41 protein-coding genes, 1 tRNA gene and 4 pseudogenes (1 of these 46 running past the window's edge) are annotated in these 57,671 nt (G+C 42.6%); 30 read left to right on the top strand and 16 right to left on the bottom strand.

Going from position 1 to position 57,671, the window contains the following annotated elements:
* Positions 1 to 125: pseudogene (locus NSB03_RS09675) on the top strand (glycoside hydrolase family 125 protein) (its annotated part extends 253 nt beyond the left edge of the window); the annotation flags it as partial.
* A gap of 351 nt (positions 126 to 476) precedes the next feature.
* Positions 477 to 1,628, top strand: coding sequence for a beta-1,2-mannosidase (locus NSB03_RS09670; RefSeq protein ID WP_065537597.1), 1,152 nt, complete (start codon positions 477 to 479; stop codon positions 1,626 to 1,628).
* Positions 1,629 to 1,931: 303 nt separating this feature from the next.
* Here NSB03_RS09670 and NSB03_RS09665 read toward each other — a convergent pair whose 3' ends face one another.
* From NSB03_RS09665 to NSB03_RS09650, 4 genes are all read right to left on the bottom strand, one after another.
* Complete coding sequence (locus NSB03_RS09665) at positions 1,932 to 4,202, bottom strand: GH92 family glycosyl hydrolase (protein WP_024987945.1); 2,271 nt, start codon at positions 4,200 to 4,202, stop codon at positions 1,932 to 1,934.
* 157 nt (positions 4,203 to 4,359) lie between these two features.
* A complete protein-coding gene (locus NSB03_RS09660) occupies positions 4,360 to 5,031 on the bottom strand; it encodes an RluA family pseudouridine synthase (RefSeq protein WP_024987944.1) in 672 nt (223 codons plus the stop codon).
* Between the two features lie 9 nt (positions 5,032 to 5,040).
* Positions 5,041 to 5,787 carry a 3-oxoacyl-[acyl-carrier-protein] reductase gene (gene fabG / locus NSB03_RS09655; protein ID WP_009040273.1) on the bottom strand — a complete coding sequence of 249 codons (747 nt, stop codon included), beginning with the start codon at positions 5,785 to 5,787 and terminating at the stop codon, positions 5,041 to 5,043.
* Between the two features lie 16 nt (positions 5,788 to 5,803).
* Entirely contained in the window at positions 5,804 to 6,394 is a 591-nt protein-coding gene (locus NSB03_RS09650; RefSeq protein WP_024987943.1) for a TetR/AcrR family transcriptional regulator, read from the bottom strand.
* 237 nt (positions 6,395 to 6,631) lie between these two features.
* On the opposite strand from NSB03_RS09650, the gene NSB03_RS09645 reads away from it, so the two are divergent.
* Positions 6,632 to 6,704, top strand: a tRNA-Met gene (locus tag NSB03_RS09645).
* Between the two features lie 425 nt (positions 6,705 to 7,129).
* Here the strand turns inward: NSB03_RS09645 and NSB03_RS09640 are convergent.
* From NSB03_RS09640 to NSB03_RS09610, 7 genes and pseudogenes are all read right to left on the bottom strand, one after another.
* Positions 7,130 to 8,029, bottom strand: a complete 900-nt coding sequence (locus NSB03_RS09640; protein WP_135035365.1) for an AraC family transcriptional regulator — start codon at positions 8,027 to 8,029, stop codon at positions 7,130 to 7,132.
* 238 nt (positions 8,030 to 8,267) lie between these two features.
* A pseudogene (locus NSB03_RS09635) lies at positions 8,268 to 8,501 on the bottom strand (lactaldehyde reductase); the annotation flags it as partial.
* A gap of 23 nt (positions 8,502 to 8,524) precedes the next feature.
* Positions 8,525 to 9,334: a rhamnulose-1-phosphate aldolase gene (rhaD, locus tag NSB03_RS09630; protein ID WP_024987941.1), complete on the bottom strand. Its 810-nt coding sequence runs from the start codon at positions 9,332 to 9,334 to the stop codon at positions 8,525 to 8,527.
* A 96-nt stretch (positions 9,335 to 9,430) separates the two neighbouring features.
* Positions 9,431 to 10,450 carry an L-rhamnose/proton symporter RhaT gene (rhaT, locus tag NSB03_RS09625; protein WP_024987940.1) on the bottom strand — a complete coding sequence of 340 codons (1,020 nt, stop codon included), beginning with the start codon at positions 10,448 to 10,450 and terminating at the stop codon, positions 9,431 to 9,433.
* A 3-nt stretch (positions 10,451 to 10,453) separates the two neighbouring features.
* On the bottom strand, positions 10,454 to 11,710 hold the full coding sequence (locus NSB03_RS09620; protein WP_024987939.1) for an L-rhamnose isomerase: 1,257 nt from the start codon (positions 11,708 to 11,710) through the stop codon (positions 10,454 to 10,456).
* 35 nt (positions 11,711 to 11,745) lie between these two features.
* The gene (gene rhaB, locus NSB03_RS09615; protein ID WP_024987938.1) at positions 11,746 to 13,203 is read right to left on the bottom strand and encodes a rhamnulokinase; all 1,458 of its coding nucleotides are present in this window, start codon (positions 13,201 to 13,203) and stop codon (positions 11,746 to 11,748) included.
* A gap of 170 nt (positions 13,204 to 13,373) precedes the next feature.
* The gene (locus NSB03_RS09610) at positions 13,374 to 13,667 is read right to left on the bottom strand and encodes a hypothetical protein (RefSeq protein ID WP_121766493.1); all 294 of its coding nucleotides are present in this window, start codon (positions 13,665 to 13,667) and stop codon (positions 13,374 to 13,376) included.
* 255 nt (positions 13,668 to 13,922) lie between these two features.
* Here NSB03_RS09610 and NSB03_RS09605 point away from each other — a divergent pair, with 255 nt between their 5' ends.
* The 21 genes and pseudogenes from NSB03_RS09605 to NSB03_RS09505 all read left to right on the top strand — a co-directional run bounded on the left by NSB03_RS09605 (position 13,923) and on the right by NSB03_RS09505 (position 40,913).
* A complete protein-coding gene (locus tag NSB03_RS09605; RefSeq protein WP_136014207.1) occupies positions 13,923 to 15,833 on the top strand; it encodes a hypothetical protein in 1,911 nt (636 codons plus the stop codon).
* A gap of 133 nt (positions 15,834 to 15,966) precedes the next feature.
* On the top strand, positions 15,967 to 16,347 hold the full coding sequence (locus tag NSB03_RS09600) for a DUF3244 domain-containing protein (protein ID WP_024987933.1): 381 nt from the start codon (positions 15,967 to 15,969) through the stop codon (positions 16,345 to 16,347).
* Between the two features lie 143 nt (positions 16,348 to 16,490).
* Complete coding sequence (locus NSB03_RS09595; RefSeq protein ID WP_128824409.1) at positions 16,491 to 18,443, top strand: transglutaminase-like domain-containing protein; 1,953 nt, start codon at positions 16,491 to 16,493, stop codon at positions 18,441 to 18,443.
* A gap of 27 nt (positions 18,444 to 18,470) precedes the next feature.
* The gene (locus NSB03_RS09590) at positions 18,471 to 19,871 is read left to right on the top strand and encodes a radical SAM/SPASM domain-containing protein (RefSeq protein WP_024987931.1); all 1,401 of its coding nucleotides are present in this window, start codon (positions 18,471 to 18,473) and stop codon (positions 19,869 to 19,871) included.
* A complete protein-coding gene (locus NSB03_RS09585) occupies positions 19,868 to 20,083 on the top strand; it encodes a hypothetical protein (protein WP_024987930.1) in 216 nt (71 codons plus the stop codon). The genes NSB03_RS09590 and NSB03_RS09585 overlap by 4 nt, the downstream gene beginning before the upstream one ends.
* A 123-nt stretch (positions 20,084 to 20,206) precedes the next feature.
* Entirely contained in the window at positions 20,207 to 22,504 is a 2,298-nt protein-coding gene (locus tag NSB03_RS09580) for a TonB-dependent receptor (protein WP_120468257.1), read from the top strand.
* Positions 22,505 to 22,507: 3 nt separating this feature from the next.
* A complete protein-coding gene (locus tag NSB03_RS09575; protein WP_024987929.1) occupies positions 22,508 to 23,710 on the top strand; it encodes a M50 family metallopeptidase in 1,203 nt (400 codons plus the stop codon).
* Positions 23,694 to 25,691 carry an O-antigen ligase family protein gene (locus tag NSB03_RS09570; protein ID WP_120468259.1) on the top strand — a complete coding sequence of 666 codons (1,998 nt, stop codon included), beginning with the start codon at positions 23,694 to 23,696 and terminating at the stop codon, positions 25,689 to 25,691. The genes NSB03_RS09575 and NSB03_RS09570 overlap by 17 nt, the downstream gene beginning before the upstream one ends.
* A gap of 334 nt (positions 25,692 to 26,025) precedes the next feature.
* The gene (locus tag NSB03_RS09565; RefSeq protein ID WP_257466354.1) at positions 26,026 to 26,925 is read left to right on the top strand and encodes a hypothetical protein; all 900 of its coding nucleotides are present in this window, start codon (positions 26,026 to 26,028) and stop codon (positions 26,923 to 26,925) included.
* 410 nt (positions 26,926 to 27,335) lie between these two features.
* Positions 27,336 to 27,809, top strand: a complete 474-nt coding sequence (argR, locus tag NSB03_RS09560) for an arginine repressor (protein WP_024987830.1) — start codon at positions 27,336 to 27,338, stop codon at positions 27,807 to 27,809.
* Positions 27,810 to 27,840: 31 nt separating this feature from the next.
* Positions 27,841 to 28,419: a GNAT family N-acetyltransferase gene (locus tag NSB03_RS09555; protein WP_004299851.1), complete on the top strand. Its 579-nt coding sequence runs from the start codon at positions 27,841 to 27,843 to the stop codon at positions 28,417 to 28,419.
* A 15-nt stretch (positions 28,420 to 28,434) separates the two neighbouring features.
* Positions 28,435 to 29,643, top strand: coding sequence for an argininosuccinate synthase (locus tag NSB03_RS09550; RefSeq protein ID WP_024987829.1), 1,209 nt, complete (start codon positions 28,435 to 28,437; stop codon positions 29,641 to 29,643).
* The gene (gene argC / locus NSB03_RS09545) at positions 29,640 to 30,608 is read left to right on the top strand and encodes an N-acetyl-gamma-glutamyl-phosphate reductase (protein WP_024987828.1); all 969 of its coding nucleotides are present in this window, start codon (positions 29,640 to 29,642) and stop codon (positions 30,606 to 30,608) included. Before NSB03_RS09550 ends, argC begins: the two co-directional genes overlap by 4 nt.
* A gap of 12 nt (positions 30,609 to 30,620) precedes the next feature.
* Positions 30,621 to 31,742 carry an aspartate aminotransferase family protein gene (locus tag NSB03_RS09540; protein ID WP_024987827.1) on the top strand — a complete coding sequence of 374 codons (1,122 nt, stop codon included), beginning with the start codon at positions 30,621 to 30,623 and terminating at the stop codon, positions 31,740 to 31,742.
* Positions 31,743 to 31,882: 140 nt separating this feature from the next.
* Positions 31,883 to 32,656 carry a pyrroline-5-carboxylate reductase gene (gene proC / locus NSB03_RS09535; RefSeq protein WP_024987826.1) on the top strand — a complete coding sequence of 258 codons (774 nt, stop codon included), beginning with the start codon at positions 31,883 to 31,885 and terminating at the stop codon, positions 32,654 to 32,656.
* Positions 32,657 to 32,721: 65 nt separating this feature from the next.
* Positions 32,722 to 33,276, top strand: a complete 555-nt coding sequence (locus NSB03_RS09530; RefSeq protein ID WP_024987825.1) for a helix-turn-helix domain-containing protein — start codon at positions 32,722 to 32,724, stop codon at positions 33,274 to 33,276.
* Between the two features lie 7 nt (positions 33,277 to 33,283).
* Positions 33,284 to 34,939 (top strand): AMP-binding protein, encoded by a 1,656-nt coding sequence (locus NSB03_RS09525; protein WP_024987824.1) that lies wholly within the window; start codon positions 33,284 to 33,286, stop codon positions 34,937 to 34,939.
* A gap of 354 nt (positions 34,940 to 35,293) precedes the next feature.
* Positions 35,294 to 35,659 (top strand): annotated as a pseudogene (locus NSB03_RS09520) (sodium:solute symporter family transporter); the annotation flags it as partial.
* Between the two features lie 134 nt (positions 35,660 to 35,793).
* Positions 35,794 to 38,271: a DUF4922 domain-containing protein gene (locus NSB03_RS09515; RefSeq protein ID WP_024987822.1), complete on the top strand. Its 2,478-nt coding sequence runs from the start codon at positions 35,794 to 35,796 to the stop codon at positions 38,269 to 38,271.
* Entirely contained in the window at positions 38,268 to 39,632 is a 1,365-nt protein-coding gene (locus tag NSB03_RS09510) for a SpoIID/LytB domain-containing protein (RefSeq protein WP_024987821.1), read from the top strand. The genes NSB03_RS09515 and NSB03_RS09510 overlap by 4 nt, the downstream gene beginning before the upstream one ends.
* Before the next feature lie 15 nt (positions 39,633 to 39,647).
* On the top strand, positions 39,648 to 40,913 hold the full coding sequence (locus NSB03_RS09505; RefSeq protein ID WP_024987820.1) for an MFS transporter: 1,266 nt from the start codon (positions 39,648 to 39,650) through the stop codon (positions 40,911 to 40,913).
* A gap of 159 nt (positions 40,914 to 41,072) precedes the next feature.
* On the opposite strand, the gene NSB03_RS09500 is transcribed toward NSB03_RS09505, so the two are convergent.
* Genes NSB03_RS09500 through NSB03_RS09480 form a run of 5 tightly spaced genes read right to left on the bottom strand, consistent with a single transcriptional unit; the run spans position 41,073 to position 49,423 of the window.
* Positions 41,073 to 42,164, bottom strand: a complete 1,092-nt coding sequence (locus NSB03_RS09500) for a thioredoxin family protein (protein ID WP_024987819.1) — start codon at positions 42,162 to 42,164, stop codon at positions 41,073 to 41,075.
* 21 nt (positions 42,165 to 42,185) lie between these two features.
* Positions 42,186 to 43,781 (bottom strand): PKD-like family lipoprotein, encoded by a 1,596-nt coding sequence (locus NSB03_RS09495; protein WP_257466353.1) that lies wholly within the window; start codon positions 43,779 to 43,781, stop codon positions 42,186 to 42,188.
* 9 nt (positions 43,782 to 43,790) lie between these two features.
* Positions 43,791 to 44,705: a DUF4843 domain-containing protein gene (locus NSB03_RS09490; protein ID WP_024987816.1), complete on the bottom strand. Its 915-nt coding sequence runs from the start codon at positions 44,703 to 44,705 to the stop codon at positions 43,791 to 43,793.
* 15 nt (positions 44,706 to 44,720) lie between these two features.
* Positions 44,721 to 46,271, bottom strand: a complete 1,551-nt coding sequence (locus NSB03_RS09485; protein ID WP_024987815.1) for a RagB/SusD family nutrient uptake outer membrane protein — start codon at positions 46,269 to 46,271, stop codon at positions 44,721 to 44,723.
* A gap of 20 nt (positions 46,272 to 46,291) precedes the next feature.
* Positions 46,292 to 49,423, bottom strand: a complete 3,132-nt coding sequence (locus tag NSB03_RS09480) for a SusC/RagA family TonB-linked outer membrane protein (protein WP_128824392.1) — start codon at positions 49,421 to 49,423, stop codon at positions 46,292 to 46,294.
* Positions 49,424 to 49,675: 252 nt separating this feature from the next.
* Here NSB03_RS09480 and NSB03_RS09475 point away from each other — a divergent pair, with 252 nt between their 5' ends.
* From NSB03_RS09475 to NSB03_RS20885, 6 genes and pseudogenes are all read left to right on the top strand, one after another.
* Positions 49,676 to 50,791 carry an acyltransferase family protein gene (locus tag NSB03_RS09475; protein ID WP_024987813.1) on the top strand — a complete coding sequence of 372 codons (1,116 nt, stop codon included), beginning with the start codon at positions 49,676 to 49,678 and terminating at the stop codon, positions 50,789 to 50,791.
* Positions 50,788 to 51,624, top strand: coding sequence for an ATPase (locus NSB03_RS09470; RefSeq protein WP_172503585.1), 837 nt, complete (start codon positions 50,788 to 50,790; stop codon positions 51,622 to 51,624). The genes NSB03_RS09475 and NSB03_RS09470 overlap by 4 nt, the downstream gene beginning before the upstream one ends.
* Positions 51,625 to 51,664: 40 nt before the next feature.
* Positions 51,665 to 52,471, top strand: a complete 807-nt coding sequence (gene murQ, locus NSB03_RS09465; RefSeq protein WP_024987812.1) for an N-acetylmuramic acid 6-phosphate etherase — start codon at positions 51,665 to 51,667, stop codon at positions 52,469 to 52,471.
* 179 nt (positions 52,472 to 52,650) lie between these two features.
* A complete protein-coding gene (locus NSB03_RS09460; RefSeq protein WP_024987811.1) occupies positions 52,651 to 55,119 on the top strand; it encodes a glycosyl hydrolase 115 family protein in 2,469 nt (822 codons plus the stop codon).
* Positions 55,120 to 55,191: 72 nt separating this feature from the next.
* Positions 55,192 to 57,075 (top strand): annotated as a pseudogene (locus tag NSB03_RS09455) (glycoside hydrolase family 127 protein); the annotation flags it as partial.
* Positions 57,073 to 57,597 carry a DUF6805 domain-containing protein gene (locus NSB03_RS20885; protein ID WP_371825049.1) on the top strand — a complete coding sequence of 175 codons (525 nt, stop codon included), beginning with the start codon at positions 57,073 to 57,075 and terminating at the stop codon, positions 57,595 to 57,597. The pseudogene NSB03_RS09455 and the gene NSB03_RS20885, both read left to right, overlap by 3 nt.
* Positions 57,598 to 57,671: the final 74 nt, after the last annotated feature.

The following is a 57,671-nucleotide window of genomic DNA, read 5'->3' as shown; positions in this document are numbered from 1 at the left end:
TCCATAAAAATGACCCGAAAAACTTCACCCGTTCCTGGTTTGCATGGCAGAATACACTGTTCGGGGAGTTAATCCTGAGACTTGTCAACGAAGGAAAAGTGGACTTATTGAACAGTATCCGGTAGTTCCTACCCTGCTCTTGCCTATGAGATAATTGATTCATGCTTCGGAAACAAGAGTTTCAAGCAATAGAAACTAAAGTTTCAAGCCTTTGAAACTACAGTTTCCCACTGCTGAAACTATGGTTTCTCACCGTTGAAACTATGGTTTCAAATAAGGAAACAATTCTTTTCCCGTAAGCACACACAATGTGACAGCAACAGTTGTCGTCACATTGCTATCACATCATGCTGTCACATAATAACTCATGCATTATCAAGCACTTGCATCTAATCATGTGACAGATGACAGCATTTTTTTATTTTTTTAATTTATATGTAGAGGAGTAATTGTCCTCATAAACCAATTAATAGATTATGAAATCAACTTTTTTATTTCTACTTGCTACAACGATGATGACCTGTACCGCCTACGGACAGTCTGCCAATAACAAAGAGAACAAATTGCCCGATTGGGCTTTCGGCGGTTTCGAACGTCCGAAGAACGTCAATCCTGTAATATCTCCCATAGAAAACACTAAGTTTTATTGCCCGTTGGCAAAAGATTCCATTGCCTGGGAATCGAATGACACCTTCAATCCGGCAGCCACACTCTACAATGGGGAGATTGTCGTATTGTATCGTTCAGAAGATAAGTCCGGTGTCGGCATCGGTCACCGCACTTCCCGTCTCGGCTATGCCACTTCTACCGATGGCACGCGTTTCAAACGGGAAAAGTCGCCGGTGTTCTATCCGGACAATGATTCGCAAAAAGAACTGGAATGGCCGGGTGGCTGTGAAGACCCGCGAGTTGCCGTGACAGAAGACGGACTTTATGTAATGATGTACACGCAATGGAACCGCCATGTGCCCCGCCTGGCAGTAGCCACTTCCCGCAATCTGAAAGACTGGACAAAGCACGGCCCTGCCTTTGCCAAAGCATACAACGGGAAATTCTTTAACCTGGGATGCAAATCCGGCTCTATCCTGACGGAAGTAGTAAAAGGAAAACAGCTTATCAAGAAAATCAACGGGCAATACTTTATGTACTGGGGCGAAGAACATGTATTTGCCGCCACTTCCGATGATTTAATCAACTGGACGCCTGTTGTCAACATAGACGGCTCCCTAAAGAAACTATTCTCTCCCCGCGACGGATATTTCGACAGCCATCTGACCGAATGTGGACCTCCGGCTATCTACACCCCAAAAGGGATCGTCCTTCTCTACAACGGAAAGAACCATGCGGGAAGAGGAGACAAACGCTACACCGCCAACGTCTATGCTGCCGGACAAGCTCTTTTCGATGCCAACGAACCGACCCGCTTCATCACCCGTCTTGACGAACCGTTCTTCCGTCCGATGGACAGCTTCGAGAAAAGCGGGCAATATGTAGACGGCACCGTCTTTATCGAAGGAATGGTTTACTTCAAAAACAAATGGTATTTGTATTATGGCTGTGCAGACTCCAAGGTAGGCGTAGCCGTTTATGACCCGAAACGCCCCGCCAAGGCTGACCCGCTGCCATAAGCAATGAAATAACAAACAGCCGGTTATAGAAAACACAAATCCTGCTCTCATCCCTATTCACTGAAAAGAATAGAGTTTGAAAGCAGGATTTTTTTTGGATTCTCAAAGAGAAATCAGCCAATCACATTCAAGCAAGTTATGTACAAACTCTTTGCACATATTTAACGCTATTCGCTATTCCATTGTTTCCATTAATAACATTCAGCCCTCTTCTATAAAACCTGTTAGTCTTATGGAAGAGGACTGAAAACTACGTTCAAACAACTATCTGAATCCTATTACCTATTGAAAACTATGTTCTTCTTATTCATTTATCTTATTCAAAGCAACCGGTCTGTTTGCCGGAGCCTTGCCGAAATTCTTATTCGGTTTCTTTCCCATTACAAACTTCAAAGTGCTGCCGTTGATAATATCATCATATATGATATAACTCTTATTATAAGGCTTACCGTTCAAATAAACTTTCTGGATATAAATATTCTCTTTGTTATTGTTGGGAGCTTCAACTGTAAATGTCTTGCCACCACGTACCTTCATTTCGACTTTCTTAAAACACGGGCTGCCGAAAACAAATACACCGTCCGACGGATTCACTTGATAAAGCCCCATGGATGAAAGAAGATACCAGGCGGACATCTGACCGCAGTCTTCATTGCCGATGATACCGTCCGGTCGGTCTGTATAGAATTCATCCATGATGAAACGGACTTTCTCTGCCGTTTTCCATTGCTCGCCGGCATATGCATACAGGTAGGCGACGTGATGGCTCGGTTCATTTCCATGTGCGTATTGCCCGATAAGTCCGGTAATATCACTGGATGCGCCTTCGCCCATGCTGTCATTGTTGGTGAAAAAGTCATCAAGTTTTGCAACAAACGGTTTATCACCGCCGAACAGCCCGATTAGTCCATACGGGTCTTGCGGAGCGAAAAATGTATATTGCCAGCCGTTACCTTCGCAAAAATCTCCGACGGTATGGATGGAACGTGCCGGGTCATAAGGAGTACGCCAGGAACCGTCTTCCAACTTCGGACGGATGAAGTGGATGGAAGAGTCGAAGTAGTTTTTATAGTAATGCGCACGTTTCGCGTAAGTTGCCGCATCTCCGGTCTTTCCCATTTTACGTGCCATGGCGGCAATTCCCCAGTCATCTACTGCATATTCCATGGCTATCGAGGTAGCTTCATGGATTTTATCGGCAGGGATATATCCTTTCTCTATCACATAAGGGACTCCTTTTTGTTTCTCATAAGTGGCAGTCGCTTTCATTGCCTGCAATGCTTCTTCCGCATCAAATCCGGTAAATCCTTTCAGGTAAGCATCGGCAATGACAGGGACGGAGCTATAACCCGGCATTTGATTAGTTTCACCGCTCATCAAAGGCCAGATAGGAAGCTTGTCCTGCTGGCGGTAGATGGAAAGCATGGAGTTGACCACGTTGTCTACCATTTCAGGCTGGATGATAGTCATCAGAGGATGCAGGGCTCGGTAGGTATCCCATAAAGAAAGGGTGGTATAGTTGACCTTCTTCGGGTCAGTATAAATCATATCATTCATCCCTCTATATTCTCCATTCACGTCACAATAAAGCGTAGGAGCAATCATGGTATGATAATGCGCAGTATAAAAAGTACGTTTGGAAGCCTCATCATCCGTCTCTACTGTCATTCTTGCAAGTTCTTTATTCCATCGTCCGGCACTCATCTTTACTGTTTTGTCAAAGTCCCAGTGAGAAAGTTCTTCTTGCAGGTTCATTGCTGCATTGGCACAGCTAACGGAAGAAATAGCAACCTTTATCTTTACTTGTTTTACATTGCCGAAGGTGAGGACGCTTTTTACGGATGCTACTTTCAGTTGGTCCCAGGGTTTCGGCGTATTATCATCGTAGGCTGTAAACTGCTCTATCTTCTTGTCGCTCTTCAGCACAAAATAGACTTTCCGGGAAGGGCTCCACCCCCTTACGTAGCGATAGCCTTCTACTGTATAGTCGTCTATTTTACGGATATAGCTATCATAGGCATTCGAGCCGTTCCCTTCGCGCAAGTCAATCAATATAGAAGCAGGCTTGCCTTCGGGGTATGTATAACGATGGAAGCCTACCCGGTCTGTTGCCGCCAGTTCCGCTCTGATATTATAGCGATCGAGAAGTAAGGAGTAATATTCGGGACGGGCTATCTCATTATCGTGCGAATAGCGGGAAGCGTAGCCGTCACGTATATCATCCTGATTTCCTCTAGGGGTACGGATTTCATTCAACGGCATAATGAGAATATCACCTAAGTCGGTACATCCCGTACCGCTCAGATGAGTATGCGAGAAACCTATCAGGATGCTGTCGGAATAATGATAGCCGGAGCACCAGTCCCATCCTTTATGGATATTGCTAGGGCCGAGCTGCACCATGCCGTAAGGAACGCTCGTTCCTACAAATACATGCCCGTGATAACCGGAGCCGATATAAGGGTCGACATACTGAAGCAGTCCTTCACTTTTTGAATAGTCCCGTTGTGCAACTCCGCTTCCTGTCGCAAGTAAAAAGCAGGAAGTAAGTGCGAGTAGTTTAAATGCCTTCATTCGTATTTTTTTTTAGTATAACTGAATATAGTAATTTAATTAGCGAATGATGCAAATATAATATGTATCGGGGAATTTACCGGCTGTCGCTAGAATTAACCGGAAGAATGGCAGGCAAGTTTACTCTTTTGGCAAAAAGAAGAAGGATTTGCACTGCCTAGAACAGTTCAAATCCTTTCCATAGGTTTCCATCGGGAAGAGGAGCTTCAAGCTCTATCAACTCTTTCGAGACGGGATGTACAAACCGTACTCGCCGGGCATGCAGACAAATACTTCCATCAGGATTGGAGCGTGGAGAGCCATACTTCAAATCTCCCTTGATAGGACATCCCATCTTTGCCAGTTGGCAGCGAATCTGATGATGGCGTCCGGTTTTCAAGTCAACTTCGAGCAGGAAATAATTCTCTGAACGGCCTATTAAACGGTAGTCTAAAATCGCCTTCTTGCTATTCGGCACTTCTTTATCGTACGCATAACTCTTGTTCTGCTTTTCATTGCGCACAAGGAAATGCACCAGTTCGCCCTCCGGTTCTTTCGGCGCATTTTTCACGACTGCCCAATAAGTCTTCTTCACCTCACTGGTGCGGAACATATCATTGAGACGCGTAAGTGCCTTACTCGTCTTGGCAAAAATAACAAGACCGCTTACGGGGCGGTCCAGCCGGTGTGTCACACCGATGAAGACATTTCCGGGTTTCTGATACTTCTCTTTCAGATACAGTTTCACACTCTCCGAAAGCGGTGTATCCCCCGTCTTGTCTGCCTGGACAATCTCGGAAGCGGTCTTGTTGACTACAATGATATGGTTGTCTTCGTATACAACAGTCATTCTGTTCGATTACATATTCATACCACCATCTACCTGAATCACCTGACCTGATACATAAGAAGACATATCAGAAGCCAGGAAGGTAGCGATGTTTGCCACATCTTCAGGAGTACCACCACGACGCAAAGGAATTTTCTTTGCCCATTCAGCTCTTACTTCGTCAGATAGAGCAGCTGTCATGTCTGTCAGGATGAATCCCGGAGCGATAGCGTTGGCACGGATGCCGCGAGAGCCCAACTCTTGTGCGATAGACTTAGCCAATGCAATCATACCTGCTTTAGAAGCAGCATAGTTAGCCTGTCCAGCATTTCCGTGAACACCTACGACAGATGCCATATTGATAATGCTACCAGCTTTTTGACGCATCATGATGGGGGTACAAGCGTGGATGAAGTTAAATGCAGACTTCAGGTTCACGTTGATTACCATATCCCATTGCTGTTCGCTCATACGCATCATCAAGCCGTCACGAGTGATACCGGCATTGTTTACCAATATATCAATACGTCCGAAGTCCTTGTGGATTTCTTCTACGACCTTTGCAGTATCTTCAAAGTTAGCAGCGTTAGAAGCATAACCTTTGGCTTTCACACCCATTGCTTCCAATTCTTTAACTGTATTGTCTGCATTTTCGTCAATGACAAGGTCAGTAAATGCGATGTTTGCGCCTTCGGCAGCAAACTTAAGAGCGATAGCCTTACCAATACCGCGAGCAGCACCGGTCACAATGGCTGTTTTTCCGTCTAATAATCCCATACTAAAAGTTATTTAATTAAATTTCTGTTCTATGCAGTGCGCCAAACACAATGTTGGACACATATCTGTTTCTTGTATCTTCATCCAGATGTGCACCTATATGTCCACGAATATAAGGAACTTCAATGCCTTTCACACAATAATGTATCAAGTCGGCAGTCATCTCCACATCGTCAATATGAAAAACTCCTTTTGCCTGTCCTTCCAACAGAACAGTCTTAAAGAACTGTATTTCCTTTGCGTCGAATTTCTTACGCACCTTCTCCACCCGCCATATATCACGGAAAAAGTTAGCACGCAACGTCCCGTTCCGATAGACCACCTCTTTCACTGCGTCTAATCGGGTATATATCAGCTCCAGCAGTTTTTCGTCCGGAGAAATGTTTTTCTCGGCTACCCGCTTCATCATATCCGACAAAATATCCAATTCCGATTCCACAACAGCCAGATAGATTTCATCCTTACTTTTAAAATAAGTATAAAGCGTTCGTCTCCCTTTTTTAGAAGCAAGAGCGATATCGTTCATAGTCGTATTTTCTACTCCCATCTTCGCAAACAACTGACGGGCTACATCTACTAACTTGGCTTTTGTCTTGGATACGGTCATAGGTTACAAATTGCACATTGCTGAATATTTTGAGCAAAAGTAACGCTTTTCTTTAGACCATACAAGAAAATAGAGAGAATATTAACATTTGTGTATTTTGAGGTACTAAAAAAAAGTCTCAATATTATACTACTCATTTTCAGTCATATAAGAAAAAAAGGAGAATTTATTAGAAAAATATTCTCCAAATAATTTGTGTATTCCAAATAAAGCCGTACCTTTGCACTCGTTAAACATCGCGGAGTGGAGCAGTTGGTAGCTCGTTGGGCTCATAACCCAAAGGTCATTCGTTCGAGTCGGATCTCCGCAACTAAGATAAGAAGAATCGCAGAAATGCGGTTCTTCTTTTTTATGGCAGCTCTTCTTTATTAATGTTATTCACAATCCTATTTCAATTATCAACAAGGATATCAACAAAGTTATTAACAGGTTAATTCTTTTATAATAAGACAATTAACATAATATCATCCTTTTCTATTAACAAGGCAGTATTTAGACTCAGTTGCACATCCATTCATCAATCATCTTACTAATATTTACATATAGTAATCGAAAACTACTCTTCGTGCAATTCTATATTCATTTCCGGATTCGACCAACCCGACATTACATCCGCATCGCATCATAACAGGAAATATAGCGGGGATGATATTCTTATAAAAATCATAGAAAAAGGTCCCTTATCTTGAGTCAGGACAACCGCACACAAGGTTTACATCAGGGCTATGCGGCAATTCATTCCTCCCGCCCGAACGAACGATACTCCAGCGGAGTAAGCCCCGTACGCTTCTTGAAGAAAGAGAAAAAATATTCGGTAGACTGAAAACCAAGAAAGAAAGAAATCTCTTTCACAGACTGGGAAGTTCCCACCAGCAGTTGTTTGGCTTTACGAAGTTTCAATTCCTGGAAATATTTGGCAGGAGCATAACCTGTATACTCCTTAAAGACACGACGGAACCATGAATAGCTGATATTGAGCCGCATAGCCAACTCTTCCGGGTCCACATTGCCGGATACATTCTCGTTCATAATAATCTTTGCCTGTTCGATCTTCTGGTCCACATCACTCATCTCAAAAACTTTATTCTTGGAGACGGAAAGAATCATCCCTATCATGTGGAGCACAATCCCGGAAAGATATTGTTGCGCGGAAATCTTATCCGCTTCGGCTACGGCAAGAGCACGGGAGAATAATGAGACTAACTCTTCATTAAGGCCTATTTCCAGTATTTGCTGTTCCTGCGACAAAAAAGCATCACCAACAATGGCGTCTATCATAGGACCCTCGAAACCGATATAATATTCCGTCCAACCAGTCTGCCGCAACGGACGATATGTATGCCACTGGCCGGGAAACAAGACCATCAGCCTGCCTTTACAAACTTGCTTTTCAGAGGTAGAATCGGACGAAAACAAACCGCGACCCTTGGTGATATATACCAATTGATACTCACGAAGCACCCGCCCTTTTTCCGCATTAAAGAAGTAGCCGGAAGGATGCTCTTTCAACGGGTAAGGCGAATCGGGAGGAATGGATTGATAGCCGACAGTATTTACCCACAGGCCGAATTTGCGGTCCATGTCATTTACAATCAGATATTTGAATTCAAGTCCTAAACTATTATCCTCGATCATACCAGTGTGTTTTCATGCAATTGAATTGGACAAAAATAGACATTATTTTCAGAAAACACACGCAAGGATACAAAAAAACATCCGGTTGTAGCAAGGAAACACCACAGACTGCACGGATTAATACGGAATCTTGATATAGAAGAATCAATAATTTAAGAATTAAATCTGTGTAAACCTGTATAAACCTGTGTAAACCTGTGCAATCTGTGGTGAAAAGAGCTTCCGCAAGAACCAGCTTTTAGAAAGCTTTGCGATATATAGCTTCGATATCTGCTACCGAAGTAGGACGAGGATTACCACCCGTACAAACATCATTGAAAGCCGCCACTGCCAATGCAGGAATATCCTCCTCCTTCACATTGATTTCATGCAGTTTCTGAGGGATGCCGATGCTAAGGGAAAGGGCTTTTACTGCTTCAATAGCCGCCTTCACACCTTCCGCTTCACTCATTCCGGCAGTGTCCACTCCCAAATTCAACGACTGGCGTACAAATATTATTTAGGAAGATTGAAAGCTACTGACATTTCTTTCATCTGTTCCTGACTCATGCCATCCGGTTCGAAGCCCATATTCTTGGCTGCAATATAAATCAGAGCCGACTTATTGAGTACATCAATCTGGTCGAATGCCTGCATAGCATCACAATCCACTGCAAATACGCCATGTTTCTCCCACATCACGACATCATAGTCCTGCAATTCCTTGATGGTAGCTTCCGCCAGTTCTACCGAACTGGGCAATTTATAAGGAATGATACCCAGACCACGCGGGCAGAATGCCTTTGTTTCGGGAATCATACTCCACAGCAGATTGGTGGCCACATCTTTTTCCAGGAACTTCGGACAATGTGTCATGGCAATCAGCTCAATCGGGTGTGTGTGTACAGATGCTTTATAAGGAGAGTTTTTTCTCAACAGGTCATTGTGTACGCTCAAGTGAGAAGGCAATTCCGATGTCGGGGCTACGGCTTCATCCGCAATAATCACATAGCTGGCACAGTCATCCAGAATACGGATTACCGAACCGTTTTCCATCGGCCGGCGGGCCAAATCACGCATGCGTTTATTAGTTCCCTTGCAGTAGAAATAGCAGCCTTTCAGATAAGGAAGCGTCACACCGATAGACTTTACTTCGCTGATCGGCTCCATCTGACGGATTTCATCGTCTACAAACTCTGTGATATTGACAGTGATATTGCCACCATTACGTTCGGCCCATCCTTTCTGCCACAAGTATCCGGCAACTTCCGCTACCTTGTTTACTTCCTTGGCAAGTGCCGGACGATTCTCTAAAATTGATTTCATTATATATATATTTTTTTAAATTAGGCACGGATTACACGAGTTTTGCCGCAAGTTATAAAAAAACTGCGTAACCCGTGTAATCCGTTCTTGATTTTTTTAGAACAAATTTGGGAACACCAAAGAGAAGACAAGGACAATCAGACCAGCTATCAGCACAGTGATAGTCTTGGTGGACACCCCTTTCCATTCTTTCAGAATTATTCCCCAAACATTACTGAAGGTTACATTCAATGCCATCAGGATACACCAGGAGAAAGCCAGCAACACCGGGCTTTCGGTGAGGAAGCTCTTGCCCATCTCCAATCCGAAGAACTGCATATACCATAGTACGCCTGCCAACGCACAGAACACCAGATTATTGCCCCACACTTTTCCTTTGGCATAGTCGCCCATCGTTTTGTTAGCCACATTCTGTTGCAGACAATAAGCTGCATTTGTCAGGAAGCCTCCAAGCGTAACCAGGAAGATAACAGGAAGCCCCGCATAAAGTCCTTCAACACCACCTGCCAAAGCTGCCTCCTTGATAGGCGTTCCGGCATCCAGCCCCAAAGCGAAGCAAGCGCTCATCACACCCGCCATCAATGCTACCAACAACCCTTTTGTCAGAGCAAAATCTTTCACGGCAGCACGCTTTTCCTCTTCACTCATGTTTTGTGCACGCAGGCTACCGGCATAACCGATGATGGCAATACCAGCCAACGTAATACAAACACCCAGCAAAAGAATCAGTCCGTTGCCTGCGAACAAATTCGTTCCTGCAAAAAGAGCCGGAAGAAGTGTTCCGAAACCGGCACAAGTACCCAATGAGATACTTTGCCCCAATGCAACCCCCAGATAGCGCATGGAAAGTCCGAACGTCAGACCACCCACTCCCCACAATATACCATAAAAGATGCTCATTCCAGCACCTCCCGCTCCCCACAAGTCGAGCAGACTGCCCCCTTGGGATACACCCAGCAGTGAACCCAGGAACGGGAACACCAGCCAGGCAAACACACCTTGTATCAACCAGAAGCTTTCCCAGCTCCATTCCTTTACCTTTTTAATAGGTACATAGGAACTGGACTGGCAAAAGCTACCGATGGCTATAATCAACAAGCCGATTAAAATATCCATAACTTATCGTTTAGAAGTTACTTCGGCTTCGTACTTTTCGATTTCCGCAATGAAATCTTCGCCCACCGGAACATTGTTCCTCAAGCAGAACATATCCCATACAGCATTCCACGGAAGCGCTTTTTCTTCTTCGAGCAGAGCCAGACGTTGGAATCCCTGTCCGTTGGCTTCGTATTCACGCAATTTGGCAATCGGTTCGAGCAGGGCGCGAGTCATACATTTCTGTGCGGCACGGCTACCGATTACGTAAGCGCCGATACGGTTGATAGAAGCGTCGAAATAGTCAAGACCATAGTGTACGCGGTCTAATGCGCCACAACGAACGATTTCGCTGAACAGTTCCATAGTCGGGTCGTCCATGATAGTGACGTGGTCGGAATCCCAACGGACCGGACGGCTTACGTGCAACATCAGTTCGGGAACATAAAGCAACAGTGAAGATACTTTGTCAGCCACACTTTCCGTCGGGTGGAAGTGACCGGTATCCAGCGTAATCATCTTGTTGCGTGAAGCACCATAACCGATATAGAAGTCATTGGAACCTACCGTGTAGCTTTCCAGACCGATACCGAACACTTTAGATTCGATACAGTCCTTCATGTTCTTATATTCGGTAGCGAAAATCTGGTCCAGAGAATCTTTCAACAATGCACGATATTTCATGCGGTTCACTGTGATATCTTTGCTTCCGTCGTGCACCCAAAGATTCATGATACACGGGTCGCCCTGTGCCTTACCCATTTCTTCGGCAACTGCACGGCAACGTTTTGTATGCTCAATCCAGAACTGGCGGATACCTTCGTCCGGATTAGAAAGAGACAAATCACCTGACTTCGGATGCGAGAAAGAAGTGGAGTTGAAGTCAAGTTTCATGTTATGTTCCTTACCCCATTCTATCCAGCTCTTGAAATGCTCCGGTTCTACCTGGTCACGGTCTACTACCTTGCCCTGGAAATCACCGTAGATTTCATGCAGATTCAGACGGTGAGTACCCGGAATATAAGAAGCGGCTTTCAAGATGTCGGCACGCAGTTCGTCGATGTTGCGGGCCTTGCCAGGATAGTTGCCGGTAGCTTGGATACCACCGGTCAGTGAACCTGCCTGTACTTCAAATCCTGTTACATCGTCAGCCTGCCAGCAGTGGAGTGACAGATGAAAATCCTGCATAGTCTTCAATACTTGTTCGGTGTCCACACCTACTGCTGCATAACGTTCCACAGCAACCTCATACGCTTTCTGAATCAGTTCTTCTTTTTTCATGATATTCTATTGTTTAAAATGATTATTCTTATTAATTATCGGATACAGTTTTTAAAGTGTATATAAGCCGCGTCCCACGCTTCCGTATCCTGCGGATGATAAGTTTTCAACGGGATGGAACTGTTTATCAACCGGCGCATCCCTGCCACATCCGTCTCTTCACCTGCCGCCATTGCCTGAATCATTACATTACCGATAGCGGTAGCTTCGGACGGCCCCGCAACCACCGGAATACCGATAGCATTGGCAGTAAACTGGTTCAGCAAATCATTACGGCTGCCACCGCCAATCACGTGTAAGGTCTCAATCGGGCGGGGAGACAGTGAACGTAAATTCTCCAATACCTGACGATAACGCAAAGCCAGGCTCTCAAAGATACAGCGCACCACCTGCCCGCGCTGTTCGGGAACAGGCTGTCCGGTGGCATGGCAATATTCTGCAATGGCTTTTTCCATATCCGCAGGATTCGCGAAGCAGTCATCATCGGGATTAATCAAGCTACGGAACGGTTCACAAGCATCTGCCTCACTGATAAGTTCGGGATAACTTGTATCCCCCCAATTCAAACGACAGCGTTCCAGCAACCACATTCCGCAGATATTCTTCAGCAGACGGATAGTTCCTTCCACACCGCCTTCATTGGTAAAGTTCAACGCTTCCGTTTCAGCATTAATCACTGGAGCGTCCGTTTCAACGCCCATCAGCGACCAGGTGCCACTACTCAGATAAGCAAAGTTGCGGTCCAATGCCGGAACAGCGGCAACAGCAGAACCCGTATCATGTCCGGCTACGGCAATCACGGGAATGGCTCCCAGCCCGGTAATCTTCTGCACTTCTTCTGTCAATACTCCGACCTTTTCACCCGGGAATACAAAACGGCCGAAGTTCTTTTCACTCAAGCCGACTGCTTGCAACAATTCCGGTTCGAGACGACGGGTCTGCGCATTCACCAGTTGGGCTGTCGAAGCAATCGTATATTCCGTCACCATTTCCCCGGTCAGCATATAGCTCAATGCATCCGGCATAAACAGAATCTTATCTGCTGCTGCCAACGCACTGTCGTTATTACGACGTAAAGTATCCAACTGAAAAAGTGAATTAAAATTCATTATCTGAATACCCGTCTTACCATATACTTCGCTACGCGAGATGCGGGAGAAAAGAGCTTCCGGTGCTCCTACCGTATGCGGGTCACGATACGCATAAGGCTGGCGAAGCAGGTTTCCGTCTTTTCCGACACATACAAAATCCACTCCCCACGTATCAATGCCGATAGAAGTGATAGATTCACCACGGTGAGCCACCAGTTTCAAGCCGTCAATAATATGACGGTATAATGCATAAATATCCCAATAGAAATGACCACCGACTTCAATCAGATGATTAGGGAAACGGTTAATCTCTTCGAGGTTTAATCCGCCTTCAATGAAAGTTCCCAAGATTGTACGGCCGCTCGTTGCGCCCAGGTCGACTGCAAAAAAGTTTTGTTTCATGGTATTCTGTCTATATATTTAAGGTATCCATTTACCTATATTGCAAAGATAGGCGATTCCCTCCTCGTGCTCCTTACGCATTTTGATTGAAAGGATATACATTTTGACACAAAACAGAAAAAGGATTCTTCAAGTATAGTTTCCATACAATAACAAAACCAAAGAATAACTCAAAACCGATGCGGTTTTGAACTAATTGTGCCGAAAATTACCAAAGCCTCAATAAAGTTTAGTTCTCCTCCTTCACATCCTTCACGGATGGTAATCATTTGTTTGACAGGTGTTTTCTGTGAACAAATAAAGAAAAGTCTTTTCTTCACGCCCTTCACGCCTTCACAATTCCCATAGTTTGCACTTTCACAGCCCGTAACCTTCGCATCTGGATTGTCAATCTTAGCAAATTGAACAGCTTGCACCCAAGAAGCCGACTGGAGTTGTCCATCTAGCCGACTGAGGTTGTCCAATCAGCCGACTATAGTCAGCCAGGTAGACAACTATAGTCGGCGATTAATAAATAGAAATAAAGTATACGATAAGACGGTAGTTTATCAGTAATAAGAAAGCTGATTCTTAATATTGGTAATGAATAAAATATATTCATTACCGCACAAAACAAACGAAAAACTTCTCCCAACAAATGTTTTAAATAAACATAAATTAGCAACGATAAGATAAGCAATGCAGAATCCACAATTGTACTATATATATAAAGCCGAATTATGAAAAACATCAAGCACCCGACCAAAGAACATAACAGACTAATATATTACCTCTGTTTATTTAATCTGATATTCGTAACCTTTGCCTGCCAACAAAAAGGGAGTGGAGATTTACTTTTATCTGCTGCAGATTCATTGATGTCCACCCGTCCGGACAGCGCATTGTATCTACTGGAGAATGTCTGCGTGTCAGAGATAAAAACACCTGCCCAAAATGCTAAATATGCCTTATTACTAACCCAAGCACAAGACAAAAACTACGTTACACCAACCACAGATTCTTTAATTCGTATAGCCACCGAGTATTATGATTCGATAGGTAATGATATAACAATGCAGGCAAAAGCCCATTATTATCTCGGAAGAGTGTATCAGGAATCTGGAAATAATCCTGCCACCATACGCGAATTTCTCAAAGCAATGCCATTAGTGAAACAAGCCAAAGACCATAAACTATTGTGTATGCTATATGGTAACCTTGGGTATGTATACTACCAGCAAGATCTACTGGACAAAGCGGACTCTCTTTATGTATGCGAAGAAGAACTTCTTAAACAAGAGGCTGACTCTGCCCATTTAGCAACGTTACTTGTACAACGAGCGGATATTTGTATTATGAAAGGAGCCGCATTTCATGGCAAAGCCGAAGAGTTGTTAAACCGCGCCTTACCCATTGCTGAAAGACTGAATAATCCATATGTAAAAATAGAAGTTATTAGCTCCCTAAGAATTCTTTATAACGAAATGGAAAAACCGGAAAAGGCTATTTCATATATCAGACGTGAGCTTATGCTGCAAAAAGACACCACTCAACTATATGGCATATATCTAAGTCTAAGCGATGCTTATTACAAAAGCAACCAGAATGACTCAGCAGTTTATTATGCTCATAAATGCCTATTTTCTCCCAGTTTTTACACTAAAGCCGGTGCTTGCATCATACTAGAAAATGTAGCACGAAAAAAAGGAAACTTTGCCGAAGCATTACATTTCAAAGATAACTATGAAGTATATATGGATAGCACAAAACACATTGAACGCACAAAGGAAATTTTAGCAGTTGAAAAAGAGACCCTTCTCCAACAAAGTGAACAAAAACACAGGAGTAACCTATCATTATACTTACATTATATCTACGCCGGGGGTAGTTTCATAATAATACTCATTATTCTTTTTGCATACAAACGAATCAAATACCATCGAAAAGCACAACAACTAAAACAGGAACAGGAATCTCTATTACAAGCTATCTCCACACAATCCATCCAAATGAAAAAAGATATGGAGGATAAAGATGCAGAAATAACGGTGTTGAGACAAAAATGTAGTAAGTATAATGAAGATAAACAATATTTAGATCAACTGAATAGCTGTCTTAATGAGTTATTAAAAGAAAAAAACAAGATATACACAGATATTAAAAAAGCTATTGCAGAAAAAGAGAAAGCGATAGAACAACTTATGCAACAAATACAATTACCAGATGACGCGAAATATAATATCCATTTAACAGAACAACTGACTAACATAAAAAAAGAAAAAAGTTATTTGTTCGACAGTTTATTAACAAGTCAGTCTGTCGCCTACAAGAGTTTATTAACCATAAAACAACACAATTATGAAAATCCGGATGCAACCGAAAAAGTACCGAATGAAATATGGGAAACATTGATTTCGGAAATAGACCAATTAACACATGGGTTTATCAAGCGATTGACGGGGAAGCATGAACGACTATTGAAAGAAGATGTCTATTTCTGCTGTTTGGTTAAAATCGGCATGAAATATGCGGATATTGCGAATGTATTTGGTTGCACTTCCAATGCTGCATACAAAAGAAGAGATGCTATCATGAAGAGGATGGATATAGAGACGCCTATAAAATTTGATATTCTAATAGAAGATATTTAATTGTAATGTATTGATTTTCAACAAGCGTGCATTTGTTAATTAAGTTTTAACAAAATACTACACAAAACAAATCAACGCTAATCCCTATGTTTGCAACATCAAAAATGAAAAACCGAATTTATATTTTACAGACATGAAAAAAGAACTACTTATTTTCGTACTATGCAGTATGCTAGTCACACAATTACCGTGTCTTGCCAATAGTGGGATTGATACTTATTCAACACGCCAAACTGTTATACTACGTGGTTCAGAACAACATTCTACACAACGTACTCTATTCCCAGCACAGGTATTTCTCATGGATCATTTATTAACGACCGAGTCATTAGACTTCGAATCTGATTTTAAAATAACCATAACGAATATATCAACAGGCGAAGTAGTGTATGAGCAAACTTATAATGCTAGCACTAAGTACACAACTATTGATTTAGGAACAGAAGAAACGGGAGAATACAAAATAGAATTGTCGTCAGCAAACTGGCAATTATATGGAAATTTTAGTTTATGAAACCATGACATAACTCATCATATACTAAGAGATTGCCATCTAAGTTTAATTGTACATTTTAAAGCTATTGATAATACATTATTTCATTGGCTCAAGCGTAATAATTGGCATTAGTAAAAATACTATCAATAAAAGATATTTATTTGACATTACAACAAATTCAAATAATGTTAACCTATATGAGACACAGTCATATATTATTAATTATTCTTTATTTCTTTTCGACATCTTGTTCTTCGAGAGACAATAAAAAATTGGCACTTGCATTAGAAAAAGCCAAAGAGAATACAAGCGAACTCTTAAAAGTAATAGAACATTATAAACACGACTCTGATACGTTAAAGTATGCTGCTGCATTATTTTTAATAGAAAATATGTCTTATCACTATGGAGGATATAGCAAAAATATTTCTTTAATTGAGTTAGCTAAAAAAGAATTTGTAATTAATGGAACTGTTCGTTCAGAAATCTTAGATAGCATAAATAGAAATGTCAATTTTGAACAAGTTGCAGATGCAGAATGTATTAAAGCAGACTTTTTAATACATAATATAGATCATGCTTTCGATGCTTGGCGTAAAAGACCATGGGGTAAGTATTATTCTTTTTCAGAATTTTGTGAATATTTACTGCCATATCGGGTTGATAATGAGCCATTGGAAGATTGGAGAGAAATATATGCTGAACGTTATGGTTATCTTTTAGATTCGGTTTACACGGGTTCTGATATCGTAGAAGCAGCAACTACAATTTGTCAGCGCTTACGTGAAGAAGGTTTCCATCATACACATATATTTAACAATATAACTGTTTGTGCATCCCCCTCTTTTCTTCTCGATTATCGCACAGGTGGATGTACAGAAGAAAGTAATTTTACTATCCACGTATTACGTTCTTTAGGTATTCCTGTCCAAAACGATTTCTATGCTTATTCACCAGAAACTTATAGTTCTCATAGTTGGTGTGTATTGTTAGATACAAACAAACAAAATATACCCTTTTGTTATATGGAATATTATCCAATAAGAAACGAAATGAGAACAGACGAACGAAAAAAATGTAAGATTTATAGGAAAACGTTCCAAATACAGGATGATATATTAGCCTCTTGGACTGATGTGACAATTCCTCCTACATTGAAGAAAATTTTTCAGAAAGATGTCTCAAATGAGTACTTTCAAAGCAGATTAAGTCTGCCAGTGAGAGATATAAATAAAAGGTATTATTTAGGAACATTTAATAAAGAACGGATAATTCCTATTTGTAAAGGAGAAATACATGAAGATAGTGTTTCTTTTGGAGCAGTTGAGGATCGTAACATTTATCTACTACTATCTGGAATATCCGAAAAGTTAGAATTAGAGTCTGAACCTTTTGTTTTCATTGATGGCCAACTCCATTATCTTAAAGCAGATTTAAGCAAAATAAAGACTGAAACACTTTACCGCAAATTTCCTCTTTTTAGATGGAATCAGGAACGAATGTATCGAATTATTAAAGCACAATTCTATGGAGGAAATCATCGGAATAGGATTAACAAGAAATTATATGAAGTATGTGACACGCCTTATGTATGCTTTAATACATATCCTATGGATACCTTATACCAAAAGAACAGGTATCTTAAATATATAGCTCGAAATGATGTTTTACTTGAATTAGCAGAGTTACATTTTTTTAATGATCGGGAAGAATTAATACCACAAAACATTATTTCAGGAGAATCATATAATAACAAAGACCCAGAAATGCAATTGAAAAATTGCTTTGATAATGATCCACTTACATACTTTTTATCAAAGAACAAAGGCGATTCAATAATTTTCGATTTCGGCAAAGAGGTTAATATCACATATGCGATCTGCGTACCGCGAAATGACGATAACTTTATCCGCATAGGAGATGAATATGAGTTATTCTATTTTGATAAAAGAAAAGGATGGATTTCTTTATTAAGAAAAGTAGCGAATAAAAATACGATAGAATGCAAAGTACCTGATAATGCTCTTTTGATGCTAAGAGACTGGACACGAGGCAAAGAAGAACAAGTATTCTTTTTTTCTAACCATAAACAGATGTATATCTGTAATATTTAAATGTAAAACTTATTAGAATAAAAAAAAATGGAAAAGCTGAGATTATCATATTACACAATTCCAGTCAAGTTAGAAATTGAAGATGATAAATATCTGTTAACTCATGGCTATACTGGTGCTATTGATATTTTAGATAAAGACATTTGGAAGGAAATAGAAGATTTTTCCAAAACAAGTTCATTACCAGAACAAACTATAGCATATTTACAGAAAAGAGGATATCTAACAACACATACTCAAGAAGAGGAAATTGAGTATGTAAAGAAATTAGCACAACTTCTACATAAAACTCAAAGTAAATTGTACAAAACATTTGGATTCATTATTAGCTATGACTGTAACTTCAGATGTTCTTATTGCTTTGAGAATGGAATATCTAATCATGGGAATCAATGGTCTAAATGGACATTTACAAAAGAGATGGTAGATAAAGCCTATAAAACCATGATGAAAATTGAGCCTAGAAAAGAATTACATTATAAAAATATACTTCTTTATGGGGGTGAACCTTTCTTGCGCCAAAACAAAGAAGTAATAGAATATATTGTTCTGAAAGGTCATCAATTAGGATATACATTCAAAGTAATCAGCAATGGATATGACATTGACTATTTTGAGAACATCTTATCTCCGGAATATTTTAGTTTCTTTCAAATTACACTTGATGGGGATAAAGAAAATCATAATTCTCGTAGATTTCATTATGAAGAAGGAGCCAGTTTTGATAAAATAGTTAATAACATTGGTATCTTATTAAGAAAAAATATTGATGTATCGGTAAGAGTTAATACAGATAGTAACAATTTTCAAGATTTCAAATCGCTAAATGAATTATTTAAAAAACTAGGATTCACATCAAATCCTCATTTCAAAACATACTCTTCCATATTAAGAAAATATAATGAGAATGATAACTGCGATGTTGATATCAATTATTTATCAATGGATACATTTAATAAGCAACATCAAAAGACATACAATGGAGAAATATATTATCAAGACTTTGGCATTTATAGACATTATCTATCATATTTAGAAAATGGTTCTCGTTGCCGTTTATATTCTGCTAGTTGTTCTGCTCAATATGGAAGCTATCTTCTAGATCCCGTAGGAGATATATTTACATGCCTTGAAACAGTCGGAAAACCAGACCAAGTTATTGGGCATTACACAAACGAAGAACCTGAATGGACAGAAGTACGTAAGCATTGGTTTGAAAGAAATACCGGAAATGCTCTTAATTGTCAATCTTGTAAATATGCACTATTATGTGGAGGAGGATGTTTAGCTCGTTCTGTTCATACAAAAGATGGTTTTAAGGCATCTGCTTGTTTCAAATTTAAATCTGTATATCCTCTGTCTGTAAACAGAGCATATTCAACATATAAACAATCACTATTATTAACCACTAATTCAAAAATCAAATGAAAGAATTAAAGAAAAATGCAGTGGCTGGCATTCAGCCTGTTAACGAAGAACTGTGCGACGAGATGTTCGTTCATGAACTGGAAAAACGTTTGGAAACTGATCCATTATTAGCTAATGGATTATTAGACTTGGTCACAACAATGGATGCTTCGTCAGGAGATGTTGACCTCCTTTGTTGGAAATGTGATTCCGAATCCACCAATTGGGGCTAGGCTATTGGAAATGAATATATCTTAAAAAGATACATTCATCCAAGACGATAGAGAATGCTCCTCAATGGAGAATTCTCTATTTTACAGTTAATTTGATTCCTATGATACAATAAATTGAGATATATGAAATATACCGTCGTTTTTTTTGTTTATTTATTGACCATTTTTCTATTTCCACAAATTCTTTATGCCCAATGCAGCATTGCTGGTAAAGTAACAGATTTGGAAGGCCAATCATTATCATATGTTTCAGTACAACTATTCCGTGTCGATTCAAGCTTTGTGACTGGTACAACCACTGACACATTAGGCTATTATCAATTTACAAAGGTTTCCCCTTCACCTTATTTTATAGTTTTTTCCTCAATAGGATATAAAAAGCAAATAGTTAACGCCAATACAACAGAGAAGAAAAACGAACTACCACCAGTGATAATGGAAACAGATAACATAGAGTTGAACGAAGTGGTGGTAAAAGGAGCTTCTGTTATCCGGCAAAAGGATAGGCTACTCATTTTGCCTGACAAGCAACAGGTAAAACAAGCAGGTACAGGGTATGATTTATTATATAATTTGATGATTCCTGGAATGGAAGTGGACAGGATAAAGGGAAAAGTAAAAACATTTGGTGGGGAAGCCACTTTATATATTGATGGGAGGAAAGCTGATTATCGAGAAGTGCAGAGTTTAAGACCACGAGATATAGAGAAAGTAGAGTATTTCGACACACCATCAGGGAGGTACGCCGACGATGTTGCTGCAATCAACTATGTTACCCGTCAGTACAAGTCAGGGGGATACGTGGCAATTGATGGACGGCAAGCTATGGGATACCTCAATGGAGACTATAACATAGTGAGCAAACTGTCACATGGCAACATGAATTATACGCTTTTTGCGGGATATAGCATGAACAAATACAAGGGGGATATAAATGATAATCACGAATATTTTATCTTTCCTAAATATGCTATAGATAGAAAAACTAATACACTGGATAATAAGGTTAAGAGCGACAACCAATATGTACAGTTAAACATAGCTAACCAGAATAAAAAACGTAATTTATTGGCGAAAATATCATTCGTGCGTAATGATGCACCAGACAACTTTAGCCGGGAATTACTTGAGTATGGCGGCGGACACACAATGAATAAAGAGTCGAGCAAAACAACTAATCAGTCCGGCAATATGCCTACTATAGATTTATATGGATATTTTAACTTGAAAAACAATCAGTATATTGAGTCGTCATTGGCAGGTACCTATGCTAATAATTCTTATTCTTACAATTACCTGGAAGATAAATATACCACTTTAACTCATACAAAAGAAGATATCTATACAGTTCGAGCAGATATAAAGTATGGAATACGATGGAAAGAACGCAATGCTTTATCTCTCCGAATAGGGCACTATCATACCATTAGTTCTTCCCATTATGATGGAAACAATTCATCTTGGCAGCATTTATGGACAGGCCAAACCTTGTTTTATGCAGAATACAATCGAATGTTTAAAAAGAATCTAACATTCAGTGTATCCCCCGGATTATCGTCACTGCAATATCGCTTACATAACGAGAAGCGTATTAGCCAAATCTCACCACGCTTGAAAACAAATTTAACTTATCGAATCTCCAGCCTACATCAAATCGTTTTCAATGGAGTTTTAGGCAACACACAACCTCAAATTTCCCAATTAAGTAATGCTGTACAAGAAATTGATTCATTAATCATTAAAAGAGGAAATCCTAACTTGGATAATACTATTTTTGGAGATGTCAATTTCAACTATAGCGGCCAGTTTAAAAACCTCAATCTATATGCGGCACTTCATTACGAAAGAGTTGAACATGTTAATACTGATGAGTTTTTTATTAAAGACGGTAGACTCATAAACACCTTTCGTAGTGATGTAAGTGCCCATCATCATGAAGGCATGCTATCCGCCACATGGAAAGTGTCGGAAAATTTTCGTTTAAAAATGGACGGATATTGGTCAATTACTTCTCTCTTTAAAGGGATTTCCGACAAATCGAGCAGTCTTTCCGGATTGATTCAAATGGACTATTACTGGAAAGATTTATCATGTAGTCTTTATGGCAAAACAAGTTCGAAAAGTTTTAGTGCAGATTTGATCCATAAATATGAACCGGCTAAATACGGATTAACGGCACGCTGGAGTTGTGGAAACTGGTTGGTGGAAGCAGGAGCGGAAAGCCCTTTTACCAAACACCGCCAGTGGAAACAATCAGTGACATTAGATGCTTACAATTACACAAATTATGTGACAGGGCGCATATATCAACAGACAGGCTTTCTAAAAGTGATTTATACACATAATTTCGGAAAGAAAACCGCACGAGACGACAATAACACGAACAGACATATTAACAGTGCCATCCTAAAAGCTTATTAAAAGATGAATAAATACAACACTATCAGCATTTCTCCGTTCTCTTCTTCCACAGAAAAGGAGCATTATCTACTTTCTTGCAACGGGAGATATTTTGAGGTTAACCAGCCCTTAGCAGAATTATTAACTGACCTACAACAGAATGAGACTCAAGAAGCAGCTATACAAACTTATATTAATAAGAAAGAGGGAAAATATACCTTTGAACAGACAGAAAGTCTCATTAAAAAGCATATTGACCCTCTTCTTACAATTCCCAAAGAGAAAGAATGTACATTCCTTTACGAAAAGGAACTTCTAACAGCCGCCACTGTTGAGCGTTTTTCAAAAAGATTTTCTTTTCTATTCAATAGGAAATTTATGTGGAGCTTGCTATCTATAGCAACAATTATGGACATATTCTTTTTTATCAATGTTCCCGACTTATTAGTTTTCAATAACAGAGCAAATGCTTTTGGTATGGCAGGACTGCTGATATTTATGTTAGTATCTTCATTCTTTCACGAATTAGGACATGCCTCAGCTTGTAAATATTGTGGGGTAAAACACGGAAGTATCGGTTTTGGGATCTACTTAAATTTTCCCGTCCTATATACAGATGTAACGGAAATATGGAAATTAAATAGAAAGCAACGATTTATGGTAAATATCGCAGGGGTCTATTTCCAATGTTTCTTTCTTATAGTTTTACTGGTCGGTTTCTGGATGACCGGTGACGATATGCTGCGATATATGATATTAATTCTCAATTTAGGCTTTTTGATGACTCTCAATCCATTCTTTAAATTCGATGGTTACTGGATTGTATCTGACCTCCTAGGAGTGCCAAGTTTACGTAAACGTTCTATTGAAATAATCAAATATTACTGGTATCGAATTATGAGACGCCGCATCCAACAAATGCCCTATTTATTGCGGATAGGTCTCGCGGAGAGATGGGGACTGGCGATATACGCGGTGATAGTGAATTTCTTCATGGGATACTATTTCATATACATTATTCCACGTTTCCTATATAATTTTCTGCTTTCATTTCCAAGAGAGATGCAGGAACTCATTCTCTATTTGTCTAATAACCTAACACCTCCTTTTGCTTTAATGCGCAACATCGGAATACAACTGTTGTTCCTCGCACTATTGGGATACCTATTTACGAAAATGATTCGTAGTCTGAAAAAACAGAATAGCAAGAATGGAGAACAAGCTTAATACCAGTTTTTATGTGGCTACAATATTGCTACTGGCAGTGTTGACAATAGAGATATTCCAATTCAAAGACCATTACCGGATTGGAATGCTATTGTCAATTGTAGCTCTAGCATTTGTCCGCCCGCTTCCTATCCAACAATGGACATTTATAGACTGGACGTTGAGTATCATAGTAGCCTATGATTTAGTATTATGCTTTTATGCCAGTTGTGCTGTACCAGCTGTATACAACATGATATTTTCATTCTATGGATTCACCGTTTATTTGATTGTGAGGAAGCTTTTGGCTACCGGCAAATCTCTGAATCTATTTCAGGTAGGAAGTTATTTACCTATTGGGGCAGCTCTGATACTGACTGTCTGTTCGTTTATTATATTCCGCAATTCCGTATTAGAGGCAGGCTTCACAGACACCTATCATTTTCGTTTTTTATTCCGCCCATTAGGATATGTAACCAATGTATGGGCAGAAATACTATTAGTACTTTTAGGGTGGATTTGTTTTATACGCCGCTATTCCAGTATATTCATATTTCTAACAATAGTAACGATTTTGCTCTCTTTCTCCAGAGGGGCTTATGTTGCACTAGGCATTTACTTGGTGATATGGATCGCTGCAACTAAAAGTGCCAAGCACTGGAAACCGCTGCTCGCCGTTTTTGCAGCCATTGCTATAATCGCTATACTTTTCCCTACCGAAATGAAAACTACCCTGCGCATGAATGCCACTGTTTCACAACAACGGAGTAGCGAATGGAGAATAAATTCGACTTATGCCGCTTGGGAGATTTTTGAGAAGCATCCCATTCTCGGATATGGAAACGGAAGCTATACCCTTGTTATAGATGAATCACTAAATCAAGACAGTACTGTTCCTTTTACAACTTTTGCACCAAACATTATTATCAAATTACTAATTGAAAAGGGCATCATTGGAATAATACCTTATCTACTGTTGCTAGTAGAGATAATCGGAATTGCATTAAGCCGTAGAAAAGACGAAAATACTTGGATAATCATTGCTACTTTAATCGCATTGTCGACCAAAGAAATGGCACAATCAACAATGTTCGACATTCCTTTTGTATGGCTTATGTTTTTTATATTGTTAGCTTTTCTACAAAGACAAGCGCCCGAACCAGAAATTTGTGAGCCGGCAAAAGATAGAAAATCATACTTAATACCAGGGTTGTTATTAACCGTTTATGGAGGTGGAATCTTATTCGTCAACCTCGACTCGCAACGATATAATATTCCAGGAAATAGAATTCCTTATTTAGTGAATCAGGGAATGGAATGTGCTAAAAACTACCAAGAGATAAAACAGGATATTTATGCAGAGAAAGCAATATCTTTTTTGAAAAAAGCTCAAAAATATAGCCCGAGAGATGTTCAACTCACTTATTTATTGTCTCAGTTGTATTTGCAAACAGATAAAATGGATCAAGGATATTGCCTTTTAGAAAACCTAGCATACGATTATCCCAATAATTCTCTTTACTCTTGGGCATTTGGAAATGTATGTTACCAAAAAGGGTTATTAAAGAAATCTATTAATCCTCTTGTAAAAGCAATTTTTAATAATCCTCGTTTATTAACAATGCAGCAAGTTAAGGAATGGAAAAATAATGATTCAGCATTTTATCATGAGTTAAAAAAAGAAATCTACAGATATTCTACTCAACACTTACAAAGTCCATCAGATTTGGCACGATATGGATATATAATGCATTGGTTTGGAGATTATGCATCAGCAACAAAGGCTTTAAGAAAAGCGGTAGAAGCTTTGCCAAGTCTAACAACATCCTGGCGTTTGCTGGGAGAAGAAAAGAAATATCGGTTATTAAAATTTGGAGCTTTAAAAAAAGACATATTTTCAACCGATGTCATTAAAGAGCCAGAAATAACAAACCAACTATTGCTTGATATGGTTTATAAGACGAAATTTTATAAATGGTACGGGGTAGAGTTTGAATACTAAAAATAATCGAATCTGAATACTTTATGGGAGTTAGTTGCTTCACTCTGCTTTTAACCTTCCCAAACGGAAAAAGCCGCATTGCTAATGGTATGCTTCGACACAATCTACAACGGCACCCGTACTAAAACCATCGACACTATTAACACAAAGGCGAAAGAAGACTTTAAAAAAGAAAGGCTGAAGGTTGACATACGAATGCAGGGCTGGGAGTAGGGAACTAAATATTAATGATTATGATGAAAATCATGTTTACAAATTTAAATTTGCAACATGGTATTCAAGTCGATTATTAAATGTAAAAATATAAGCTATGAAGATATTTTTCAGTTAATTCATGATCAATGTATTATCAACATTATCGGTATTAGCACAAATTTCAGTTCGTATAATAGACGAAGGCGATCAACCTTTGTCATTTAATGGAAATAATGTGTCATTCGGCTATGTAGAAGATAATTGCATCTATATCATTTTATCAAAAGTGGGGAAAAAATACATCCCTTTCACCGATCCATTTATATTTGATGGGAAACAGTTCAATTATTTTTCAACAGATAATAAAGGAAGCAAATCGGAAGATATTAAGATTTACCGAAAGTTCCCGTTCTTTGCATGGAATAAGGATAGAATGTACAAAATTGTAGATTCTAAGTTTGAGGAAAGTAATACGATTGATTTCAGCCATCCTGAAATGCTATACCATATATGTGATACGTCTAAAGTTTGCTATAATGAATTGATGGTGCAGAATAAACAAAAATACCGCTATGTACGATACAAAGTCAGGGAAAATGCTTTTCTCGAATTAGCAGAACTACACTTTTATCAAGACCGACAAGAAGTGAAACCTGTAAATATAGTCGCATGCGAACCATATAATGCTAATGACGATGAATTTAAACTAGCGAATTGCTTCGATTATGCCCCGCTCACCTATTTTCTGTCTAAGAAAGAAGGACAGGAACTTATTTTTGACTTTGGTTCAGAAGTTTTAATTAATAAGATTTTATGTATTCCACGCAACGACGACAATTTTATCCGTCCGGGAGATACCTATGAACTCTTTTATTGGGGAAAAGATAAAAAGTGGATTTCGTTAGGTAAACAAAAGGCAAAAGGTGTTTATTTACAATTATTGCTGTCCGGTAAAAAACGACAAAATCATATATTCTCTACAAATATAATAAGTTACACCTGTTTTACGAAAAAGGGCTTGTCATTTGAGGCGATGTGAAATTGGTAGCATTAAGCATCAAAAAGCCCTTAAAAGACATCTATACGAGTCTGTTTCATGCTGTATGAGATAAAAATAGTCCATTTCCTATCATGTCAAAGTTTTACCGGACAGCAATAATTTACAATACAAAGATGTTCCCCGGAACGCACTACTTTTCCTTCATAATGAAACCCGGGGAAAAGAGGAAGAGGTATTTTTCTTGAGAGATGGCGAACAATATTTTGTTAACAGCTTGCCTATAGACTAACCTTCAACATCGCATAATTCAAATAACGATATTGGCATCCAAGCTATCTTTCTAATAACAATATCCTGTTTTTTTCTATTTTATGCAAAAAAACAGGATATTATGCATCTCTTCTCCGAAATAATGCATATTTTTGCGTCATCATTAGAATAATTATACAATGAAGAAGAAAGCAAATCGGTTAGACGCCATCAAAATGATTATCTCAAGCAAAGAGGTAGGCTCGCAGGAAGAACTACTGCAAGAGCTGAACCGCGAAGGCTTCGAACTGACGCAGGCCACCCTCTCACGAGACTTGAAACAACTGAAAGTAGCCAAGGCTGCCAGTATGAACGGAAAGTATGTATATGTACTGCCGAATAACATTATGTATAAACGTTCTACCGACCAAAGTGCCGGCGACATGTTACGCAATAACGGATTTATCTCTTTGCAGTTCTCCGGTAACATAGCTGTTATCCGTACCCGTCCCGGTTATGCCAGCAGCATGGCTTATGACATCGACAACAATGAGTTCACCGAAATTCTCGGAACCATTGCCGGAGACGATACGATAATGTTAGTGCTTCGTGAAGGAGTTGCCGCAAGCAAGATACGCCAGCTTTTGTCACTCATCATCCCAAATATCGAATAATTATAATTATACCTATATTATACATAAAGAAATGGACACTCAACAAATAGATGTTATGGTAGCCGACGCCTCGCATGAGGTTTACGTTGACACTATTTTGGAAACTATCAGAAATGCTGCCGCCGTACGAGGAACAGGAATCGCAGAACGTACACACGAATACGTAGCGACAAAGATGAAAGAAGGCAAAGCAATCATCGCCCTTTGCGGCGACACGTTTGCCGGATTCACCTATATCGAATCATGGGGAAACAAGCAATATGTAGCCACTTCCGGCCTGATTGTTCATCCCGACTTCCGCGGATTGGGACTGGCAAAACGCATCAAACAGGCTTCTTTCCAACTGGCACGGCTCCGATGGCCGAAAGCGAAAATATTCAGCCTCACCTCCGGAGCAGCCGTGATGAAGATGAATACGGAACTGGGATACGTACCCGTCACCTTCAACGAACTGACGGACGACGAAGCCTTCTGGAAAGGGTGCGAAGGATGCATCAACCATGATATTCTGGTTGCCAAGAACCGTAAGTTCTGTATCTGCACAGCCATGCTGTACGACCCGACAGAACCGCGGAACATTAAAAAAGAACAAGAAAGAAATAACATTTAAAAAATATACAGCACTATGGAAGAAAAGAAGAAAAAAGTAGTGGTGGCATTCAGCGGCGGACTGGATACATCGTTCACCGTCATGTACCTCGCCAAAGAAAAAGGTTACGAAGTATATGCAGCTTGTGCCAATACAGGCGGTTTCAGTGAAGAACAACTGAAAACAAATGAAGAGAACGCCTACAAACTGGGAGCAGTAAAATACGTTACACTCGACGTTACCCGGGAATACTACGAGAAAAGCTTGAAATATATGGTTTTCGGAAATGTGCTGCGCAACGGTACTTATCCGATTTCGGTCAGTTCCGAACGTATCTTCCAGGCACTGGCTATCGCACGTTATGCGAACGAAATCGGCGCAGACGCCATTGCCCACGGTTCTACCGGAGCAGGTAACGACCAAATCCGTTTCGACATGACTTTCCTTGTGTTGGCTCCGAATGTAGAAATCATCACGCTGACCCGTGATATGGCATTGAGCCGCCAGGAAGAAATAGACTATCTGAACAAGCATGGTTTCAGCGCGGATTTCACCAAACTGAAATACTCGTACAACGTAGGTCTGTGGGGGACGTCCATCTGCGGCGGCGAAATCCTCGACTCCGCACAAGGACTGCCCGAAACCGCCTACCTCAAACACGTCGAAAAAGAAGGCAGCGAACAGCTCCGCCTCACCTTCGAAAAAGGCGAACTGAAAGCCGTCAACGACGAGAAGTTTGACGACCCGATTAAAGCCATCCAGAAAGTGGAAGAAATCGGTGCCGCCTACGGCATCGGCCGTGACATGCATGTGGGGGACACCATTATCGGCATCAAAGGCCGTGTAGGATTCGAAGCAGCCGCCCCGATGCTGATTATCGGCGCCCATCGCTTCCTCGAGAAATATACACTGAGCAAATGGCAGCAATACTGGAAAGACCAGGTGGCCAACTGGTACGGTATGTTCCTCCACGAAAGCCAATACCTCGAACCGGTGATGCGCGACATCGAAGCCATGTTGCAGGAAAGCCAGCGCAACGTGAACGGTACGGCTATCCTCGAGCTCCGCCCGCTCTCCTTCTCTACCGTAGGCGTGGAATCGGAAGACGACCTCGTGAAGACCAAATTCGGAGAATACGGCGAAATGCAGAAAGGATGGACGGCCGAAGACGCCAAAGGATTTATCAAAGTGACCTCTACCCCGCTACGCGTTTACTATAACAACCACAAAGACGAAGAGATATGATTAAAGCAGGAATCATCGGCGGCGCAGGATATACGGCAGGCGAACTAATCCGTCTGCTGCTCAACCATCCGGAGACTGAAATCGTATTTATCAACAGCAGCAGTAATGCCGGAAACAGAATCACCGACGTACACGAAGGCTTGTACGGAGAAACAGACTTGAGATTCACCGACCAGTTGCCTCTGGACGAAATCGACGTCCTCTTTTTCTGCACCGCCCACGGCGATACGAAGAAATTCATGGAAAGCCACCACATACCGGAAGAGCTGAAGATTATCGACCTCTCCATGGACTACCGCATCAAGAGTGACGACCACGACTTCATCTACGGCCTGCCGGAACTGAACCGCCGCGCCACCTGTACGGCAAAGCACGTAGCCAACCCCGGCTGTTTTGCCACCTGCATCCAGCTCGGTCTGCTCCCGCTTGCCAAGAACCTGATGCTGACGGACGATGTAATGGTAAACGCCATCACAGGAAGCACGGGAGCCGGAGTGAAACCGGGTGCCACCAGTCATTTCAGTTGGAGAAACAACAACATGAGTGTGTACAAAGCATTCGAGCACCAGCACGTGCCGGAAATCAAGCAATCGCTGAAACAGCTGCAAAACAGCTTCGATGCGGAGATAGACTTCATCCCATACCGTGGCGATTTCGCCCGCGGTATCTTTGCCACGATGGTAGTCAGAACCAAAGTAGCGCTGGAAGAAATCGTCCGCATGTATGAGGAATATTATGCAAAAGACTCCTTTGTACACATCGTAGAGAAGAATATCGACCTCAAACAAGTAGTCAACACCAACAAGTGCCTGATACATCTGGAGAAACACGGTGAGAAGCTATTGATTGTCTCCTGTATCGACAACTTGCTGAAAGGCGCCAGCGGACAGGCGGTTCATAACATGAACCTGATGTTCAATCTGGAAGAAACGGTGGGACTGCGGCTGAAGCCTTCAGCCTTTTAAAAACAAAGAATTATGAAATTATTCGACGTATATCCTTTATATAACATCAACATTGTCAAGGGCGACGGTTGCAAAGTATGGGATGAGAACGGAACGGAATATCTGGACCTCTACGGAGGTCATGCCGTTATCTCTATCGGACATGCACACCCTCACTATGTAGAGATGATTGGCAACCAGGTAGCCAATCTTGGTTTCTACTCAAACTCGGTCATCAACAAGCTGCAACAACAGGTAGCCGAACGGCTGGGAAAGATTTCCGGCTACGAAGACTACAGCCTGTTCCTGATTAACAGTGGAGCCGAAGCGAACGAGAATGCCTTGAAGCTGGCCTCCTTCTATAACGGACGTACCAAAGTGGTTTCTTTCAATAAGGCATTCCACGGACGGACGTCTCTGGCGGTAGAAGCGACCAACAATCCTTCCATCATCGCCCCTATCAACAATAACGGTCATGTCACCTATCTCCCGCTCAACGACGTGGAAGCGATGAAACAGGAACTGTCTAAGGGAGACACATGCGCCGTTATCATTGAAGGAATACAAGGGGTAGGCGGTATCAAGATACCGGGCACCGAATTTATGCAGGAGCTCCGCAAAGCTTGCAGCGAAACAGGAACGATCCTGATTCTCGACGAGATTCAGAGCGGATACGGACGTAGCGGCAAATTCTTCGCTCATCAGTACAATGACATCAGACCGGACATTATCACCGTAGCCAAAGGCATCGGCAACGGTTTCCCGATGGCGGGCGTTCTTATCAGTCCGATGTTCAAGCCTGTGTACGGACAGCTAGGAACCACTTTCGGCGGAAACCATCTGGCATGCTCGGCAGCCCTCGCCGTAATGGACGTTATCGAACAGGAAAACCTGGTAGAAAACGCAGCGAAAGTGGGCAACTACTTGCTGGAAAAGTTGAAGAAATTCCCGCAAATCAAAGAAGTGCGCGGACGCGGGCTTATGATTGGACTCGAATTCGAAGAACCCATCAAGGAATTGCGCAGCCGTCTCATCTATGACGAACACGTCTTCACGGGAGCAAGCGGCACGAACGTACTGCGTCTTCTGCCGCCCCTCTGCCTCAGCATGGAAGAAGCAGACGAGTTCCTCGCACGGTTCAAGAAAGCACTTTAACCGCTCATTTGATTAATAATAAACAGCCAACGATAAAAGCAGCCTCTATCAGAATTTTATTTCTTATTCAGGCTGCTTTTTGTTTTTTCGCAATTTACCGTTACCTTTGCCTATGACAACTCATTAAAAACAAGCGTAATATGAAAATAGCCATTATCGGTGCAGGAAACATGGGCGGTTCAATAGCCCGCGGCCTGGCAAAAGGAAGCCTGATAGACGATGCGGATATCATCGTGTCCAATCCGAGTGCCGGAAAACTAGAGAAACTGAAAATGGAATTTCCGGGTATCTCTACAACTCACAATAACGCGGAAGCTGCCACAGGTGCAGATATTGTCATCCTTGCTGTCAAACCATGGTTTATAGAACCGGTGATGCGCGAATTGAAACTGAAAAGCAAACAGATACTCATCTCGGTAGCTGCCGGCATCAGTTTCGAGGAACTGGCGCATTATGTGGTATCACCGGAAATGCCGATGTTCCGCCTTATCCCCAACACCGCTATCAGCGAACTGGAAAGCATGACACTTGTTGCCGCCCGCAATACGAACGATGAACAAGACAAATTCATCCTCCGGTTGTTCAGCGAGATGGGAACCGTGATGCTTATTCCCGAAGATAAGATAGCGGCAGCCACCGCACTGGCCTCCTGCGGCATTGCTTACGTATTGAAATACGTTCAGGCAGCCATGCAAGCCGGCATCGAAATGGGAATCCGTCCGAAGGATGCGATGACCATGGTAGCACAATCACTGAAAGGAGCAGCCGCACTGATTCTAAACAACGACACCCACCCCAGTGTGGAAATAGACAAAGTAACCACTCCGGGAGGAATCACCATCAAAGGAATCAATGAACTGGAACACAACGGATTCACCTCCGCCGTTATCCAAGCCATGAAAGCCTCCAAATAAATGATTAACCACTAACTAAATCACTGATAAATAATTAACCACTAAACAATTAATCACCAAATAATATGAATGACCAAATTAAACAAATCGCAGAACGCCTCCGCGGATTGCGTGATGTACTGGAACTGACTTCTGAGGACATTGCCCGCGAAAGCGACATCTCTGCTGAAGAATACCGCCGTGCAGAGACCGGAGAATATGACATCTCCGTCAGCATGCTGCAAAAAATAGCGCGCACCTACAATGTCTCACTCGACACGCTGATGTTCGGCGAAGAACCTAAGATGAGCAGTTATTTCGTGACCCGTGCCGGCAAAGGCGTCAGCATCGAACGTACGAAAGCCTACAAATACCAGTCACTGGCATCGGGCTTCATGAACCGCACCGCCGACCCGTTCATCGTTACCGTCGAACCGAAAGGGGACGACGAACCTATCCACTACAACCAACACACCGGACAAGAGTTCAACCTGGTCATCGAAGGCAGGATGCTTATCAACATCGAAGGCAAAGAAATCATCCTCAACCAAGGCGACAGCATCTATTTCAATTCCAAACTTCCACATGGCATGAAAGCGCTCGATGGCAAGACATTACGTTTTCTGGCAGTAATTATGTAATAACATCATGGTAGAAAGATTTTTATCACAGACCTCTTTCAGCTCACAAGAGGATTTTATCAAAAACTTGAAAATAAACGTTCCGGAGAACTTCAACTTCGGCTATGACGTAGTAGACGCCTGGGCCGCCGAACAACCTGACAAGAACGCTTTGCTTTGGACAAATGACAAAGGCGAGAGCCGCCAATTCTCATTTGCCGACATGAAGCGTTATACGGATATGACCGCCTCTTACTTCCAGAGCCTGGGCATCGGTCGGGGCGACATGGTGATGCTGATTCTGAAACGCCGCTATGAGTTCTGGTTTAGCATTATCGCCCTTCACAAACTGGGGGCAACCGTTATTCCGGCTACTCACCTGCTGACCAAGAAGGATATTATCTATCGTTGCAACGCTGCCGACATCAAAATGATTGTAGCTGCCGGCGAAGGAATCATCCTGCAACATATCAAAGAGGCTCTTCCCGAATGTCCCACGGTTGAAAAGTTAATCAGTGTCGGACCGGAAATCCCGGAAGGCTTCGAAGATTTCCATCAGGGCATCGAGAATGCCGCCCCGTTCGTACGTCCGCGCCATGCGAACACTAACGACGACATCTCTCTGATGTATTTTACTTCCGGCACCACAGGCGAACCTAAGATGGTGGCACATGACTTTACCTATCCGTTAGGTCATATCGTTACCGGTAGTTTTTGGCACAACCTGAACGAGAACAGCCTGCACCTCACCATTGCCGATACCGGCTGGGGAAAAGCTGTATGGGGAAAACTCTACGGACAGTGGATTGCCGGAGCCAATATCTTCGTCTACGACCATGAGAAGTTTACGCCGGGAGACATTCTTGAAAAGATACAAAACTATCATGTCACCTCTCTCTGCGCGCCTCCTACCATCTTCCGCTTCCTGATTCACGAAGACCTGACAAAGTACGACTTGTCTTCACTCAAATACTGCACCATTGCCGGAGAAGCATTGAACCCTGCCGTATTTGATACATTCAAGAAACTGACAGGTATCAAACTGATGGAAGGTTTCGGACAGACGGAAACTACCCTGACCATCGCCACCATGCCATGGATGGAACCGAAACCGGGAAGCATGGGGCTGCCGAACCCTCAATACGATGTTGACTTGATTGACCACGAAGGTCGTTCCGTTGAAGCCGGTGAACAGGGGCAAATCGTAATCCGTACCCATAAAGGAAAACCTCTCGGACTTTTCAAAGAGTATTATCGCGATGCGGAACGTACACATGAAGCCTGGCACGACGGCATCTATTATACAGGAGACGTTGCCTGGAAAGACGAAGACGGCTATCTCTGGTTTGTAGGCCGTGCAGACGACGTTATCAAGAGTTCCGGTTACCGCATCGGTCCATTCGAAGTGGAAAGTGCCTTGATGACTCATCCGGCTGTTGTGGAATGTGCCATCACCGGAGTACCCGACGAGATTCGCGGACAGGTGGTAAAAGCCACGATTGTTCTATCCAAAGACTATAAGAATCGCGCCGGAGAAGAACTGATTAAGGAATTGCAGAACCACGTGAAGAAAGTGACTGCTCCTTATAAATATCCGCGTGTCATCGAGTTCGTGGAAGAACTCCCAAAGACAATCAGCGGTAAGATACGCCGGGTGGAGATTCGTCAGAATGATAAGAAATAAACAAGAAACGTTCTATCCAGAATGAAATGCCGGTTGTAATGGAAGAGTTACATCCGGCATTTTTTATCATCCACAGTCACTGTTCATTTCTTTACATTCACTCAAAACTGGAAGTATCGTTTTTTCGTTCAATATTTAGCTTTCTACACATCGGCCCCTATCATGGCAAGTGATAATAAAAATGATGAATTTGAAACTTTGATGGAGAAAATCAGGGAAGACTTTGCACAAAACCCGCTTATAGAGGAAGAATTCTCTTTATTACACCGATTTATTGGAATATATCATTAAAAACTACTATATTTGCTATATAATTCAGGATATTTTATCCCCAAACGAATTTAAACAGCAGATATGAGCCCAGCCGTTATATCCATTACTATTGTGGCATACTTTATAATCCTGTTCACTATCTCTTATATAGCAGGACGTAAAGCCGACAATGAAGGATTCTTTGTAGGAAACCGTAAATCGGCTTGGTATATCGTCGCCTTTGCCATGATTGGTTCCACGATTTCCGGAGTTACTTTTGTTTCCGTTCCGGGTATGGTTCAGACAAGCAGTTTTTCTTATCTGCAAATGGTACTGAGATTTATAGTCGGGCAGATTATCATAGCGTTTGTACTCGTTCCTCTCTTTTATCGTATGAATCTGGTTTCCATTTACGAATATCTGGAAAACAGGTTCGGATGTTCATCCTATAAGACGGGAGCCTGGTTCAACGGTTACCAAATCAGTTACGAGTTGTTGATTACCAATGCTTTGTTCACATTCCTCGGGCTTTGTTTGCTCATCAAAAGACAAGACAAAGAAACATCTCACACAACTCATACTACAAAACAAGAAATAAAATAATGAAAGCAACAATCAACTGTTTTCTTCCTTTCAGCAGGTTGGAAGAAACGACACAGACGGTTAAGGAGTTACGCACATCGGCGCTGGTAGACAAGATTTATTTACTGGCATCACCGATTACCAATGTCTGCATCCCCGGATGCGAACTCATCTCCGTAGAGAAAATGCAATCGACACAAGCGATGCGGGCTATTGCAGAACATTCTGATAAAGCATATACTTTAGTTTACACCAAACGTACTGCGCTGCAACTGGGCATGTTCGCTCTTGAAAGAATGGTTCAAGTCATGAAAATGACCCAAGCTGGCATGGTCTATGCAGACCATTACCAACAAATGGACGGTGTGCTAAAACCTGCTCCGGTCATTGACTATCAACCCGGTAGCCTACGAGATGATTTCGATTTCGGTTCGGTATTGCTGTTCGATGCCAACACATTCAAGGAAGCGATAAAAGATACGGAAGAGGAATATCAATATGCAGGCTTGTATGATTTGAGACTTAAAACATCCCAAAAGAACAAACTGGTACATATCAACGAATATCTATATACGGAAGTTGAAAGTGACAAACGGAAAAGCGGTGAAAAGCAGTTCGATTATGTAGATCCTAAAAACCGCCAGATACAGATTGAAATGGAACAGGCATGCACCAACCATTTGAAAGAGATTGGCGGATATCTTTATCCCAACTTCTGTCCCGTAGACTTCTCTTCCCATACTTTTGAATATGAAGCTTCTGTCATTATACCTGTACGCAACCGCATTCGCACCATCAAAGATGCCGTACGCTCGGCACTAAACCAGCAAACAACCTTCCCGTTCAATGTCATTGTCATCGACAACCATTCGACAGACGGAACCAGTGAAGCTCTGCGTGAACTTAGTTCGGACAAGCGGCTGATTCACGTCATTCCCGAAAGAGATGATCTCGGTATAGGCGGATGTTGGAATGTAGGTATCCATCACGAGAAATGCGGAAAGTTTGCCGTCCAACTGGATAGCGACGACGTGTATAAAGACGAACATACGCTGCAAATTATGGTTAATGCTTTCTATGAACAGAATTGCGCGATGGTTATCGGCACTTACATGATGACGGACTTCAACATGAACGAGATAGCTCCCGGCATCATCGATCATAAAGAATGGACACCCGATAACGGACGGAATAACGCTTTGCGCATTAATGGACTGGGAGCACCGAGAGCTTTTTATACTCCTATTCTTCGGGAAATCAATGTGCCGAACACAAGTTACGGAGAGGACTATGCACTCGGCCTGAGAATCTCACACGACTATCAAATCGGGAGGGTATATGATGTCGTCTACCTCTGTCGCCGTTGGGAAGGTAATTCGGATGCCGCGTTGCCTGTTGAGAAAGTCAACCGGAATAATCTATACAAAGACCGGCTCCGTACATGGGAATTGGAACAGCGCATCCTGCAACAAAAAACGACATTAGAGAACTTTCAGCAGGAAATCGAACAGTTATTCCAAAAGCAGACCCTTTCATGGGAACTTGCCAAAGAGAATTATCGGACATTGGAACAATATAAAAAGCAAAAAAGAGATCTCTCCAAATGGATAGGCAAGACCCTCATAGAAGCAGGTGCGTTCCTTAACCCGAAACGTATTCTTTCGACTATGGCACAAACAGATACTGCCTCTATTCACTCACGACCTTGTTTCCTCTGCCAGAAAAACCGTCCGCAAGAACAAGAATTCCTCAGCTATAAGAATTATCAGATACTGGTCAACCCCTACCCCGTATTTGAACACCACTTCACCATTGCGGACAAAGAGCACCGCCCACAATCCATAGCAGGATATTTTGATGACATGATAGAATTCACCGACATCATGAGAGAATACTTCCTCATGTATAACGGGCCGGAATGTGGTGCTTCCGCTCCCGATCATGCCCATTTTCAAGCCTGTACAAAAGAAGAAGATATGGCTGGAATTTCTTACGATCTCTCCAACTATTGTACGGATTTAATAGATGACGACAAGTTACAAATAAATTATGTATACGCACCGGTCAGCTTAATCAATGTTCAAGCGGATAGTAAGGAAACAATGTCAAAGACCTTTCATTTGATTTACGACATTTTATCCGCCGATAGCAACGGCAAGGAACCCATGATGAATATTCTTGCCTGGTATGGCTTGGAACGCACCGATGATTTTTTTGGAGAAAACTACGAAGACGAACTTGAAGCCGCAACCAGATACCCTTACAAATGCTGCATCTTCTTACGCAGCAAACACCGTCCTGACTGCTATTACGCCAAAGGAGACGAACAAATTCTCATCAGTCCTGCTATTGCTGAAATGAACGGCATATTCCCTATAGTACGCGAAGAGGATATGGAGAAACTGACTCCCGAAAAGGTATATGATATCTATCAGGAAGTATCGATGTCTAAAGAAAAACTACAAGAAATAGCAGAACGCATTAAAGCCGCCTTATGACAGAGCCTCAAATAGTAGTTGGTATTCTTTCCGGGAAAGAGATTCAATTCTCTTTCCCAGATGAATTCATTTCTTCTGATGGAATAGCAATCTCCGGAATACAACAAGCCGTTTATCGGAAAGGGAAAATCTATTGGCAGGAAAAAGAATATGATGAATTGTCCTTCATTCCCCGACAGAATACTTCTTCTTTTTTTGAACTGCAAGACGTAACCATCGGCATCAACTTCCATTGGGAACGTAAAGAAGTGCAAAGGTTCAAAGGTGAACTGAAGATTATCGTTGAAGATGACAAGCTAACCGCCATCAATATAATTTCCATCGAAGATTATCTCACCAGTGTGATTTCATCAGAAATGAGTGCAACGGCCTCTTTAGAGCTGTTGAAAGCACATGCGGTTATCTCCCGAAGCTGGCTACTTAACAAGTTGAGAGTGGTTAACAAGTTGAGAGTTGAGAATGGAGAGTTGAGAGTTACTATGCAGCCGGATAACGCAGCCCACTCTCCACTCTCCACTCTCCACTCTCAACTTATCAAATGGTACGACCATGAAGCCCACAAGAACTTTGACGTATGTGCCGACGACCATTGCCAACGTTATCAAGGGATTACACGTGCCTCAACTCCGCAGGCTGTTGAGGCTGTTTCCGCTACACGGGGTGAGGTGCTTATGTATGAAAGAAAGATTTGTGACGCCCGCTTCTCCAAATGCTGCGGCGGTGCTTTCGAAGAATTCCAGAACTGCTGGGAGAATGTAAGGCATCCCTATCTTATCGGACAACGGGACAGCCAAACAGAAAACAAACTACCTGACCTGACCGTAGAAGCTGAAGCTGACAAGTGGATACGCACTTCGCCCGTCGCATTCTGCAACACACAGGACAAGAAGATTCTCAGTCAGGTTTTAAATAACTACGACCAGGAGACTGCGGACTTCTATCGTTGGAAGGTAAGCTATTCGCAAGAAGAACTGTCCGAACTGATTCACAAACGCTCGGATATTGATTTCGGGAAAATTATAGATTTAATTCCCATAGAAAGGGGAACGTCCGGTCGTCTCGTCCGACTGAAGATAGTAGGTACGCTACGCACGCTCACCATCGGAAAAGAATTGGAAATACGCCGCACGCTATCGACCTCTCATCTCTACAGTTCAGCCTTTGTTGTGGATAAGGAATACAAAGAAGAAGAAGAAGAGCAAGAAATCCCTTCTCGCTTTATCCTCACCGGTGCCGGATGGGGTCATGGAGTGGGGCTTTGCCAGATTGGTGCTGCCGTAATGGGAGAACAAGGTTATAAATACGAAGAGATACTATCTCACTACTACCCCGGTAGTACGATTGAGAGACAATATAAATAAAATCAGACTGATGCCATGACAACGCCAACCATAAACAAAAATCCTTGGAGTTGGATTCCAACCCTCTACTTTGCAGAAGGGCTGCCCTATGTAGCGGTAATGACTATTGCCGTCATCATGTACAAGCGCCTGGGATTGTCGAATACAGAAATAGCCTTATATACCTCCTGGCTTTATCTGCCCTGGACCATCAAACCTTTGTGGAGTCCTTTCGTTGATTTGGTGAAAACAAAGCGTGCCTGGGTTATCGCCATGCAAGGACTCATCGCTGCCGGATTTGCAGGGATAGCCTTTTTTATCCCTACGCCTCATTATGTGCAGTTCACTCTTGCCTTTTTCTGGCTGTTGGCGTTCAGTTCGGCTACGCATGACATTGCAGCGGACGGTTTCTATATGCTCGGGCTTACCGACAAAGCACAGTCTTTCTTTGTTGGTATCCGAAACACATTCTACCGGCTCGCCAATATCTTCGGGCAAGGTATTCTTGTGATGTTGGCAGGTTGGTTGGAGACATCGCAAAACAATATTCCTCTGGCATGGAGCATTACATTCTACTTTATGGCGGGATTATTTCTTGCCCTTACTATCTACCACCGTTTTATTCTCCCCCATCCCGCTTCCGACACTAAACGTCCGGGGCTGACAGCGAGAAAGTTACTAGAAGATTTTCTCCAGACTTTCGTCACTTTCTTCAAGAAGAAGCATTTGGGACTCATGTTCTTTTTCCTGCTCACCTATCGGCTGGGAGAGTCACAGTTAGCCAAAATAGCCTCTCCTTTCCTGCTCGATACTATGGATAAAGGCGGACTGGGATTGTCGACGGCAACAGTCGGGATGATTTACGGCACAATAGGCGTCATCGCCTTGTTGACCGGAGGGATTATCAGTGGCTTCCTTGTTTCGCGCGACGGATTCAAAAAATGGATACTCCCCATGGCACTAGCTATCAACCTGCCGGATATTTTATATGTATGGATGGCTGCCACCACTCCGGATAATCCCCTGTTTATATCCATCTGCGTAGCTATCGAGCAACTGGGCTACGGTTTTGGTTTCACAGCTTATATGCTTTATCTGATTTATCTTGCGGAAGGCGAGCACAAGACGGCACATTATGCCATCGGCACCGGATTTATGGCACTGGGCATGATGATTCCGGGAATGCCCGCAGGCTGGATACAGGAGCAACTCGGATACACCAATTTCTTCATTTGGGTGTGTATCTGTACCATACCCGGCATTGCCGCTTCGCTTATGATTCGCAAGCAAATAGAGAGATAAAAGGAGGAATCGAACCATTTTTTCACTTGTCCTAGCACTGATTTACAGTACATATACGTCCTGTTTCCAGCACCTATATGTACAATACGCAGCATCCCTATGTCCTGCACACAGGATATAGGGATGCTGTAACAAGTTGGTTATTAGCCTGTAAGTTCCTTATTTCTTATTCATCCGCGACTCGATATCCTCCAACGCACGACTGGCAACGGATATGCAACTCGGCACCATTTCGCGCAAATGATTGCGTATGAATTCGGACATCCGCTTCAAAATAGCCACATCGTCCGTCTGAATCAGGCGTGTCAGATTCATTATCAGCAAACTGCGGTCGGCCTCTTCCAATCCGTCATATTCTTTCACGCACATATCCACATAGGCCTCATCATCGCAAATCAGCCTTCCTTCGATCAAGCGGAACATCGGGGCGTATTTGTACTCCTTGTCCAGTCCTAGACTGCAAATCTCGTTTTTCAACGTCTGATACTCTTCTTCTTTATAAAGATTGGAACGAAGCTGGTAGCCGGAGAAATACATGATTAACTTCGCACGATACAACCGAGCTACTCTTTCTGCAATCTCTTCCTTCACCGTCGCATCAAACTCATCGCGATGTGCCACCATAAAACGTGCCTTTGCATCGTCTATGTTGAGCGTATAGCGAGTGAAGAGGAAGGCATTCACCGCCTTGAGGCGTTCGGCTTCGGACAAGGATTCGAAATAATTGTTCACTATCTCAAAGCCCTCCTTCTCTTTTCGCTGCTCCATCATGTGCAATGCGTAGTTATTCACCAGTTCCGGCGTACGTTCGCCTGCCTGATAACGCTCTGCCATACGCTCTGGCGTCTGTTCGGGGTCCAGTCCCGCCTTCAGCTTCGCTATAAATGCATCGCCGTCCATCGCACCTTTCAGTTCCGAACGAACTTTTCCGTCCGAATCGAGGATGATAAAGGTGGGATAAGCCTTCACTGCATAACGGGCTGCCAGCTCCTTGCCCTCTTTTTCGGCATTCAACTTAAGACAGACGAAGTTCTGATTCATAAAGTTGCCGACATTCTTCTGCGGGAATGTCTCGCGTGCCATCTTCTTGCAAGGACCACACCAGTCTGTATAAAAATCAATAAACACTAGCTTCTTCTCTTGGCGGGCAGCATCCATCACTTCCGAAAAAGAGAGCGAACGGAAATTCGTTTGTGCCAGCAACGGGAAAGACAGGCCTATCGCCACGGCGATCAATAACAATTTTTTCATTCTATTCTGCTTTTAATAAATTTATAAACTTGAATTACGGTATTCTACCTTCGCTACTTTCAGATTCGTTTTCCACGGATAACTTTCCGTATGGTAAGTGTGCGGTTCCACAACAATGTCGTTCGGGTCGTCTTTAATGGTATATTTATAAACCGTACCTTTTTGAGATTCGCTATAGGTAGCTACGATAAAATCGGTCGGAGTATTGCTGGAATGGGCATCCATAGCCAGATAGGTGATTTCTCCATCCATCGTAGCCACTTTCTTGGCGATGTTGCGCACATAATCGTAAGCCCACAAATCGGCTCCTACCGCATAAAGAATCACAGGTTGCACGGAGAAGAAGGTATAATGGCCGGCTTTATCAAAATCCGTAGCCACAGCTTTGTCGACCGTACGTGCAAGTGACTTGGTAACTCCTGCTGCTCCATATCTGGTTACTTTGAATTTATAGATGTAATAGTCGCCGTTGGCATCGTTCATCAACGCATACGAGTATCCCCCGTTAAATCCGTTTTCGCCATACACCAAATCACGGACTGGGGTGTATTTATTTTGGTCGAACCAGAAAGGCGATTCGGAATCAGTGCATTTCACAGTATGGGTAACGGCATAACTTGCCCCATTCTGAACCGTAAAACAATGATTGGTTTCGTCAAAAAAAGCCACAGCCTGCAAATAGGTCGAGTTGTCCTGATAAAACACATAAGGAGAAGGCTTGTACAGCACAGAAGTATTCGCATCATATCGGTTCATCGGATTGCCGTATGCTTCGGAAGAGAGTAGCGAGCCGCAAAAGAAAGCATCTCTTTCGGTAAGCAACACCCGCCAGCTACGTGCCCGGTTCATATTGCTCGAACCATAAGGATGAGGAACGATATCGACAAAATTCAACGGACGCGTCACCTCAAGAGTGGGGAATACCATTTTGTCCAGCGATATATTTTCCAATACTCCGAACTTCTCCAACGAAGACGAATGTTCCAAAGAGTACGCCCCGTTTTCCGCCGTCGCCCATAAGTTGACTACATGAGGAGTAGCAACATACGTACCTGTGAAAACGATGTTTCCGGCTTTCTTCAATCCCACAGTGTTATCAAACAAATCTGCCATCATCGTAGTGTCACGTCCTTCAATCATACTTACAAAGTCCATACCACACGTACCGTCTTCTTTATCTCCCCACAAATAGAAACCGCGGACAAAAGGACTCAACACAGTCAGCGAAGTCACCTTCTCCCATTGCATACCGGTTTCCTTGTCCGTAGCACGGAAATAGAGACGGTAGTTTCCGGAAGGAATATCCAACGGATACTCCAAATCCTTTTCTGTGCTAATCACTGTATGCTTATGCGCATTTTCCGTCACTTCCTTGTTGCAAAGATACCACTGATAATCGAACTGATTCTCGTCGCTGCCCGACAGTAACCCTTTCAATGTGACCGGAATAACCAATGTCTCCTTATAACCGACGTTATAATATTCATCCTCAATACCGCTTATTTCCAACTCATTAATCGGAGAAAGCGAATCATTTCCCTTGTCGTCCGTACATGAAGCCAACCACAAAGCTGCAAGCCCAACGCACAGTATCTGTATTTTTCTCATTGCCATCATAATTTTCGTTTATTTAAAATAATCTTCCGGTTTCGTAAAAGGCGCCCAGCCTTTACTACCCCCTAAAGTTGTCACATTGCTAACAAACATCATTGTTCCGTCTTCGTCTAGCACTACTGTTTCACGCGACTCTGCCATCTCCAGCAAGTACGCAGCTACAGTCTGACTGATGGCTTCGGCTCTTGGCATAGGCATTACCGTTTTGTCAGCGTAGTCTGCCACTGTCGTATTTGTCAGTTCCATAATCAGACGGAATTTCTTTGCCGAGAAGTTACCGAAAAGCCCGGTTCCCGTTCCACCTTTATCCTGTCCGTACCATCCGCCCGAAGAGGTCAGCCCGTCTGCACCACGAGGCATGGAGAGCACATCATAAAAGAATAAATTATGAATAGACGCATCATGATTGCCCGAAAAAGCCACATTGTCCGTCGGGCTGTAGACACCGGGATAATCTCCATAATTCTCATATCTCAAATCGAAATGTTCGTTGGGAAGCAACTGCAATTGCAACTGCAAGGTATCCTCGTTCATCTGTTCAGAGCGATGTACTGTAAACTTCACTTCCGTGCTTGCCTCTCCTGCCTTAATTATATACTCATCTTGCAGTCCTGTGAAGTCGACTCCACTGATAGCCGTCGTACTGTCATTGTTTACAGACAACCGGAAAGAACGGTCATACTCCTTCAGCGTGCCCGAAGCCATCACTTTCAACGACAGTTCAACGTCATCCTCTACGATTGTTCCGAAAGAGATATCCGTATAAAACTGATGCCCCCACAAAGAAGGAAGAATATGGGTAGCCCCCCTACGTACATCAAAATAAAGGCAATCTTTTCCTTCGTATCCCATTAGTTCTTTCTCACAACTCGTCAATAGGGAAAATATTCCCATCAAAGTGCAACCTATTAATATATGTTTCTTCATACGATTTCGTTTTTATTATTCAGATACTACGCGTTTATCCATTTCCACTTCCGGCATCGGCCATACATAATTCTGCATATCTATTGCTACGGTACTTTTCACCGCATTTCCACTCCAATCTTTCTTAAAACCGTTGCCTGCCAATATGGAAGGCATGGCGTGGCGTTTATAATAGAAAAACAACTGGCCTTCGCCTATCACTTCGCGCATGAACTCATTGGTGATATACTCCTGTATGCTCGCTTTCGTATCACTCTCCGTCAGTGTGAGGTTCACACAGTTGCGAACTGCCCGAATGGCATTCACATAACCCACGGCTTCTTCCAAGTCGTCCGTACATTCAGCGGCAATCAGATATATCTCACTCATCCGTACAAGCGGAATCATGTAGCGATGCGCGGCTGCGGTCACTCCTTCGTACTTGTTCAGACAGAGCACCTTGTGCGAACCTACCGTACCTCCTTCTTCGTCGCTCTGGTTCACCTCTTCCACTTTCCACATATATTCTCTCCGCAAGTCGCCCATGTCATCAAAATAATAGGTCAGCTTGGATTCGGCATTCCCCTCTTCCAATGTCTCACCCTGAAAGCAGAGAATAGAATTCAGGTTTACCGACCGGTTGAACATCCGGTCAAACAGGTTCGTACGCGAAGTGTTGTAAAGCGAAAATATCACTTCCGACGAGAAAAGAAGGTCGGGATTGAGTGTTGTCGTAACCGCCGCCTTTTTCGTCCACGGGAATATTTCCTTTTCCTCACTCTCTGCAATCAATCCCTTCGCCGTCTGATAAGCCTTCTCCTTGTCGCCTATCCAAAGATACGCCCTTGCCAGCAAGGCCTGCACGGCAAAATAATTCACCCGATATTGCCGGTAGCGCAAGTTGGTATTTTCATTCGGATTGTCGGAAGCACCGTTCAATACACCTTCCGTACGTATCCTGTCGTCTTTCAACAAATCCGCAGCGGCACTCAGGTCGCGTATCACCTTTTCCATCACCGTCTTTGCCGACAACAAAGGCTGTATCTCTTTCGATGAAGTTTCCGCATAAGGAATCGTGACGGTCTCTGCCGTATTCTCTCTATAAATAGGACCGTACACCCGCATCAAGTCAAAATGTAAGAATGCACGCAACGCCAGCGCCTCCCCTTTCACGTAAGGATAGTAAACGGCATTCAAGGCAGACCCCGCCTCGTCACAATGCTCCAAGAGAGTATTCAAATTGGCAATCAATTCATATTGCGTAGTCCAAAGCGCATTGGAAGTGCTCTTAAACTGTTCCGGCTGATAATTTGCATAAGCATAATAAGTATGTGTACTGTTTTTCGACACATCGTAATACTGTGCCATTACGTCGATAGCGCCCATTGTCAGCGTCGACGAGTAGTTCTCGTTCATCTTGGCATAAACCCCGTTCAGAGAAGACAAAAAACCTTCGTTTGTTTCATACAACTTGTTTTCCATGATGGAGTCTTCCATATCAACAGACAGCCAATCGGCACACGACGTGAAAGACGTTACCAACATTAGCGCCATCGCTCCTGCCTTTATTTTATCTTTTGTTATCATAAAACTCTTAATTTAAACGGTTAAAAACGTAAGCCCAAAGAAGCGGATACGCTTCTGGAGAAAGGATAATCGAGTCCTCGTTCTTCCTTGACGGTAGACAGGCGGAAGATATTGTTGGTATAAATACGGAATGTCACCGATGACAGCCCTGCCTTTTTTATCCAATCGGAAGTAGTATCTTCGTATCCCAATGATATACTCGTACACTGCAACGTATTTTCGTCGGCAATGAAACGGGAAGAGATTTTCGTCTCCGACGTATCATCAATTCGCTTAAACTGGGCCACATCTCCCGGTTTCTGCCAACGGTCGTGCAAGGCGCGCTTGTCCTGATTGTAACGTACGGCAACATTGTTAATATTCTCAACCTTATTCAGCAGCGTTTGCAAAACAGTCTGTCCACCCAAGCGATAAGCAAAGTTCACGCCCAGCGAGAAACCTTTGTAGCGTACGGTAGTTCCCAAGTTTCCCTGAATCTTGGGGGTCGAGTCGCCGCATTCCACCTCTTCTGCCGAATCCCACTTGTAAGTGTACGTTCCGTCCTTCTTCTGGAACACTTCATTTCCGTTCATCGGGTCGATACCCATCGAACGGATTGCCCACAAGGCAGTGGCACTGGCTCCGTCGTAATACCGTATCAAAGTCTGTCCCGCACGTCCTTCCTGGTTCAGTTTCTCCAATAGGTCGCCTATATTATAATAGGTAGTGGTAGTATGCAACAGATTGGCGGTCACTTTCCACAGCAGTTCACGTCGGCGGATAATATCGTACCCGAGGGTCATGGAAACATTGTTGTTTTTGGTCGCCCCGATATTCATCGGGATAAAAGAGGTTCCGGTAGAGGTCGGCTGCTCCACATTAATCAGTTCAGGGTCGGATTTGCGCAATGTGTAGTCGAGCGCCACGGCCAGCCGCCTGTCGAACAAGGTAGCATTCAAACCGATGTTATGTGTCTGTGTACGCTTCCACTTCAAGTTCTTGTTTCCCCATTTGCTGGCTATGGCTGCCAGTCCGAACGGATTGGGATATTTGGTATAATAGGTATATACGTTATTTGCCAGTTTGGCATCCACATTCTGATTGCCGGGATTACCAAACGTATAGCGCAAGCGCAGCGTATTTACCAGTTTCGACTGACGGAAGAACTTCTCGTTATGAATGTTCCATGCCACACCCAACGAATAGGTCGTAGAGAAAGGATTATTCACTCCAAACACCGAAGCACCGTCCGAACGCACATTAAAATCGAACAAATAACGCATATCATATGCATAGTTACCATTCAGATAGAAACTGGCAGAACGTGCTTTGGCAACCGAAGAGCTCGGCTTACCGCCGTCGGGATAGGAATTGGAGAAATTCGGATTATAGAAATTATCACTGATATACCCTTGCGTCAGATATGCGCCCATCGTGGTGTTGTTTTCGGAAAGCTGCGCACCGCCTACAAAGTTGTACGTATGCACGCCAATAGCATCTCCGTAGCTTGCCAGCAGACTTCCGTCATAGCTCGTACTGTTGTTGTCCGAGCGTGAAAAAGTACCTCTTTTCAGTTCTTCGACACTCGTAAAGGAGGAGTCAAAAGGCGATTTGAACACTTCCGTCTTTCCACGTGTGGTCGTAAATCCGAATTTACCAACGATACGCATCTTGTCGAAAGGACGGAACTCAACATTGAAATTATTATTCAACGTCAACTGATCGCCTCTATTAAAACTTTTCTGCTGGAAATCCCACAACGGGTTGTAAGCATACTCCGTTCCTCCCAATACCTGATAGCTTTCGAGCACTTTGTACACTTCACCGTTTTCGTCGTACTTCGCATAATAAGGATTGGCACTGGAGAATTCGGAGAATGACACAACGTTATTGTCCGTTTTCGTATAGTAGATATTCGTCTGATTCGAAAAGTTAAAACGGTCGATGCGATAGCCCAAGTTCACCGTTCCGTCGATATTCTGCCGGCCGGAATTCTTCATTACGCCCTCTGCATTTTTATAACGCAACGTCAGCCCGTAGCGGAAAGCGGCATCACCGCCTTCGGCATTCAAACTATGGTCGTGCACAAAAGCCGTACGCAGAGGTTCGCTCAGCCAGTACGAATCCAATCCGCCTACCACGTTGCGATAGCGCGAATAGTAGAGTGCGCGATTGGCATCCATCAGTATTTCCCCGTTTTCGTCAAGCGCTCCGTATCGTCCTGACAATTTCTCGAATTCCAGTTTTTCAGCAGCGTTCATCAAGTTGTAGTCACTCAAATCCGCCCAACTCACCTGGTAGTTTCCATTGTATGTGAAACGCAATCTTCCCGCTTCGGGTTTCTTTGTTTCCACCACCACAACTCCGTTGGCAGCTTTCGAACCGTAGATGGCGGCGGAGGCAGCATCTTTCAGGATGGTGATGCTTTCCACTCTATCCATGCTCAAGTCGGAAATCCTCTCCAACGTTGTTTCAAAACCATCCAGAATGAAAAGCGGCCGGTCGGGGTCGGTTCCGTACGTGTCCGACAGACCGTTGATACTTGTTTTTCCGTTGATACTGATGTCCAGCATACTATTCGGGTCGGCTCCGGCCAAGTTGTTTTCAGCAATTACGAACGAGGGGTCCAAGGCACTCAAACTCTGAAGGATATTCTGATTGCCTATTGCTTTCAGTTCCTCTGCCTTGTAAGTAGAAGCAGCACCGGTAAAACTGTCCATCTTCCGGGTATAAATACCGGTCACCACCGTCTCGCCCAACTGCTGCGCGTCCGGCAACATACGCACCGTCACCGATTTTCCTTCGTGCACACGCACTTCCTGAGACGCCATACCGATGTAAGAGAATACCAGCACATTCTTTCCTTCGGGAAGAGCTATCTGGAAATGACCATTCTCGTTGGTAGTAACCCCTATGCTCTTATCACCCTTCAAGGTCACATTCACACCTGCCAACGGCAAATCGTCTTCATCAATTACAATACCTTTATACACCGTGCGTTGCGGAGAACGAGCCGTTTCTTTCCCTCCTGTCACCGTTTGCTGGGCATAAACAGCATTTGTCGCGACACTACCTAACAAAATGAAAACCAAGCAGAAGTATTTCGCCCTTTTTCCTAAAGACAGAAAAAGCGAGCACTTCACTCTTGTCAATACAGGTCTATCTACATTCATAACATATAATAATTACATTTAAATACCACAAAAATACACACATATTTTAATTTGCAAAAGAAATGCATAAAAAAAGTTGTCATAAACGTAAAAAACAAACATATTAACAGCAAGTAGCCATATATAACTGTACAAATGTCATATCCCTTTCTTTCTATTAAATCCGCCTCCAACCGATTTTTTTCCGAAAACAATCCTATTTTATTTTAATATTATATTACTTTTGTTTTTAACATCTAAAAAACAACAACTATGAATGCAACAAGCAACAGACGCCTGCTGGCACTCGATGTAATGCGGGGCCTCACCATCGCAGGTATGATTTTAGTGAACACTCCAGGCACTTGGGGATATGTATATGCCCCTCTCCGGCACGCACAATGGAACGGACTTACTCCCGCAGACTTGATTTTTCCCTTTTTCATGTTTATCATGGGAATTTCGACCTACATCTCGCTCGGAAAGTACAATTACACATTCGGTACTCCCGCCGCTCTCAAGATTGTCAAAAGAACCTGCCTTATTTTCCTTATCGGAGTGGCGGTGAATTGTCTTTTTCAGTATTGTTATGGCAACGGAGCGTTTGCGGTCAGTGAAATACGGATTTTGGGAGTGTTGCAACGCCTGGCGCTTTGCTACGGTGCTTCCGCTTTGATTGCGCTGCTTGTCAGGCACAAGTACATCCCTTATGTGATTGTTGCGTTATTGGCCGGTTATTTTGTAATCCTTATCACCGGCAATGGTTTTGCCTGCGACGAAACGAGCATCCTTTCCATTGCCGACCGTTTTGTGTTAGGAGCCGCCCATATGTATCAGGGACATCCCATCGACCCGGAAGGGTTGCTCAGCACCGTTCCTTCGGTTGCTCATGTTCTGATAGGTTTCTGTGTGGGCAAACTGTTGATGGAGACGAAAGACATCCACGTCAAACTCGAACGCCTTTTCCTGATAGGCACTATTCTTACTTTTGTCGGGTTTCTGCTGAGTTACGGATGTCCGATTAACAAGAAGGTGTGGTCGCCCACGTTTGTTGTGGTCACTTGCGGGTTGGGTTCCAGCCTGTTGGCTTTGTTGGTTTGGATAATCGACATCAAAGGATACAAGAGATGGAGCCGTTTCTTTGAGTCTTTCGGAGTGAATCCGCTCTTTATCTATGTGCTGGCAGACGTTCTCGCCATTCTGCTAGGCGTTATTACCGTCACTTACCAGGGAGAAAGCGCTTCCTTGCAGCAAGCCTTTTATGTCGGCATCCTGCAACCCATTTTCGGGAATGAAGGAGGCTCTCTTGCCTATGCCATCCTCTTTGTCTTACTCAACTGGTCAATAGGTTATATATTATACAAAAAGAAAATATACATTAAGATATGATACTCATTGCAGATAGTGGTTCTACCAAAACCGACTGGTGCATCGTTTCCAACGGCACCCCAGTCAAACGAATGGGAACGAAGGGAATTAATCCCTTCTTCCAATCAAAAGAAGAGATTCAACAAGAGCTGACACATTCCCTTCTGCCACAACTACCGGAAGGAACAATCAACTCCGTCTTTTTTTATGGTGCAGGATGCACTCCCGAAAGGGCTCCCTTCCTCCGGCGGGCTATCGCCGACAGCCTGCCTGTAATCGGAAATATCAAAGCCAACTCGGACATGCTTGCCGCTGCCCGCGGACTATGCGGACATGAAGCCGGGATTGCCTGCATCCTCGGCACAGGTTCCAATTCCTGTTTCTACAACGGTGAAGAGATTGTCAACAACATCTCCCCTCTTGGATTCATCTTGGGAGATGAAGGAAGCGGCGCAGTCTTAGGAAAACTATTGGTAGGCGATATACTGAAAAACCAGCTCCCACCCGCCATCAAAGAAGCTTTCTTAAAACAGTTCGGCCTGACGGCTCCCGAAATCATCGACCGCGTTTACCGCCAGCCTTTCCCGAACCGTTTTCTGGCTAGTTTCTCCCCTTTCCTTGCACAACACCTGGAAGAACCGGCTATCCGCTCACTAGTACTCAACAGCTTCATCGCTTTTCTCCGCAGAAACGTGATGCAATATGATTATAAGCAATATCCGGTACATTTTATTGGTTCCGTAGCCCACTGTTACAAGGAGGTTTTGCAGGAAGCTGCGCAAACAACAGGTATTCAGATCGGTAAGATTCTTCAAAGTCCGATGGAAGGACTGATTCAATACCATCAACAATAATTCTTTTACCTATTGTAATTTATAACCAGTAATTATAAAAATGCAGATAACCGAACAACCGTCACTTTACGATCATCTGGAAAAGAAATCTGTGCGAGAGATATTAGAAGATATCAACCAGGAAGATCAGAAAGTAGCATTAGCCGTACAAAAGGCTATTCCACAAATTGAAGAGCTTGTCAATCAGATTGTGCCCCGCATGAAACAAGGCGGACGCATCTTTTATATGGGGGCCGGTACAAGCGGTCGCCTGGGAGTATTGGATGCTTCCGAAATTCCTCCTACTTTCGGTATGTCTCCCAACTGGATTATCGGACTGATTGCAGGAGGCGATACAGCCCTGCGCAATCCGGTAGAAGGAGCCGAAGATGATGAAAATCGCGGCTGGGAAGAACTCGTCGAACACCAGATCAACGAAAAAGACACCGTTATCGGCATTGCCGCTTCCGGCACTACCCCGTACGTAATCGGTGCTTTGCGGGAAGCCCGTAAACACGGTGTCCTGACAGGTTGTATCACCAGTAATCCCGATTCTCCAATGGCAGCAGAAGCGGATGTAGCCATCGAAATGATTGTAGGGCCGGAATATGTGACAGGCAGTTCCCGGATGAAATCAGGCACCGGACAGAAAATGATTCTGAATATGATTAGTACCTCCGTCATGATTCAACTAGGACGGGTGAAAGGAAATAAGATGGTGAATATGCAGTTGACCAATCATAAACTTATAGAAAGAGGGACGCAGATGATTATGGATGAATTAGGACTGGACCATGACCGTGCGCAAAAACTCCTTTTACTTCATGGGTCAGTAAAAAAGGCTATTGATGCATATCAACATTCTTAGTATCTATATACTCACAATAAGCAAGATGTAACACCTCTAAAGCAATATGAAACGTACAGAATAACATTGTAACACCGGTTATATGGAATAGAAACATCTTCTTTGTACATTCTATTTTAAGATGTCCTACCTTTGTAAACAAGAAAATAAATTATGATTAACCTTTTTATTTATTAACCATGAAGAAGGTATTTCTATTCTTGTATTTTTCAATAATCAGCCTTTTAATATCAGCAGCAGATACATTCGTTATTTTCACACCAGCTGACCACCATTTCCCATTAATAAAAAATGGAAAGCCTTGTTCTATTCTGATGGATATAAACGAAGACAAAGGAGTTAAAATGGCTATTGATAATCTACAACAGGATTTGTTGAATGTCTGCGATAGCCAATCCGAAATCAACACAAAGGCTAGTGACAAGCAATGCCTGTTAATAGGTACCCTTCAAACTCCACTTATACAAAAATTAATAGTCTCCGGTAAAATAGATAGAAAAGAGCTGGAAGGCAAAAACGAAAAATATATCCTGCAAGTTGTTACCGCTCCTTTGGAAGGAGTGGATGAAGCACTTGTAATTACCGGAAGTGACAAACGGGGAACAATTTACGGTATTTACGAACTGTCCAAACAAATCGGAGTCTCGCCCTGGTATTGGTGGGCAGACGTACCCGTCAAGAAACAAACGGACATATACATCAAACCAGGTACATACACAGATGGAGAACCGAAAGTGGAATATCGGGGAATCTTCCTGAATGACGAGTGGCCTTGCCTGGGGAGCTGGTCTCAAGAAAAGTTCGGAGGATTCAACAGCCAATTTTATAAACATGTCTTCGAGTTGGTATTGCGTTTGAAAGGTAACTTTATGTGGCCTGCCATGTGGGCAAGCGCATTTTACGACGATGATCCACAAAATGGAGAATTAGCCAACACGATGGGAATTGTAATGGGCACCTCTCATCACGAACCGATGGCACTGGCACAACAAGACTGGAAACGTCGTGGAAAAGGTGAATGGGACTACAATCACAACGCTAAAGAACTTCGTAACTTTTGGACTTCCGGAATGGAACGTGTAAAAAATTGGGAAACCATTGTTACCGTAGGTATGCGTGGTGACGGCGACGAGCCTATGAGTGAAGGCGCCAATATCTCACTACTGGAAAATATCGTCAAAGACCAACGAAAAATTATCGAAACCGTCACCAAGAAAAAAGCTAAAAACACCCCACAGGTATGGGCGCTCTACAAAGAAGTACAAGACTATTACGATAAAGGGATGCGAGTACCGGATGATATTACTCTACTCTTATGTGACGATAACTGGGGCAATGTGCGCAAGCTCCCTAACCTAAACGAAAAACCACGTTCGGGCGGATATGGCATGTATTATCATTTCGACTACGTAGGAGCTCCACGAAACTCCAAATGGATCAATATCAGTCCGATTCCACGTGTATGGGAACAAATGAATCTTACCTACGAATATGGAGTACGTAAACTATGGATTGTAAATGTAGGAGACTTGAAACCAATGGAATATCCTATTACATTCTTCTTGGATATGGCATGGAATCCGGAAAAATTCAATGCCCAAAACTTACAACGACATACAGAAGATTTCTGCGCCCAACAATTCGGTGAGAAATATGCGAAAGAAGCTGCCCGTATTCTTTCCCAATATGCTAAATACAATCGTCGTGTGACACCGGAACTCTTAAATGCCCAAACATACAGCTTTCATTATAACGAATGGGAACGGGTAGTAAATGAATATAATCTGTTGGCATTGGATGCACATAATCTAGGATTTCTAATGCCGGCCTCGTACAAAGACGCATACGACCAACTAATTTTATTTCCGGTACAAGCATGCGCCAACTTGTACAACATGTATTACGCACAGGCCCAAAACCAACGTCTTGCTGCCGAACAAAAGACGGAAGCTAACCGATGGGCCGACAAAGTTGTAGCCTGCTATGAGCGGGATTCTCTACTAACCCATTATTACCATAAAGTGATGTCTAAAGGGAAGTGGAACCACCTAATGGATCAAGTTCATATAGGTTATACTTCATGGAATAATCCTCCCAAACAAATAATGCCTAAGATCACACGAGTTCCGGAACAGGCGGGAACGTATACTTTCATAGAGACAAACGGATATATTTCTATCGAAGCAGAGCACTTCACACGAGCAATAGCAGAAGGTGAAACGACATGGAATCTTATCCCCGATTTTGGAAAGACATTATCAGGAGTAACGACTCTTCCCGTCACTAAAACTCCAGATAAAATGTGCTTGGAATATGATATTGAAATAGAAAAAGCAGGTAGCGTAGAAGTCACACTTTTACTCGCCCCTACCCTTAATTTCAACGATAATAAAGGATTAAGATATGCAATCTGCCTTGACGGAGATAAAGAACAAATTATTAATTTCAATGGGCATTATCAGGGCGAACTTGGCAAGTGGCAGGCAAATCCGATTATCGAATCCCGTTCTAATCATTTATTAGCAAAAGAAGGAAAACATACACTTCGCATCCGTCCGCTAGATCCGGGAATCGTAATTGAGAAAATCCAAATCAATACCGGCGGATTGCAACCGAGCTATCTGGGAGCACCGGAAACACTGAAATAATTCAAAACATATAATAAAACTGAGAATACATCTGGTTTGAGAATCAATGTTTCTATTATAAATAAGAATAAAATGATAAAACAAAAATTTCTTTTATTAAGTTGTGCGTTAGTATTGTTATTAACGCCTACTAACGCTCAGGAAAAATTATACAAAAATGAATTCCCTATAACGGATGTGAAGTTACTTGACGGAGTATTCAAACATGCCCGTGAGTTAAATATTGAAGTCCTGCTCAAATATGACGTTGACCGTTTGCTGGCGCCTTACCGCAAAGAAGCAGGATTGACCGAGAGAAAGAAAACCTATCCCAACTGGGATGGTCTTGACGGCCATGTGGCAGGGCATTACCTTTCGGCTATGTCAATGAATTATGCTGCAACAGGCAATAAGGAATGTGGACGGCGTATGGAATATATGATTTCGGAGCTTCAACTATGCCTTGAAGCAAATGCCATTAACAATACAGAATGGGCAATTGGTTATATCGGTGGCTTTCCCAATAGTAAGAATCTGTGGTCGACTTTCAAAAAAGGTGATCTCCGTATCTATAATTCCGCATGGGCACCATTTTACAATTTGCATAAAATGTATGCCGGCCTCAGAGATGCCTGGCTTTATTGTAATAACAAACAAGCAAAAACGCTGTTTCTTAAGTTCTGCGACTGGGCCATTAGCATCACGGATGACCTGAATGAAGAACAAATGCAGACGGTACTTAAAATGGAATACGGTGGTATGAATGAGATTCTTGCCGATGCTTATCAGATTACCGGAAATAAAAAATATTTAGTCGCGGCTAAAAGGTATTCACAAAACATACTTCTTGATCCCTTATCACAAGGTATTGACAATCTTGACAACAAACACGCTAATACGCAAATACCCAAATTCATCGGTTTTGCCAGAATAGCAGAACTTAGTGGAGACACAAAATATACCAATGCCAGCCGCTTTTCGTGGGAAACGATCACAGGAAACCGTTCTTTAGCTTTTGGTGGTAACAGCCGGAGAGAACATTTTCCAAGCGTAACTTCGTGTAGTGATTATATCAATGACGTTGATGGCCCCGAATCGTGCAACTCTTACAATATGTTAAAATTGACTGAAGATTTATTTCGCATGCAACCATCAGCTCACTATGCAGATTATTACGAACGTACTGTTTTCAACCATATTTTATCTACCCAACATCCTGAACATGGTGGATACGTATATTTTACTTCTGCCCGTCCGCGCCACTACAGGGTATATTCTGCACCCAACGAAGCAATGTGGTGTTGTGTAGGTACCGGCATGGAAAACCACAGTAAATACAACCAGTTTATTTATACTCATTCGGATGATTCGTTATTCGTAAACTTGTTTATTGCATCAGAACTTAATTGGAAAAATAAGAAAATATCGCTCAGGCAGGAAACAAACTTTCCTTACGAAGAGCGCACAAAACTGACTGTGACAAAAGCATCATCCCCCTTTAAACTAATGATCAGATATCCCGGATGGGTGGATAAAGGTGCTTTAAAGGTATCTGTGAATGGAAAATCCATGAACTACTCTGCTCTTCCTTCATCATATATTTGTATTGACAGAAAATGGAATAAAGGTGATGTAGTGGAAGTGGAACTGCCTATGCGAAGTACCATTGAGCACTTGCCAAATGTTCCCAATTATATCGCATTTATGCATGGTCCCATATTGTTAGGAGCAAAAACCGGCACCGAGGATTTACGAGGGCTTATCGCAGGCGATGGACGTTGGGGGCAATATCCAAGTGGGAAATTGCTGCCTGTGGACCAAGCCCCCATTCTGATAGTTGATGATATGGAAAACATCACGAGCAAATTAGTTCCCATTAAGAATGAACCTTTACACTTTAAAGCAAATATCAAAGCGGCTAATTCTATTGATATAAAACTGGAACCTTTTGCAAATATCCATGACGCAAGGTACATGATGTACTGGCTAACCTTAACCAACAAAGGGTATCAGACATATATTGACTCTTTATCGACTATCGAAAAGGAAAAGATAATCCTCGAAAAACTGACAGTTGATTTTGTCGCTCCGGGCGAACAACAACCCGAAACCGACCACAAAATACTACAAGAAAAGTCAAGAACAGGCAATGCAAACCAACAATTTTTCCGTGAAGCATCTTCGGAAGGTTACTTCAGCTACGAAATGAAAACTAATGCGGAAACTGAGTTGTCTTTAATGGTTCGTTATTGGGGTGCAGAATGGGGAGGACGCAAATTTGATATTTACATTGATGATGAAAAGCTTCTGACTGAGGATAATACAGGGCGATGGAATCAATCTAAATTTCAAGATATAAGATATAAGATACCTAGCTCAATGGTTCAAGGTAAAAATCATATAAGAGTTAAATTTCAATCCATTCCGGGAAATACTGCTGGAGCAGTTTATTTTATCCGTTTGGTTAAAAGAGTTGATGACCCGGCTATTAAGGACTAAGAGCCTGTTTAAATTCTCTTCAGTCATAATTTTATAGCTGATATTTCAACTTACCCCGGCTCTTCTTGTCGCGT

This window comes from Bacteroides acidifaciens, assembly GCF_024623065.1.
In the GTDB taxonomy this organism is placed as follows: domain Bacteria; phylum Bacteroidota; class Bacteroidia; order Bacteroidales; family Bacteroidaceae; genus Bacteroides; species Bacteroides acidifaciens.
This window is presented reverse-complemented; position numbering and strand designations above follow the sequence as displayed.

Excerpts from the sequence above, each read along its gene's own strand:
- NSB03_RS09590 (WP_024987931.1), top strand. The coding sequence starts at position 18,471 with ATGGAAAAGCTGAGATTATCATATTACACAATTCCAGTCAAGTTAGAA.
- rhaT (WP_024987940.1), bottom strand. The coding sequence starts at position 10,450 with ATGGATATTTTAATCGGCTTGTTGATTATAGCCATCGGTAGCTTTTGC.
- NSB03_RS09460 (WP_024987811.1), top strand. The coding sequence starts at position 52,651 with ATGAAGAAGGTATTTCTATTCTTGTATTTTTCAATAATCAGCCTTTTA.
- NSB03_RS09670 (WP_065537597.1), top strand. The coding sequence starts at position 477 with ATGAAATCAACTTTTTTATTTCTACTTGCTACAACGATGATGACCTGT.
- NSB03_RS09540 (WP_024987827.1), top strand. The coding sequence starts at position 30,621 with ATGAAATTATTCGACGTATATCCTTTATATAACATCAACATTGTCAAG.
- NSB03_RS09620 (WP_024987939.1), bottom strand. The coding sequence starts at position 11,710 with ATGAAAAAAGAAGAACTGATTCAGAAAGCGTATGAGGTTGCTGTGGAA.
- NSB03_RS09485 (WP_024987815.1), bottom strand. The coding sequence starts at position 46,271 with ATGATAACAAAAGATAAAATAAAGGCAGGAGCGATGGCGCTAATGTTG.
- NSB03_RS09510 (WP_024987821.1), top strand. The coding sequence starts at position 38,268 with ATGACAGAGCCTCAAATAGTAGTTGGTATTCTTTCCGGGAAAGAGATT.
- NSB03_RS09570 (WP_120468259.1), top strand. The coding sequence starts at position 23,694 with ATGGAGAACAAGCTTAATACCAGTTTTTATGTGGCTACAATATTGCTA.
- NSB03_RS09525 (WP_024987824.1), top strand. The coding sequence starts at position 33,284 with ATGGTAGAAAGATTTTTATCACAGACCTCTTTCAGCTCACAAGAGGAT.
- NSB03_RS09515 (WP_024987822.1), top strand. The coding sequence starts at position 35,794 with ATGAAAGCAACAATCAACTGTTTTCTTCCTTTCAGCAGGTTGGAAGAA.
- NSB03_RS09475 (WP_024987813.1), top strand. The coding sequence starts at position 49,676 with ATGAATGCAACAAGCAACAGACGCCTGCTGGCACTCGATGTAATGCGG.
- NSB03_RS09470 (WP_172503585.1), top strand. The coding sequence starts at position 50,788 with ATGATACTCATTGCAGATAGTGGTTCTACCAAAACCGACTGGTGCATC.
- murQ (WP_024987812.1), top strand. The coding sequence starts at position 51,665 with ATGCAGATAACCGAACAACCGTCACTTTACGATCATCTGGAAAAGAAA.
- NSB03_RS09585 (WP_024987930.1), top strand. The coding sequence starts at position 19,868 with ATGAAAGAATTAAAGAAAAATGCAGTGGCTGGCATTCAGCCTGTTAAC.
- NSB03_RS09550 (WP_024987829.1), top strand. The coding sequence starts at position 28,435 with ATGGAAGAAAAGAAGAAAAAAGTAGTGGTGGCATTCAGCGGCGGACTG.
- NSB03_RS09660 (WP_024987944.1), bottom strand. The coding sequence starts at position 5,031 with ATGACTGTTGTATACGAAGACAACCATATCATTGTAGTCAACAAGACC.
- NSB03_RS09580 (WP_120468257.1), top strand. The coding sequence starts at position 20,207 with ATGAAATATACCGTCGTTTTTTTTGTTTATTTATTGACCATTTTTCTA.
- fabG (WP_009040273.1), bottom strand. The coding sequence starts at position 5,787 with ATGGGATTATTAGACGGAAAAACAGCCATTGTGACCGGTGCTGCTCGC.
- NSB03_RS09600 (WP_024987933.1), top strand. The coding sequence starts at position 15,967 with ATGAAAAAAGAACTACTTATTTTCGTACTATGCAGTATGCTAGTCACA.
- NSB03_RS20885 (WP_371825049.1), top strand. The coding sequence starts at position 57,073 with ATGATGTACTGGCTAACCTTAACCAACAAAGGGTATCAGACATATATT.
- NSB03_RS09505 (WP_024987820.1), top strand. The coding sequence starts at position 39,648 with ATGACAACGCCAACCATAAACAAAAATCCTTGGAGTTGGATTCCAACC.
- argC (WP_024987828.1), top strand. The coding sequence starts at position 29,640 with ATGATTAAAGCAGGAATCATCGGCGGCGCAGGATATACGGCAGGCGAA.
- NSB03_RS09500 (WP_024987819.1), bottom strand. The coding sequence starts at position 42,164 with ATGAAAAAATTGTTATTGATCGCCGTGGCGATAGGCCTGTCTTTCCCG.
- rhaB (WP_024987938.1), bottom strand. The coding sequence starts at position 13,203 with ATGAAACAAAACTTTTTTGCAGTCGACCTGGGCGCAACGAGCGGCCGT.
- NSB03_RS09605 (WP_136014207.1), top strand. The coding sequence starts at position 13,923 with ATGAAAAACATCAAGCACCCGACCAAAGAACATAACAGACTAATATAT.
- NSB03_RS09575 (WP_024987929.1), top strand. The coding sequence starts at position 22,508 with ATGAATAAATACAACACTATCAGCATTTCTCCGTTCTCTTCTTCCACA.
- NSB03_RS09555 (WP_004299851.1), top strand. The coding sequence starts at position 27,841 with ATGGACACTCAACAAATAGATGTTATGGTAGCCGACGCCTCGCATGAG.
- NSB03_RS09640 (WP_135035365.1), bottom strand. The coding sequence starts at position 8,029 with ATGATCGAGGATAATAGTTTAGGACTTGAATTCAAATATCTGATTGTA.
- argR (WP_024987830.1), top strand. The coding sequence starts at position 27,336 with ATGAAGAAGAAAGCAAATCGGTTAGACGCCATCAAAATGATTATCTCA.
- NSB03_RS09490 (WP_024987816.1), bottom strand. The coding sequence starts at position 44,705 with ATGAAGAAACATATATTAATAGGTTGCACTTTGATGGGAATATTTTCC.
- NSB03_RS09495 (WP_257466353.1), bottom strand. The coding sequence starts at position 43,781 with ATGATGGCAATGAGAAAAATACAGATACTGTGCGTTGGGCTTGCAGCT.
- NSB03_RS09530 (WP_024987825.1), top strand. The coding sequence starts at position 32,722 with ATGAATGACCAAATTAAACAAATCGCAGAACGCCTCCGCGGATTGCGT.
- proC (WP_024987826.1), top strand. The coding sequence starts at position 31,883 with ATGAAAATAGCCATTATCGGTGCAGGAAACATGGGCGGTTCAATAGCC.
- NSB03_RS09650 (WP_024987943.1), bottom strand. The coding sequence starts at position 6,394 with ATGACCGTATCCAAGACAAAAGCCAAGTTAGTAGATGTAGCCCGTCAG.
- NSB03_RS09665 (WP_024987945.1), bottom strand. The coding sequence starts at position 4,202 with ATGAAGGCATTTAAACTACTCGCACTTACTTCCTGCTTTTTACTTGCG.
- rhaD (WP_024987941.1), bottom strand. The coding sequence starts at position 9,334 with ATGAAATCAATTTTAGAGAATCGTCCGGCACTTGCCAAGGAAGTAAAC.
- NSB03_RS09565 (WP_257466354.1), top strand. The coding sequence starts at position 26,026 with ATGATCAATGTATTATCAACATTATCGGTATTAGCACAAATTTCAGTT.
- NSB03_RS09480 (WP_128824392.1), bottom strand. The coding sequence starts at position 49,423 with ATGAATGTAGATAGACCTGTATTGACAAGAGTGAAGTGCTCGCTTTTT.